The sequence below is a fragment of the Paraburkholderia elongata genome, from assembly GCF_013177735.1.
GTDB classification, from domain to species: Bacteria; Pseudomonadota; Gammaproteobacteria; order Burkholderiales; family Burkholderiaceae; genus Paraburkholderia; species Paraburkholderia elongata.
Window position 1 is genome coordinate 1 of the sequence record NZ_WOEZ01000125.1, and the last position, 45,363, is coordinate 45,363.

Annotated in this window: 32 protein-coding genes; 18 read left to right on the forward strand and 14 right to left on the reverse strand. The window is 61.1% G+C overall.

Annotation, left to right across the window (positions count from 1 at the left end):
- The 6 genes from GNZ13_RS23270 to gmtX form a co-directional block, all read left to right on the forward strand.
- Positions 1-646 (forward strand): cytosine permease (locus GNZ13_RS23270; protein ID WP_172168443.1); only part of this gene is annotated, 646 nt, incomplete at its 5' end.
- A 180-nt stretch (positions 647-826) separates the two neighbouring features.
- A complete protein-coding gene (locus tag GNZ13_RS23275; protein WP_172168446.1) occupies positions 827-1,264 on the forward strand; it encodes a VPA1267 family protein in 438 nt (145 codons plus the stop codon).
- On the forward strand, positions 1,261-3,534 hold the full coding sequence (locus tag GNZ13_RS23280) for an ATP-dependent DNA helicase (protein WP_172168448.1): 2,274 nt from the start codon (positions 1,261-1,263) through the stop codon (positions 3,532-3,534). Before GNZ13_RS23275 ends, GNZ13_RS23280 begins: the two co-directional genes overlap by 4 nt.
- Positions 3,531-5,024, forward strand: coding sequence for a gamma-mobile-trio recombinase GmtY (gene gmtY, locus GNZ13_RS23285; RefSeq protein WP_172168450.1), 1,494 nt, complete (start codon positions 3,531-3,533; stop codon positions 5,022-5,024). Before GNZ13_RS23280 ends, gmtY begins: the two co-directional genes overlap by 4 nt.
- A 2-nt stretch (positions 5,025-5,026) precedes the next feature.
- Positions 5,027-7,624, forward strand: a complete 2,598-nt coding sequence (gene gmtZ, locus GNZ13_RS23290; RefSeq protein WP_172168452.1) for a gamma-mobile-trio integrase GmtZ — start codon at positions 5,027-5,029, stop codon at positions 7,622-7,624.
- Positions 7,611-8,276 (forward strand): gamma-mobile-trio protein GmtX, encoded by a 666-nt coding sequence (gene gmtX / locus GNZ13_RS23295; protein WP_172168454.1) that lies wholly within the window; start codon positions 7,611-7,613, stop codon positions 8,274-8,276. Before gmtZ ends, gmtX begins: the two co-directional genes overlap by 14 nt.
- 445 nt (positions 8,277-8,721) lie before the next feature.
- On the opposite strand, the gene speB is transcribed toward gmtX, so the two are convergent.
- Positions 8,722-9,711, reverse strand: coding sequence for an agmatinase (gene speB, locus GNZ13_RS23300; protein ID WP_172168456.1), 990 nt, complete (start codon positions 9,709-9,711; stop codon positions 8,722-8,724).
- Positions 9,712-9,880: 169 nt separating this feature from the next.
- Between speB and GNZ13_RS23305 the strand changes: the two genes are divergently transcribed.
- On the forward strand, positions 9,881-10,801 hold the full coding sequence (locus GNZ13_RS23305) for a LysR family transcriptional regulator (RefSeq protein WP_120298380.1): 921 nt from the start codon (positions 9,881-9,883) through the stop codon (positions 10,799-10,801).
- 150 nt (positions 10,802-10,951) lie between these two features.
- Here GNZ13_RS23305 and lolA read toward each other — a convergent pair whose 3' ends face one another.
- Together lolA and GNZ13_RS23315 are read right to left on the reverse strand one after the other, a co-directional pair.
- Positions 10,952-11,689: an outer membrane lipoprotein chaperone LolA gene (gene lolA / locus GNZ13_RS23310; RefSeq protein ID WP_172168457.1), complete on the reverse strand. Its 738-nt coding sequence runs from the start codon at positions 11,687-11,689 to the stop codon at positions 10,952-10,954.
- 231 nt (positions 11,690-11,920) lie between these two features.
- Positions 11,921-14,236: a DNA translocase FtsK gene (locus GNZ13_RS23315; protein WP_172168458.1), complete on the reverse strand. Its 2,316-nt coding sequence runs from the start codon at positions 14,234-14,236 to the stop codon at positions 11,921-11,923.
- Positions 14,237-14,583: 347 nt separating this feature from the next.
- Here GNZ13_RS23315 and trxB point away from each other — a divergent pair, with 347 nt between their 5' ends.
- The 3 genes from trxB (at position 14,584) to GNZ13_RS23330 (ending at position 17,154) form a co-directional block, all read left to right on the forward strand.
- Complete coding sequence (trxB, locus tag GNZ13_RS23320) at positions 14,584-15,582, forward strand: thioredoxin-disulfide reductase (protein ID WP_172168459.1); 999 nt, start codon at positions 14,584-14,586, stop codon at positions 15,580-15,582.
- Positions 15,583-15,761: 179 nt separating this feature from the next.
- A complete protein-coding gene (locus GNZ13_RS23325) occupies positions 15,762-16,520 on the forward strand; it encodes a Smr/MutS family protein (protein ID WP_172168460.1) in 759 nt (252 codons plus the stop codon).
- A gap of 13 nt (positions 16,521-16,533) precedes the next feature.
- On the forward strand, positions 16,534-17,154 hold the full coding sequence (locus tag GNZ13_RS23330; RefSeq protein WP_172168501.1) for a trimeric intracellular cation channel family protein: 621 nt from the start codon (positions 16,534-16,536) through the stop codon (positions 17,152-17,154).
- Between the two features lie 118 nt (positions 17,155-17,272).
- Here GNZ13_RS23330 and fliD read toward each other — a convergent pair whose 3' ends face one another.
- Positions 17,273-18,784 (reverse strand): flagellar filament capping protein FliD, encoded by a 1,512-nt coding sequence (gene fliD / locus GNZ13_RS23335; protein WP_172168461.1) that lies wholly within the window; start codon positions 18,782-18,784, stop codon positions 17,273-17,275.
- A 367-nt stretch (positions 18,785-19,151) separates the two neighbouring features.
- Between fliD and GNZ13_RS23340 the strand changes: the two genes are divergently transcribed.
- Complete coding sequence (locus tag GNZ13_RS23340) at positions 19,152-19,811, forward strand: glutathione S-transferase family protein (protein ID WP_172168462.1); 660 nt, start codon at positions 19,152-19,154, stop codon at positions 19,809-19,811.
- Between the two features lie 112 nt (positions 19,812-19,923).
- Positions 19,924-20,841 (forward strand): LysR family transcriptional regulator, encoded by a 918-nt coding sequence (locus tag GNZ13_RS23345; protein ID WP_172168463.1) that lies wholly within the window; start codon positions 19,924-19,926, stop codon positions 20,839-20,841.
- A 128-nt stretch (positions 20,842-20,969) separates the two neighbouring features.
- On the opposite strand, the gene GNZ13_RS23350 is transcribed toward GNZ13_RS23345, so the two are convergent.
- The 4 genes from GNZ13_RS23350 to GNZ13_RS23365 all read right to left on the reverse strand — a co-directional run bounded on the left by GNZ13_RS23350 (position 20,970) and on the right by GNZ13_RS23365 (position 25,514).
- Positions 20,970-22,085, reverse strand: a complete 1,116-nt coding sequence (locus tag GNZ13_RS23350; protein ID WP_172168465.1) for an ABC transporter ATP-binding protein — start codon at positions 22,083-22,085, stop codon at positions 20,970-20,972.
- Between the two features lie 195 nt (positions 22,086-22,280).
- Positions 22,281-23,138 (reverse strand): carbohydrate ABC transporter permease, encoded by an 858-nt coding sequence (locus GNZ13_RS23355; protein WP_172168467.1) that lies wholly within the window; start codon positions 23,136-23,138, stop codon positions 22,281-22,283.
- A complete protein-coding gene (locus tag GNZ13_RS23360; RefSeq protein ID WP_063495077.1) occupies positions 23,128-24,069 on the reverse strand; it encodes a carbohydrate ABC transporter permease in 942 nt (313 codons plus the stop codon). Before GNZ13_RS23360 ends, GNZ13_RS23355 begins: the two co-directional genes overlap by 11 nt.
- Positions 24,070-24,266: 197 nt before the next feature.
- Positions 24,267-25,514 (reverse strand): ABC transporter substrate-binding protein, encoded by a 1,248-nt coding sequence (locus tag GNZ13_RS23365; protein ID WP_172168469.1) that lies wholly within the window; start codon positions 25,512-25,514, stop codon positions 24,267-24,269.
- A 531-nt stretch (positions 25,515-26,045) separates the two neighbouring features.
- Between GNZ13_RS23365 and zwf the strand changes: the two genes are divergently transcribed.
- The 4 genes from zwf to GNZ13_RS23385 all read left to right on the forward strand — a co-directional run bounded on the left by zwf (position 26,046) and on the right by GNZ13_RS23385 (position 32,114).
- A complete protein-coding gene (gene zwf / locus GNZ13_RS23370) occupies positions 26,046-27,509 on the forward strand; it encodes a glucose-6-phosphate dehydrogenase (protein ID WP_172168471.1) in 1,464 nt (487 codons plus the stop codon).
- A 203-nt stretch (positions 27,510-27,712) separates the two neighbouring features.
- On the forward strand, positions 27,713-28,435 hold the full coding sequence (pgl, locus tag GNZ13_RS23375) for a 6-phosphogluconolactonase (RefSeq protein WP_172168473.1): 723 nt from the start codon (positions 27,713-27,715) through the stop codon (positions 28,433-28,435).
- Entirely contained in the window at positions 28,413-30,329 is a 1,917-nt protein-coding gene (locus GNZ13_RS23380) for a bifunctional transcriptional regulator/glucokinase (RefSeq protein ID WP_172168475.1), read from the forward strand. Before pgl ends, GNZ13_RS23380 begins: the two co-directional genes overlap by 23 nt.
- Before the next feature lie 858 nt (positions 30,330-31,187).
- Positions 31,188-32,114: a bestrophin family protein gene (locus GNZ13_RS23385; protein WP_172168477.1), complete on the forward strand. Its 927-nt coding sequence runs from the start codon at positions 31,188-31,190 to the stop codon at positions 32,112-32,114.
- A gap of 118 nt (positions 32,115-32,232) precedes the next feature.
- Here the strand turns inward: GNZ13_RS23385 and GNZ13_RS23390 are convergent, their stop codons facing one another.
- The 5 genes from GNZ13_RS23390 to apbC all read right to left on the reverse strand — a co-directional run bounded on the left by GNZ13_RS23390 (position 32,233) and on the right by apbC (position 37,931).
- The gene (locus tag GNZ13_RS23390; RefSeq protein ID WP_236002156.1) at positions 32,233-32,922 is read right to left on the reverse strand and encodes a lysozyme inhibitor LprI family protein; all 690 of its coding nucleotides are present in this window, start codon (positions 32,920-32,922) and stop codon (positions 32,233-32,235) included.
- Positions 32,923-32,987: 65 nt separating this feature from the next.
- The gene (locus GNZ13_RS23395) at positions 32,988-35,273 is read right to left on the reverse strand and encodes an arginine/lysine/ornithine decarboxylase (protein WP_172168482.1); all 2,286 of its coding nucleotides are present in this window, start codon (positions 35,271-35,273) and stop codon (positions 32,988-32,990) included.
- An 84-nt stretch (positions 35,274-35,357) separates the two neighbouring features.
- Positions 35,358-35,927 (reverse strand): dCTP deaminase, encoded by a 570-nt coding sequence (dcd, locus tag GNZ13_RS23400; protein ID WP_028200499.1) that lies wholly within the window; start codon positions 35,925-35,927, stop codon positions 35,358-35,360.
- Positions 35,928-36,177: 250 nt separating this feature from the next.
- Positions 36,178-36,711 (reverse strand): superoxide dismutase family protein, encoded by a 534-nt coding sequence (locus GNZ13_RS23405; protein ID WP_172168484.1) that lies wholly within the window; start codon positions 36,709-36,711, stop codon positions 36,178-36,180.
- Positions 36,712-36,842: 131 nt separating this feature from the next.
- Positions 36,843-37,931 (reverse strand): iron-sulfur cluster carrier protein ApbC, encoded by a 1,089-nt coding sequence (gene apbC, locus GNZ13_RS23410; protein ID WP_172168486.1) that lies wholly within the window; start codon positions 37,929-37,931, stop codon positions 36,843-36,845.
- A gap of 331 nt (positions 37,932-38,262) precedes the next feature.
- Here apbC and GNZ13_RS23415 point away from each other — a divergent pair, with 331 nt between their 5' ends.
- Both GNZ13_RS23415 and metG read left to right on the forward strand, forming a co-directional pair.
- A complete protein-coding gene (locus tag GNZ13_RS23415) occupies positions 38,263-38,916 on the forward strand; it encodes an OmpA family protein (RefSeq protein WP_172168488.1) in 654 nt (217 codons plus the stop codon).
- 393 nt (positions 38,917-39,309) lie between these two features.
- Positions 39,310-41,445, forward strand: a complete 2,136-nt coding sequence (gene metG / locus GNZ13_RS23420) for a methionine--tRNA ligase (protein ID WP_172168497.1) — start codon at positions 39,310-39,312, stop codon at positions 41,443-41,445.
- A gap of 116 nt (positions 41,446-41,561) precedes the next feature.
- On the opposite strand, the gene GNZ13_RS23425 is transcribed toward metG, so the two are convergent.
- On the reverse strand, positions 41,562-45,363 hold a 3,802-nt coding region (locus GNZ13_RS23425), incomplete at its 5' end, for a translocation/assembly module TamB domain-containing protein (RefSeq protein WP_172168499.1).

The following is a 45,363-nucleotide window of genomic DNA, read 5'->3' on the forward strand; positions in this document are numbered from 1 at the left end:
GCTGATCGCCGACTACACGCGTTTCGGCCGACGCCCCGGCGAGACCTTCCGCGGCACGCTGCTCGGCTATGGCATCGCAAACATCTGGTTTTACGCGCTCGGCGCGATCTACGGTCTCGCGGCAGGCGGCGGCGATGCGCTGCTGACCGGCGCGCTGGCTCAAGCGGGCGGCGGCCTCGCCCTGCTGCTGATCCTGATCGACGAAGTGGACAACGCGTTCGCCGATATCCACTCGGCAGCAGTCTCAACCGGCACGTTCTGGACGCGCGGCAGCGTGCCGTTGTTGTCGGCGGCGTTTGGCGCGCTGTGCACGGCGATCGCCTTGCTCGTGCCGATGGCGAAGTATCAGAACTTCCTGCTGTTGATCGGCTCCGTGTTCGCGCCGCTGTTCGGCGTGGTGCTGGTGGATCACTTCATCGTGCGCAAGCGTCGCATTGAAGCCGCCGTGCTCGGCGATGTGCGCGGGCGTTATGGCTTCTCGGGCGGCTGGCATCTGAGCGCGTTCACGTCGTGGGCAATCGGGATCGCGTCGTATCAGGCGATCAATCAATGGCTGCCGGATCTTGGCGCGACGCTGCCCGCGTTGGCAATCGGCGCGGTGTGTTATCTGGCGCTGGTGTCGGCTCGGAAGACTGCATACGCTTGAGTCGCGTAAGTATCCCTGCAATATGGAAAAGGCCTGCAAATGTTATTTGGGGTAGTTTTGGCCTAATAATTAGTCGCATCTAAGCCCACTTGGACTTTCCAAGTGGGCTTTTTACCACATCTTGATTGACGTTCCTCGGGGTAATATAAATACTATTAACAAAACATTGGGGGCGACAGCATGGCGAGCGGCAAGCAAATCGCAGAGCAGAACTTCCAAATCTTCCAGACTTGGCTGGCAAGCAAGACAGACATGGACTTCCGGCAGATGGTCAGTCGCGGGGTTCTGTCACGAAAAGAAATGGCCAAAGAATGTGGATTCGCCAAGTCCGCCCTCGACCAAAACCCTCGCATCAAGGCAGCACTCAAGGCTGTTGAAGACGGTCTGCGACAGCGTGGCATTCTGCCAGCACTCGAAAAGAAACTGCCGATTGACGGAGCTGCCCCACCGATGCGCGAGGCCGGTCCGCAACGCGCCACGCGTGATGGCGAACGCCTGAAGCGGCTAGAGCAGGAAAACGCAAGCCTGCGCGCCGAGAACGACGAGCTCAAGCGCCAACTGGAAAGGTATGTCGTGCTCCAAGAGGCCCTGTCCCTGACCGGGAGGCTACCGCGATGAGTGAGCAGACGCTGCGGGTATCCACCATTCGTAGCCAAAATCCGCAAGGAAAGGGCGGCTGCATCTTTACCGGCGCGCCCATCGACGGACAAGGCAATGTCCTGGATGCGCGAGCCTACTACGTTGTTCGAGCATCGAATCGGGTTCTGGGCGGCACGTCTGTGCAGGTGGGGCAGTGGTGGCGAGTCGGCGGCGACCCCACGCATAATGCCATCATCGTCAACGGTTACCACCTGACCGAGTGGCAAATCACCGCTAGTGAGGCAGAACTGCTGCTCCCGTCAGGCGAGCACATCATTACGCTGATGGCGGAGAGCGCCGAATTCCAAGGCATCGGTTTGGTAAAGGCCCGTAAGCTCTGGGAGACGTTCGGCAGCGACTTGTACGACATTCTTGACCGGGGTGACGTCGTGTCCTTGGCTAAGATACTGACCGAAGATAGTGCACGGCAAGTCGTGTCGGCGTGGACGTTGTACGGCAACACGCGCGCCCTCCAGTGGCTACATGCCAAAGGGCTCGATCAAACGACCGGTCGTAAAGTTCTCGCATTCTTCGGGGCCGAGACACCAGAAAAGATTGAAGCGGACCCTTACCGTCTCTTGAGCTTCTGTGCAACGTGGCGACAGGTGGATAGCCTAGCCCGCCATCATTTCGGCATCGAAGAACACGATGCTCGCCGCGTCCAAGGGGCCATCGAAGAAAGCTGTTATCGCCTGTTCGGCGATGGCCATACGGTGGCTACGCGCTCCATGCTCGTAGAACGTCTAGCCACTGTGCTTGGGGAGCAGAATTCCACTTCTACCTGGCGCGACCGGATGTCGGACGCCCTGTCCAGAGGGTTGACGAACGGCAGCTATGTGATTGAGGCCGACGGCTGCCTCCGGCCCCTCGGGCCCTTTGTAATGGAAACCGAGGTGGCGCGCGCCATCGCAGACCGCCTACACCAAACGAACGCATCTCAATTGTTGTCCGACGGAGAGGTCCACACACTACTGTCGGCGTACGAGGTAAGTGAAGGCATCAGTCTCAATGACGAACAGCGCTCCGGCATATTGACGGCTGCGGCGAATGCGTTCGCGCTAATCACCGGTGGCGCGGGGGTCGGCAAAACGACGGTTCTGAAGGCCCTCTACGAAATCTACGACCGGGCTGGGGTTCACATCTATCAAATGGCGCTGGCCGGCCGTGCCGCAAAACGCATGCAGGAAGCGACCGCTCGCCCAGCTAGCACAATCGCCAGCTTCCTTCGAACTACACAGGCAGACTCGTTTGCTACGCCTTCTGTGGTTGTGGTGGACGAGGCCTCGATGGTCGACATCATTTCCATGAGCCGACTGTGTGGACTGCTCCCGAACCATGTTCGAATGTTGTTGGTTGGTGACCCAAATCAGTTGATGCCCGTCGGTCCCGGACTCGTCCTGCATGCTTTGACTGAAATGCCTAGGATTCCCAACGCTAAGCTCAAGGTCGTAAAGCGTTATGGTGGCGCGATTGCCGCAGCCGCGCACGCTATCCACGGCGGAGCCTGGCCCGATTTACCAGACATCGAATCAGCGCCTATCGCATTCATTCCGTGGACGGCTTCCAGTGGGCGACATGCATCTGAACCCGACGGCACACTCGCAGATGAAGTTCTAAGGCTGTACCTGCAAAGCCCAACCAATACTCAGATTCTTTCGTCCCGCCGCAATGGCATCGACGGAACCAATGGACTCAATGCCCTGTGCCAACTACGCCTTACGGCAAATTCTAGGCCTCTCCGCCTTTGGAGCAGCGAGTACGCTATGTATGTTCACACGGGCTTCCATCTGGGAGACCCCTTGCTCTGCACTCGCAACCTTTGGGAATGGGGTCTGCAGAATGGTTCGCTCGGGAAGCTAGCGCAGATTGAAGACGAACCACGCCTTATCCGGGACGATGACGGTACGGAGAAAGGATATGCCTTGGCATGGGTCGAATGGGATGACGGGGAACGCAGACCGATATTCGAAGGGATGCTCGATGACCTGGAACTCGGCTATGCAATCACCGTGCACAAGGCTCAGGGTTCGCAATGGGAACGCATCCTCATACCCATTACTGGCAATCGACTGCTCGACCGCACTTTAATCTACACAGCCGTCACGAGAGCCCAGTGGCAAGTAATTCTCGTTGGTGATGAGGCCGCCGCTAGGCGGGCCGTTGAAGCCGTGCCGAGGGCGCGCCATCGACGAGTGGCATTGGGCGCTACCGTGGCTGACCAGTTGGCTATCGCAGAGGGCACGACATGACTCACGTCCGTGTCCCCGCCCGGGTTGTGACCGACGACACCGGTATAAGAGCCGAGATTCCGGCGATTCTGGTCGAGGAAGGTGGCCAATGTATCGCGCTCGAACCAGTGGTGGACTACTTGCTTGCCAACTATCAGGCAAGGAGCCTCGCTTGGATGAACAAGCTGTGCCAAGTTGTGGAAATGCTTCTCGACTACGTGGCAGCGAATCATGCGTACTTTGACAAGCCCGAAGACTTGTTCGAAACGTTCACCCAACGAGTTTATACCGGCACCATTGGCGACGACGGTCGGGACCCAAGCAATCTCTACTGGTTCCCCAAACGCACGAAGACTGCCAAGCAACTATTAACCATGCTGAGCGAGTTCTCGGACTGGATGCACAAGAAATATGGTGCCATCCCCCTCAATCCGTGGCGCGAGGCTACTATCTTCGAGCAACGTCTGAACTGGGCTGCGTTTATCAACAAGTCACAACGCTCTTTTCTCGGGCACCTTGATAGCTACGCGGATGCAGCTGCGGCCGCCAAGCAGGCGCGCAATACACGCCAGCGTAGGGCACCAACGGGTGACCACGGGGAGACCAAGGCATTTCCCGACGACCGCTTTATGGAACTCTTGTTTGTGGGGTTTACTGTGCCCGGCAAGCAAGACAGCCCCGATATTGTCGAGCGTTACGATTGGCGTGGCATCTGTATCACAATACTTCTGCATTGGGGCGGTTTGCGTGTTTCGGAGCCATTTCACCTTTGGGTCGGTGATATTACGAGCGACCCGCTGAAGCCGGACGAAGCTTACGTCCGCGTCTACCATCCAATTGACGGCGCTGCTCCAAAAGATTTCCGAGGACCTGATGGACGGTACTTGCCTAATCGGGAGGCTTATCTTCAGGCTCGCTACCCGGGCTATCGCCCGCGCCACAGAGAGACAGGAAACCGCAAGTCCGGCTGGAAGAATCCGAAGCTAGATGATACGACGCAGAACTTTATGCACGTCCATTGGCTGCCAGCCGGTATTGGCGGCCGCCTTTTCATGCAAGCGTGGAAGCTATATATGTATCAGCGCATGCGTGCAAGGATTGGGGCAGACCGGCATCCATTTCTATTCGTGTCGTTCCGGAGCCTTCAGCACGGAGAACCTTACACGATAGACGCCTACCGGGATGCCCATGCTCGCGCGGTGCGCCGCATCGGCCTTACACCCGCGAAAATGAACGGTACGACCGAGCATGGCCATCGCCATGCATACGGTCAGCGCGCCAGGCGTGGCGCAGTTGACAACATCGTTACCCAGAAGGGCATGCATCACAAGTCCATCGAATCCCAAGCCGTTTACACCGAGCCGTCCATTTCGGAAGTTACTGCTGCGCTGGAAAAGGCGAATGAAACCCTGTCCTCCGGACAGTCGCTCCCAATGGTGCCAGACCTCGAGACCTTAGTGTCGGCAGTGAAGAAAAAGCAATCCGGAAATCTCACGAAGAAGGGCAGATAGCGATGACAAGCAATAACGACAAGGTCAAAATGAAAAGAATTCGCGGGGCCTCAAAAGATGCTGAGTGTCGCTACGCCACAGCGCTTGACCCGAAGCTAGAGCAATGGAGAGTCTTGGCAGCGGAGTGGCTCGCTACCATAAAGGAAGGAAAATCCCACGCGATGGCGGCTCTGAGAATATTCTTAGTCGACTATGTACATGAAGGGGGCCTGGACGTGGAGCCGGCAAACTTTCTCCGTCGGAATAACTCGGCTCCTTGCATCTACGAACGCTGCCTTTCCCGCTTTAAAACGAAACGTCAAATCGCCCTACATTTCACGAAAATATCCGACTTCATTGACTACGTTCTGAATAGTTATTTTTCGGTAGACGATGACGATGGCAATCGTGTAACTTCCCCTGCCTTCGGGAATCCAATTCCATCGCTTCCCGATGCGATGCATTCCAACCATGCAAGTGGAAAAAACGACGAGTCCAACAAGCTCGTTTTGCCTCATTATTTCATCACACGACTACGTCGACTGCTGTGCCCTGTCCAAGCGAAGAACTTCGCTGATTGGAGTTGGGCACAATCAGCGGAAGAGAGGACTGGTTGGTTTGTCGTGCCAGTCGACAACATAGATAAGACCGACCCAGACTGTGTCTGGCGGCAACGCGTGACGTCCGAGCACGAGCGAAGCACCCATGGCTATGGCGAATTGGTGTTTGAGATGTGGAGCCCCGCACGAGCGGTGGCGCTCTATCTGAAGCTGCAATTGCCCCTGCGAACGTTCCAAGTGCGCATGCTCGATAGCGGGGAGGCGGACACTCATCGCTACGTGAAGGGGGAATGGGTAAAAAACACAAGTCAGTTGGCGAAAGGGCATGTTAAAAATCCTTGGCGGCACGGTGTCTTCCGCCAGATGACAGATGACATCAAACATCGCCAAATGACGGGGTTGTTTATCAATACCAACAAGACCGCCGACAAGGGGAAGGACGAGTGGAGCAAAGGCTATTCGATTCCATGGGAGCACCCTGATGTGCTGTTTTGGCTAGAAAAACTCAGAGATTGGCAAGAAAAATACAATCCGATTTCGGCCCCGGTGGCGTGGACGGACCTCGAACGCAAGCACATCGGCAAGACAAAATCCGACGTGCAACTGAAAGCCATGGGCTCCACTTGCTTCTTGTTTCGTGATGCCGCTGCCCATGGCTCGGACAAAGCGAAGCCCGTTGCGGCACAATCCGTCCTTGACTCCCTTTGGTACAAGTTACTGGCCACTTTAGAGGAGCACTGCAAGGCGGAGCAGCTTCATGACCTAGCTGACAAACCCCTGATATTTGTAAGGAGAGACACTCTCTTAACGACCTATTACCCACTGCACGCGCTGCGGGTCTCGCTCATTACCGCATATGCGCTGGAAGGTGGTGTGCCCATGTCCATTCTGTCGAAATGCATCGCTGGGCACGCAAGACTGGTGATGACGCTCTACTACACGAAAGCTGGAATTACCTATTGCACTGAGACCATGGACGCGGCCACCAAGCGCCTGATGGTGGCTGAGCAGGAAAACTATGCGCGCTGGTTGAAGGACAAAACCTACCAGCAATTGGAAGCACACGGTGCGTACCACGACCCGGCCGCGATTTCCGCGATGATGCTGGCGATGCAGTGCGGGGCGAGCCTAACAAAGGACGACAAGGGTTTTTGCCCGAAGGGAGGATGGGGGTGCGACTCGGGTGGCGTGTACGTCAACGAGGATACCGGCACCGTGACGTACGGCGAGGTGCCGGGCTATCCCCAGAAGAACTGTCCGCGATGCCGCTGGTTTTTTACCGGTCCGGCCTTTCTCGATGGGCTGAACAACCACTGGAACAACATCCAGTTGCAAATGGGCGATGTCGGTGAGCGCATCGTGAAGTTGGAAGGCCAGATTACCGCGTTGGAGGACGAAGTATTCGAATGCCAAGAAAATGACCGACCGTTTCTGGAACAAGACAAGCTTAATACACTGCGTAAAATCCATCAGAGCGAGTATGAGAAGAACAACAAATATGCTGAAGACTCGAGCGCTACCTTTCGGCTCATAGCCAAGTGCACGGTATTGGCCACGAGTGGGTCACAAAGTGATGGCGTCCAGTTGGTTGCTGTTGGCGGCTCGCAGGATGTGCGCGTGGCTATCGACGAATGCGATAGATTGCGTCAAGTGCTCACCTCCGTCGCGGGCTCTACTGTGTACCCGGAGCACGACGTGAGTAAGGCCATCCTGCAAGCTGGCAAGGCCTTTGACATGATGTTGGCGCGTAATGGCAAGGAACCCATTCTGTTCCGCCTCCCGGACGACGAGCTTACTTCGGTGGTTCAACACATCACAAGGCTGCTCGCCGCTGAAGCCGGCAGCATCAAGGATGCTCTCCCCTTTGTTGAGGGCGCACGTCAGCTTGCGGAGCTTGGCTTGGACCTGAACATGGAACAATTGGCACACGAGATGGCAATGGGCCAGGTCGTGGAATTGGCAGAGACTCAACTGCTCGCAACTTCGATAAAGGTTCCTCGCTCTTTGCAGCATGCCGCGCCTGAGGGAACCATGGAGGCAGATGCCAATGTCACCGAATAAGCTAACCCCCGAGGATGTGCTGGCAGCGTTGAAGCGGGATGCCACCAATCGCACCCAACAATCACTGGAGCTTATTCATACCCTCTGCAAGGAGCAGTATGAAGCTGGCAACCTTGATTTCTCTGTCGCAACTATTGGTCGGCTATCGGCGGCACGCGGGGGGCCTTCCACCCAGGCAATCCGTAATGCGACGGGGGAGCATTATCGGGCTTTGCTGAAGGCCTGGGCCAACCATGTAGATGGCGCTTCCCGGAAGCCGGCCGTTAGACCAGAGCCCGGCGTGGCTGACGATGTGCTGGCCATGATACCGGACCCTTCGGTGCGTGCTGTCGTTGGGAGCTTCCTCGCCGAGAATCGCAAACTCAGGGCTGAGAACACGTTACTGAAAAGCCAAGCCCAAGTCGTGATTGACCGACGCCCAAGTTCCTCGATGTCGGCACCGACATCTCCGTCTGGTGTTCAAGTGCTACCAGCAATGAGTACGCTCTTGCCTTTGGAGGTGGAGGCGCTGCGGCATGCTATCTCTAAGGAGTTGCTCGACAAGATGGGCTGGAGCGTTGACGCGAAAACTGGCCGAGTGTCGAAGAACGAGCATGCCATCTTCAGAGCTGGGTTCGCCACCGCTATTAAGAAGGTCTTGAATGCGGTGTAGCTCCGTCTACGCGTCGGGCAGGTGGGAAGAAAGGTTCTAGAGCGGCGGGCAGTCAAGAGCACCGTGGAATAAATGGAAGGGGCCCACGCTTGCGTGGGAAGGATTCCGTTTATGCCGCGAAAGGCTCTTGACGGACCGGAGCGGCTCACGCTCATGGCTGCTGGGGGTGGGTTGGTTGTTGAACCCACCCCCGGCTGCCCAACGGCGAGTGCGGGGTTGCAGGAGCGAAGCCCACGAATCCGTTCACAAAGAAAAACCCCCACTCACATTCGCAAGCGGGGTTTGGAAATATTACGTGTAAATGTTACATATAACATTGCGAGACTGGCTAATTTACTCACTCACAGCGTAATAGTACGAGTTTTTCCCTGAATAACGTTTGCAGGCCTTTTCTCTTCATGCGTCATCAACCTTAATCAATTCAATCCACAGTTCAACTCGCCGTTCAACGCTTCGACGCCCGACACTCAACACCCGGCAACACGCACAGCAATTCAAACGCGAGATTCGCGCCGAGCAACGCGGTCGTGCCGAACGGATCGTACGGCGGCGCAACCTCAACCAGATCGCAGCCGACGATGTTCAACCCATGCGAGCCGCGAATGATTTCCAGCGCCTGCGGCACCGTCAAACCGGCGATTTCCGGTGTGCCGGTACCCGGTGCGAAGGCCGGATCGATACCGTCGATATCGAACGTGATGTACACCGGACCGTCGCCCATGCGTTCACGCACGCGCGCCATCAACGGCACGAGCGACTGGTTCCAGCACGCCTCGGCCTGCACGACTTCAAAGCCCTGATCGCGGCACCAGTCGAAATCTTCGGCCGCGTAACCCGTGCCGCGCAGACCGATCTGCACGACGCGGTCGCAGTCGAGCAAGCCCTCTTCCACCGCGCGGCGGAACGGCGTGCCGTGCGCGATCTTCTCGCCCATCATCGTGTCGTTCACGTCAGCGTGCGCATCCACGTGAATCAGACCGACCTTGCCGTGCTTGCGATGAATCGCGCGCAGGATCGGCAGCGCGATCGTGTGGTCACCGCCCAACGTGATCGGCTTGCAGTTGTGCTGGAGGATTTCGTCGTAGGCGGTTTCGATGCGCTTGATCGAATCGTGCAGGTTGTACGGATTGATTGCGACGTCGCCGAGATCGGCCACGCGCAGCGAATCGAACGGCGCAGCGCGCGTCGCCATGTTGTACGGGCGTAGCAGCACCGATTCGCTGCGGATCTGGCGCGGCCCGAAGCGCGCGCCGGTGCGGTTCGAGGTGCCGAGATCGAATGGCACGCCGACGAAGCAGGCGTCGAACCCTTCGGCCGAGCCGACGTTCGGCAGCCGCATCATCGTCGCAATGCCGCCGCAGCGGGGCATTGCGTTGCCGGACAGCGGTTGCGGCCGTTCACCGGCTTCGGGGGAAATGAAGGAGGAAGTATTCATCGTGTCTCGGCAATGAAAAGGGGGCAGTAAGCAAATTAGTGCAACCGGCCGAGGGATCAATAGAAAAGCGCACCTTGCCGGGCGAATCTCAATTCTTGAGCAGTTTCCCGCAAGTTAAAATACGAACAGAATAAACTTCACATTGATTCGTATCGATGTATCCTGACGTATGTTCTCTCAACTCACCGATCTAGACCTGCGGCTGATCCGCGTCTTCCTCGCCATCGTCGACGCCGGCGGTGTCTCGCCGGCCCAGGCCACGCTGAACGTCGGCCAGTCGACCATTAGCACGCAACTCGCCACGCTGGAAACACGCCTCGGCTACCGGCTGTGCGAGCGCGGCCGCGGCGGCTTCAGCCTGACCGCGCGCGGCGAGCAATTCATCGACGCGGCGCGTGCCCTGCTGTCCGCCGTCGATACCTTTGGCATGCAGGCGCGCAATGTCGGCCGCAAGCTGGTCGGCACGCTCGATATCGGCATGATCGGGCACACGCCGGTGTCGGCGAGCGCGCGTATCAGCGACGCGATCGGCAGGTTTCGGGCGCGCGATCAGTCGGTGCGGTTTTCGATTCTGGTGCGCTCGCCGGGCGAACTCGAAGAACTGCTGCTGAACGGTCGGATTCAGATCGGCATCGGCTATTTCTGGCATCGGGTGCCGTCGCTCGAATACACCGAGGTGTTCGCCGAAGATCAATTCGCGTATTGCGCGAAGGGGCATCCGCTGTTCGCTTCAGCCGGAGAGGTGTCACCCGCCGAAGCCGCAGCTCACGAATGGGCGTGGCGCAGCTATCCGCTCCCCGAAGCCGAAAGTTCGACCACGCCGCAGAACGTCACCGCCGTCGCCGACAACATGGAAGCGGTCGCGATGCTTGTGCTGTCAGGGCATCATCTCGGCTATCTGCCGGGGCATTTCGCGGCGCCGTTCGTCAAGCAGGGCTTGTTGGCCGCGCTGAATCCGGCACAGATGCGCTACCGCGTGGCGTTTCATATGGTCACGCGCGCGCGGCAGCATCGAACGGATATCGTTGAAGCGTTTATCGACGACATGAAGGCCGCGCATCCGGTGCAGGTGCTGGAAGTGGATGAATGAACGGCGCTTCTGCGCAACCGGTGCCATTTCTGGAAGCGGACGAATAGTGCGTCCCGCGCGCGCAAGCAGGCGGTCTGCAATCGATCCGCAATAAAAAAGACCGCGCCAGATGCGCGGCCTTCTGCCAATCGGCAAACTCCAACCGCCAGTTTAACCGTTGATCACATCCGCGCCCTTCGGCACCGTGAACTTGAACGCATCGGCCGGCAGCGGCGGGTTCTTCTGAATGTTCGAGAACGTCAGCAGCGTCACGTTGCCGAACACATCGTGCAGTTCCATTGCTTCAAGATTGCCGTCCTTGAAGCCGATACCGACACGCTGAAACTGCGTATCTTTCGCCTTGGGCGTCAGTTCGAGCCAGTCGATGCCGGCCTTCACACCTGCATCACGCAGCGTGAAGTTCTTGTCCAGATCGTTGCTGCCGAACAGGATCGCCGCGGGGCTCGCACCGAGTGCGCCGCCGAGGCTGCGCACCGTCACCTGGTTCAGATCCTTGTCATACACGTAGAGCTTGTCGCCGTCGGCTTGCAGCAGTTGCGCATAGGGCTTCTCGTATTGCCAGATGAACTTGCCCGGACGCGCAAAGGTGAACGTGCCGCTCGACGTACCGGTCTTGCCAGCCGTGGACAGCACGCCGCTCGCGCCGCTCGCACCCTGCGCCTTGCTCGGCGCGCGCACTTCCTGCTGCACAAAGGTACCGCGCGCGGAATGCACTTGCGCGACGAACGCCTTCAGTTGCTCGGTGCCGCTCGCGAATGCCTGCGACGCGACGAGCATCGACGCACCGATCGCCACACTGCCGACGCCACGAGCGATCGTGCGAGCGAGTTGGCCAAAACGGCTGGGTTGAGCACTCTGTCGAGCGTACTGCTGCGCGAATAGCTGCATGGTGTTTTCTCCCTTGATTGAATTTGTTGAGCGGTCATGGCGGCGAGCGTTGAGAGCAGCGGCCGGGTGACCGTGGCGGCTAGCTTGAACCGCGCAGCCAAGGAACGAGCCCTCAGCCGTGGGTCACAGCTTAAGCAAGAAGCCTTAAGCAGGACTTATACGCAGGACTTATGCTCAGGACTTATACACGGCGCTTTGCGGCAGGCTCGGTGGAATAGCCGTATGGATCGCCTATTCCGCTTCCCGCGCCGGCGCAAGAATCTCGCGATTGCCGTTCGACGACATCGCCGATACCACGCCCGAGTTCTCCATCTGCTCGAGCAGGCGCGCCGCACGGTTATAGCCGATGCGCAAATGCCGCTGCACCAGCGAGATCGACGCTCGGCGGTTCTTCAGCACCACGTCGACCGCCTGGTCGTATAGCGGGTCCGACTCACCGTCGCCCGAGCCGGCTCCCCCGGCGCCCGCAGAGCCTTCGTCGCCCTCACCCGTCACGCCGCCTTCGAGAATGCCCTCGATATAGTTCGGCTCGCCCTGCTCCTTGAGCTTGTCGACGACGCGATGCACTTCTTCGTCCGACACGAACGCGCCATGCACGCGCACCGGCAGGCCGCTGCCCGGCGGCAGGTACAGCATGTCGCCCATGCCCAGCAGCGATTCCGCACCTTGCTGATCGAGAATCGTGCGCGAGTCGATCTTCGACGACACCTGGAAGGCCATGCGCGTCGGCACGTTGGCCTTGATCAGGCCGGTGATCACGTCGACCGACGGACGCTGCGTCGCCAGAATCAGATGGATGCCGGCCGCGCGCGCCTTCTGCGCGATCCGCGCAATCAACTCTTCGACCTTCTTGCCGACCACCATCATCAGGTCGGCCAATTCGTCGATCACGACGACGATGTTCGGCAGGCGCGTGAGCGGTTCCGGATCGTCCGGCGTCAGGCTGAACGGATTCGGCAGCTTCTCTTCGCGCTTCGCGGCTTCGTCGATCTTGTTGTTGTAGCCGGCGAGGTTACGCACGCCAAGCTTGCTCATCAGCTTGTAGCGGCGCTCCATTTCGGCCACCGCCCAGTTCAGCGCGTGACCGGCCTGGCGCATGTCCGTCACGACCGGACACAGCAAATGCGGAATGCCCTCGTAGACGCTCATTTCGAGCATCTTCGGATCGATCAGGATCATGCGGACCTGGTCGGCGCTCGCCTTGTAGAGCAGCGACAGGATCATCGCGTTGATACCCACCGACTTGCCCGAACCGGTCGTACCGGCCACCAGCAAGTGCGGCATCTTCGCGAGGTCGGCGCACACGGGCTTGCCGCCGATGTCCTTGCCGAGGCCCATGGTGAGCGGCGACGCCGCATCCGCATAAACCGCCGAGCCGAGAATCTCGGAGAGACTCACGGTCTGACGGCGCTGGTTCGGTAACTCCAGCGCCATGAAATTCTTGCCCGGAATTGTCTCGACCACGCGAATCGACACCAGCGAAAGCGAACGCGCCAGGTCCTTCGCCAGACCGACGATCTGGCTGCCCTTCACGCCAGTAGCCGGCTCGATTTCGTAACGCGTGACGACCGGGCCCGGATACGCGGCCACCACGCTCACGTCGACACCGAAGTCCTTGAGCTTTTTCTCGATCAGGCGCGAGGTGAATTCGAGCGTGTCGGCGGAAATGGTTTCCTGCGCGACCGGCGCCGCGTCGAGCAGCGAGATCGGCGGCAAAGTGGAGTCGCCCGGCAGGTCCGTGAAGAGCGGCACTTGCCGCTCTTTCTCGACGCGCTCCGATTTGGCAGGCGTGACGACCGGCGGCACGATCATGACCGGCTCGTGTTCCTCGATCCGCACGCGGCCCTTTTCGACCTTGCCTTCGCGCTTGACGGCGGCGGCTTCGCCCAATTTACGGTCGCGGCCGGCCTCACGGCGCAACTTGGCGAACGTGACCGCCGAAATGATCGATTCGCCGACCTTTTCCGACACCGACAGCCACGAAAAACGGAAATACAGCGACAAACCGATGCCAAGCACGATCAGGAGCGCCAGGGTGCCGCCCGTGAAGCCCAGCGCATGCGAAATACCGCGCGCGACTGCTTCGCCGACCACGCCACCCGGCGCACGCGGCAATTGCACTTTCAGCGACCACATGCGCAGCGCTTCAATACCGTCGCAAGCGAGCAACACCAGCATGAACGCGAACGCGTCCGCGAGCCAGCCGGCATCGCGCGGCGCGTCTTCCTGCAGTTCCTCGTGACGGGTGATACGGCGGTAATTGGCGGAGATATGGCGGCCGAGCAGCACGATCCACCAGTAGGCTGATAGCCCGAACAGCAGCAGCAGGATGTCGGACGTCCACGCGCCGACCCTGCCCGCCCAGTTGGCGATGCGGTCGACCTGGGCGGCATGCGTCCAGCTCGGATCGTGCCGGCTGTAGCTGACGAGCGCCATGAGCATGAACACGCCGAGCGCGACCTGCAAGATCCAGCGGATTTCGGTGAAAAGGCGCGACATGCGGTGCGGCAATGCCTGCGCGCTCGCGGAATAGGGAGCTTTTGCCATTGATCCTGTTGCTTATGTGGCCGATTTGCTGCCAGAGTCGCGGCCCGAAGCGGCGCTTAAGGCGGCTCCAGACCCGGTCCCGGCTGCCGGGTCCATCGATGCGGCCTATTGTAAACGCAGTGCCTCACGCGAGGCTGTAAATGACGGTAACTTAGCCGATTGTTAGCCGATCGGCCTCACGAAAGGCTGCCGGGACCCGTGGCAACGCTATCGCCGCGATCAGAAAGCTTCATGGAGCAGGCCGGCGTGCCGCCCTTTATAATGCCGCTCTGATACCCATCTATAGTTTCAGCTCAAGTCGCGCGGCCTCGCATGGGCGAGCCGGGCGCCGTAAAAGGATTTCGATCATGCCCGCAACTTCCACGAAACACGCCAAGGTTCTGATTCTCGGTTCCGGTCCCGCCGGCTACACGGCAGCGGTCTACGCGGCACGCGCCAACCTGTCGCCGGTGCTCGTCACGGGTCTGGCCCAAGGCGGCCAGCTGATGACCACGACCGACGTCGAAAACTGGCCGGCTGACGGCAACGGCGTGCAAGGCCCGGAGTTGATGCAGCGCTTCCTGGAGCACGCCGAGCGCTTCAACACCGAAATCATTTTCGATCACATCCATACGGCCAAGCTGGATGAGAAGCCGATTCGCCTGATCGGCGATTCGGGCGAATACACCTGCGACTCGCTGATCATCTCGACCGGCGCATCGGCGCAGTATCTCGGCCTGCCATCCGAAGAATTGTTCATGGGCAAAGGCGTGTCTGCTTGCGCCACCTGCGACGGTTTCTTCTACAAGCAACAACATGTGGCCGTGATCGGCGGCGGCAATACCGCGGTCGAGGAAGCCCTCTATCTTGCCGGCATCGCCAAGAAAGTGACGGTGATCCATCGCCGCGACAAGTTCCGTGCCGAACCGATCCTGATCGACCGTCTGCTGGCGAAGGAAAAGGAAGGCGTGGTCGAGATCAAGTGGAACAGCACGCTCGACGAAGTAACGGGCGACCAATCCGGCGTGACCGGCCTGCGTATCAAGAACACGAAAAACGGCGAAACCACGGACATCGCGCTGCAAGGCATCTTCGTCGCGATCGGCCACAAGCCGAACACGGACATTTTCGAAGGCCAAGTGGAGATGAAGAACGGCTACATCATCACCAAGGGCGGCCTGAACGGTTTCGCAACAGCAACCAGCGTGCCGGGCGTGTTCGCGGCGGGCGACGTGCAGGATCACATCTATCGTCAGGCAATCACCAGCGCGGGCACGGGCTGTATGGCCGCGCTCGACGCGCAGCGTTATCTGGAAACCATCGACGGGATCGGCGAGCACGTGATGAGCGCCGAAGCCGAGCGCTGATCTGCAACCTCATCTGCAACCTCATCGCAACATTAAGCGCAACGGTAAAATGGCGGTAGGGCGTGGCCCGGCCGCCTGCTTTTGAAAAGGCCGCGGCTGAGAAGCTGGCGGCCTTTTTTGCGTCTTGGCGCGTGTTGTTTGCGTCGCGCGATCGATCTACTTTTCTGTGTATTACCGATATGCCGAAGAATCAGCCCCACCCTAGCGAACCGAAGCGCGCCCGCGCCGTTGCGAGGCCCGAGCCCGAGGCGGCCGCACCCGTCGCCACACCGAAGATCGAACCGGCCGCGGGTCTAGCCGGCCTCGGCGCGTTGCGCGATGCGTTAAAGGGCGACACGCAACGGCGTGAACGCGAACGCGCGGCAGCAGCGGCAGCGCAGCGCGAAGCCTCGGCGGACGCCGATCTGTTTCGCCGCGAAATCGGCGCGGTTGCACCGCTGGCGGTCCCGCCGCGCGCCAGCTTGGCGCGCAATCCCCCGTCGCCGCTGCCGGTGCAAACCAAACTGGACGAAGAGGCCGTGCTGCACGAAGCGATCTCTGACGAGTTCGATCCCGAGATCCTGCTCGAAACCGACGAAACGCTCTCCTATTGCCGGCCCGGCATAAGCCAGGAGGTCGTGCGAAAACTGCGGCGTGGCGATTGGATCGTGCAGGCGCAAATCGATCTGCACGGCATGCGTCGCGAGGAAGCGCGCGAGGCGTTGGCCGAGTTCATTCGTGAGTCGGTGAAACGTGGCCTGCGATGTTTGCGCGTGATTCACGGCAAGGGCCTCGGGTCGATCGGTAAAGAACCTGTATTGAAGGGCAAAGTGCGCGCGTGGCTCGTACAGAAGTCCGAGGTGATCGCGTTCTGCCAGGCACGTCCGCATGACGGCGGCGCGGGTGCGGTGGTCGTACTGTTGCAGCCGGGCGCATCGCCGGCTTCCCCCAAGTCCTGACGGAGTCCCGGTGATCCATCCGAGGCTGACGCTGGCGCTGACCATCATGGAAGCGCTGGCTCTTTTCGCGTACGCGATTTCCGGGTTTATCGAAGCCAGAACCCGACGGCTCGATGCGGTGGGGACCTTCCTCGTGGCAATTGCGACGGCCTTCGGCGGCGGTACGTTGCGCGACGTGCTGCTTGAGCGGCGGCCCTTCTACTGGGTCGAACATCAGGCTTATCTGATCGTGATCTTCGTGATGTCCTTGTTTGCGCCGACGCTATTGAAGATGACCTCGCGCCTGCTCTCCGAGCGGGTCTTGCTGGTGGCCGATGCCGTGGGACTCGGCTTGTTCAGCATTTCCGGCACGTCGATCGCGCACGACGCGCAAATGCCGTGGTTCACGTCGGTGATGATGGGCGTGTTGACAGGCGTATTCGGCGGCGTGATTCGCGACGTGCTGTGCAACGAGGTGCCGCTGATTTTGCGCGATTCGCGGCCGTATGCGACATGCGCTTTTGTGGGGTGTTGGCTGTACGTGCTGCTGGACTACGTGAACGTCGATACGGTGTACAGCGTGTTGATCGCCACCGCCTTCATCCTGCTCGCGAGGCTGGTGACATTCAGGTTCAACGTCCGCCTGCCTCATTAAGCTTGCTTCACTGAGTTTGCTTCACTGAGTTTGCCTCACTGAGCCCGCTTCACCAAACTTGCCTCATTAAAGAAAAGCGCGCCGCCCGGAACGAGGCTGCGCGCGCTTTGAAGCAGCCTTACTTGTTGGTAGCCAACGCGCCCGCGCTCTTCGAGCCGCCAAACAGCGCTGTCAGGTACTGGGAATTGTTGTTCATCGTCGCCATCAGTGTGTTGAGCGCCGTGAACTGGTTCTGGTACTGCTTCGTCAACTGCGCGCTGTAATTGGCGAGCGTGGTCTGCTGCGTTGTGATGCTCTTCAGGTCGGTATTCAGTGCCGTGCTGCGGGTGTCGATGATGCCGCCCGTCTTCACGAAATCCGTAATGCTCTTATTCAACTTGGCGCCGGTGCCGTTGGTCGAGTTGAACAACGTGGCGACCTGCGCCGGGCTGCTGGTGAGCGACGTACCCAGCTTCTTGCTGTCGATGACCAGCGTGCCGTCCGCCGGATCGCCCTTCAGCGCAATGCCGATCGAAGCGAGGCCGACAGTTGAAGTTCCCGAGCCGACGCCACCGCCGACGATCGACGCCAACGTATTCTTGATCGTCGTCAGCGTCGAATCGCCGAGCAGCGCGCCACCGGTCTTCGACGACTTGTCGTACGAGGACAGCGAGTTGATGGTCGTGACGACGGTGTTGTAGAGATTGGCGAAGTTGGTGATGGCCGTGTTCTGCGCGCTCGTGTCCGGCGCAATCGTCAGCGTCTGCGTGGTACCGACCGCGGCGCTCGACAGATTCAGCGTGACGCCGGAAATCGCCGACGTGACGGCGTTCGTGGAACTGCTCGCCGCGATCCCGCCGATGGTGAACTGCGCGTCGTGAGCGGCTTCGCTTTGCCGCCAGGCTTTGTTGGTATCCGAGGACACGATCGTGGACGCCGCGCCGTTCGCGCCGGGCGTGGACGTCACGCCGAGACTCGACAGGCCTGTGTCGTTCTGGACGTTGCTGGTGGACACGTCGATCGTGTTGGCCGCGCCGGTGGTGGTCGAGCGCAGCACCAGGTGTGCGCCGCCCGTGCCGGTCACGATCGTGGCCGTGACGCCCGGATTGTTGCCCGCTTTGTTGATAGCGCTGGCAATACCGCTCAACGTGTTGTTGGTGCTGTCGATCGTGACATCCATCGACTTGCCGCCGACCGCAATGGTCAACTTGCCAGTGCCCAGCTGGGCGGTGGCGCCGAACGCTGCCGACGACAAACTCTGCGACGCAGCGATTTGTGTGACGTCGATCGAGTAGCTGCCGGCGACCGCGCCGGGACCGGCCTTCGGGTCCATGCCTTTGCCGCTCGCGGTGGCCCCGAAGGTCGACAGGGTGGTGCCGTCCGAGAGACTCTTGATCGCCGCCTGCAAGGCATTCAACGCGGAACTCAGGGCGCCGTAGGCGGACAGGACGGTGGTATCGCTCGTCAGCTTGGCCTTTAGCGCCGCCGTTTGGCCGGCCGTCTTCGCATTCACGAGGGCCGACACCAGCGACGCCACGTCCATCGCCGAGTTGCCCGTGGAGCCGCTGATAATCGATTGCGCCGCTTGCTGCACCTGACTCTGCGCATTAGCGGTCGCGCTATTCACAGACGTAGTGGTGATCGTTGACATGCAAAGGCTCCGTGCGTCGAGTTATTCGTTATTTATTGCGCGACGCCCTGGTGGTCATTCTTATTACGGCGGCAAACCGGCTACGTCACGTTCACATCGGTTTTCTTACAAATTTTTCAAATGTTACACGATATTTCTTGAAAGTTTGTGACGTTTTGTCGTACCAAATCGCGGCGTATAAGCTTTTGTCGCGTCAGGTCTTCACCGAAAGTGGGTGAACATCCGTCTTCCGCTAAAATTTTCGCGGCTGTCGTGAGGCTGTCGCGCGGTTGTCGATTTCCTCCGCTGTCGTTCGTCGTCAGGTAAACGGCCCCTCCCGGCCGTCATCGCGCCACAGCGCTCCTCGCAACCGCCACAGGTGACCCCGATGACCCTGAAGCTCTATGCCCACCCCTTCTCCTCTTACTGCCAGAAGGTGCTGACCGCGCTTTACGAAAACGGCACGCCGTTCGAACTGCGCCTCCTGTCGCACGACGACTCGCAGGTCATGACGGAGTTCGCCGCGCTCTGGCCGATCAAGCGCTTTCCTGTGCTGGTCGACGGTAGCCGGACCGTGACGGAGGCGAGCATCATCATCGAATATCTCGGCTTGTATCACCCGGGACCGGCACCGCTCCTGCCGGCCGACGCCCGCGCCGCACTGGAAGTGCGCAGCATGGATCGCTTCTTCGACAACTACATCTCCACGCCGCAGCAAAAAATCGTGTACGACAGCCTGCGCGCCGAGCCGGAGCGTGATCCGCGCGCCGTGGCCGAAGCCCGCGACATGCTCGACACCGCCTACATCTGGCTCGACACGGTGATGGCCGGGCGCGAATGGGCGGCCGGCGATACGTTCAGCCTCGCCGATTGCGGCGCGGGGCCGTTCCTGTTCTATGCCGACTGGACGCATCGCATCGGCCCGGCTTTTGAGCACGTGCTCGCCTACCGCAAGCGGCTGCTGGCCCGGCCATCGTTCGCACGCGCGGTCGACGAAGCACGCCCGTATCGCCCGCTGTTCCCGCTCGGCGCGCCCGACCGGGATTGATCGTACGAACCCGGCACAGACTCGACATAGCCTCACAACAACGCCAACACTATTTCCAAGCGATACACTTCACTTCGAAACCCACTTCAGCCCATCACTCAAAAGGCAAAACATGGACCGTTTCGAAGCGATGGAGATATTTACGCGTGTGGTCGAAGCGAACAGCTTCACCAAAGTATCCGAATCGCTCGACCTGCCACGCGCCAAAGTGAGCCGCACCATTCAGGCTCTGGAAGAGCACGTCGGCGTGCGGCTCCTGAACCGTTCGACGCGGCAGGTCAGCGTCACCGACGACGGCGCGCTCTTCTACGAGCGTTGCGTGCGAATCCTCGCGGAAGTCACCGATGCCGAATCGTCGCTGTCGAACAAGCGCGAACATCCGAGCGGCACGATTCGCGTCGATACGTCCGGCACGCTCGCCCGTGCGCTGCTGCTTCCCGCGCTCGACGATTTCTACCGGCAATACCCCGAGATCGACGTGCGGCTCGGGCTGGCGGATCGCAATATCGATCTGATTCAGGACGCGGTGGATTGCGTGATCCGCATGGGCACGCCGGAGGAGTCGAGTCTTGTCGCTCGGCGCATCGGCGAGGCGCGGATTGTGACCTGCGCGTCGCCCGCCTATCTGGAGAAATACGGCACGCCCACCACGCTCGACGAGCTCAGCGAGCATCGCGCGGTCAACTACATTTCGGCGCGCAGCGGCAAGACCTTTCCGTTCGAGTACGAAGTGGACGGCGAGATCGTCAAGGTCACGCTAAAGAGCGTGCTCGCGGTGAACGACGGCTCCGTCTACATCGGCGCGAGCGCGCTCGGTCACGGCATCATCCAGCCGTCGCGCTTCATGGTCGCCGATCTGATCGCGCAAGGCGCGCTCAAGGAAATCCTCACGTCCTACACGAGCCCTAGCACGCCGCTGTCGATCTTGTACGCGCATCGCCGTAATCTGAGTTCACGGCTTCGCGCATTCACCGAGTGGGTCACCGAACTGGCGCGAAACAATCCGGATCTGCGCATCGCAGACGCTTGACGTCACGGCGCAGGGGCACCAGGTTCGGCGCCCGGTGCAAACAGCACCTGTCAAACGAAGAAAGGCCCCATGCGTCTCACAACGCATGGGGCCTTCTTCAACTCGAATCGCTCAGCGAATAACCCGCCTCAGGCAATCCGCTCTTCATTGGACGGATCGAACAACACCGCCTTCGAAGCGTCGAACAACAATGTCGTAGTCGACAGGGGCTTCGGATTCGAAGCCGGGTGCACACGGCTCACAATGCGCTTGCCGTTCACCTGCGCGAACACCAGCGTGTCCGGACCGGTCGGCTCGATCACGTCGACATTCACGTCGATCGACTGCAGCTTCGCGTGGTCACCATGCGCACCGCGTGCGTCCGTGATCCGCTCAGGGCGCAGGCCGAGAATCACTTCGCGCCCGATGTGCGACTTCACCTTCGCCGAGTCGAACGGCAGGGTCAACACATTGCGCGCCGTGCCCGTATCCAGTTCGATGCCGACGCCCGAACCCTGCTCCACCAGCTTGCCCTGAATGAAGTTCATCGGCGGCGCGCCGATGAAACCGGCCACGAACAGATTCGCCGGCGAGTCGTAGATCTCTTGCGGCGCACCGAACTGCTGGACGATGCCGTCTTTCATCACCGCGATGCGGTCGCCGAGCGTCATCGCTTCGATCTGATCGTGCGTCACATAAACGATCGTCGTGCCGAGGCGCTGATGCAGCAGCTTGATTTCCGAACGCATCTCGATACGCAGTTTCGCGTCGAGGTTCGAAAGCGGTTCGTCGAACAGGAACATCACCGGATCGCGCGCGAGCGCACGGCCCATGGCCACGCGCTGACGCTGACCGCCGGAAAGCTGACCCGGCTTGCGGTCCAGCAAGTGCGTGATCTGCAGCGTGTTCGACACGCGGTCGACGATCTGCGCCTGCTCCTGCTTCGGCACCTTGCGGATACCCAGGCCGAACGAGATGTTCTCGCGCACCGTCATCGACGGATACAGCGCGTACGACTGGAACACCATCGCGATGTCGCGATCTTTCGGCGAGAGGTTGTTGACCGTCTTGCCGTCGATCTGAATCTCGCCCTTGGTCACGGTTTCGAGGCCGGCGATCATGTTGAGCAGCGTCGACTTACCGCAGCCCGAGCCGCCCACGAGAATCAGGAACTGGCCGTCTTCGATGTCGATGTTGACACCCTTCAGAACCGGCACCCCGTTCGGGTAAGTCTTGTACACGTCACGGATGGAAAGGCTTGCCATGCTGTGAATCCTCTTGTCTCTGGTACTGCTTGAAAGCGCCCCCAAACCTGGCACTTCGCGCCAGGCCCCCCCGAGGGGGGCTGAGAAAACTTGGGGCGGCCCGGCGTTTTCTCAGGAACGTCTTGTCGGATGACGGCGGCGTTTCTTGCACTTAGTGCGTGTTGTGCAGGAAGCGCCGCCGCGATGCGTAGGTGTTTAGCCCTTGACTGCGCCCGCCGTCAGACCGCGCACGAAATAGCGGCCGGCGACGATGTAGACCAGCAGCGTCGGCAAGGCGGCGATGATCGCACCGGCCATGTCCACGTTGTATTCCTTCACGCCGGTCGAGGTGTTCACGAGGTTGTTCAGCGCCACCGTGATCGGCATCGAATCGACGCCGGAGAACACAATCCCGAACAGGAAGTCATTCCAGATCTGCGTGAATTGCCAGATCAGGCACACCATGAAAATCGGCAGCGAAACAGGCATCAGAATCTTCGTGAAGATCGTGAAGAAACCGGCACCGTCGATCCGCGCGGCCTTCACGAGTTCAGCCGGAATGCTCACGTAGAAGTTGCGGAAGAACATCGTGGTGAAGGCGATACCGTAGATCACGTGCACCACCACCAGACCGGTTATCGAATTCGACAGGCCGAGGAAGCCTTCGAAACGCGCCATCGGCAGCAGGATCGCCTGGAACGGAATGAAGCAGCCGACCAGGATCATCGTGAAGATCGGATCCGCACCGCGGAAACGCCAGTGCGTGAGCACATAACCGTTGAACGCGCCGATGATCGACGAGATCAGCACGGCCGGAATCACCATTCGCACCGAGTTCATGAAGAACGGCTGCATACCGTCGCAGCGCACCCCGGTACATGCACCGCTCCATGCCTTGATCCATGGGTCGATGGTCCAGTGAGTCGGCGGCGTGAGCAGGTTGCCGGAGCGCAGCTGGTCGATGTCCTTGAACGACGTGGACAGCATCACGTAGAGCGGAAACAGGAAATACAGGGCGAACAAAATCAAGGCCGCATAAATGACGGCACGGCTGATCGTCATCTTAGGCTGCATTGCGGGTGCTCCTCGATTCCAGGTACATCAGCGGCACGAGCACGGCCACAACGGTAGCGAGCATCATCATCGACGATGCCGCGCCGACGCCCAGCTGCCCGCGATTGAACGAAAACGTGTACATGAAAATAGCCGGCAGCGATGAAGACGTACCCGGACCGCCCGCGGTCAACGCGACGACCAGGTCGAAGGTCTTGATCGTGATGTGGCAGAGAATCAGCAGCACGGAGAAGAACACTGGGCGCATGCTCGGAATCACGATCTTGCGATAGATGGTGGGCAAGCCGGCGCCGTCCATCTGCGCGGCCTTGAAGATTTCACCGTCGACACCGCGCAAGCCCGCGAGGAACAGCGCCATCACGAAGCCAGTGGATTGCCACACCGCTGCGATTACGACGCAGAAAATCGCCTTGTCGGGGTCGCCGAGCCAACTGAACGAGAAGCTCGTCCAGCCCCAGTCGTGGAACACCTTCTCGAGGCCGACGCTCGGCGTCATGATCCATTGCCATGCCGTACCCGTCACGATGAACGAAAGCGCCATCGGGTACAGGAACACGGCGCGCAGCGCGCCTTCATTGCGGATCTGCTGATCGAGCAGGATCGCGAGGAACAGGCCGAGGCCGATACAGATACCGATAAACGGAATGCCGAACCAGCCGAGGTTGGCAGCCGAGGTCCAGAACACATCGTTATCGAACAGTTCGCGATAACGATCGAGACCGACAAATTCATAACGTGGCATCAGTCGCGAATTCGACAGCGACAGAAAGCCGGTAATAGCGATGAAGCCATACACGAAGATCAAGCTGATCACGACGCTGGGCGCGAGCACCAGCTTCGGAATCCAGCGATCGGCAAGGGCCGCCATCGGCGACGTGCGGCGGGTCACGGAAGCCGTGGTTTTCCCGTTTCCGCTGATAGAAGCAGTCACTACTCGACTCCTGCTGAAACTGTACCGCCGGGGCGCTCACGCATGGAAAACGCGACGCCGGAGCGGCATAGGTGTGACTCGATGAAACCAGGGGCGAAGCCTCTCGCCCTAAGCAACGCAACGGCTGCAAGCTATCTGAAGCGCGCGCCCGGCGCCCACGAAGGGAACCGCCAGGCGCACCACTTCGCTTACGTCACTTACTTGGTCTTCGCTGCCTTCGCGAGCGCGGCAACCGCGGTCTTCGAATCTTGTTGCGAGTTCATGAACTTCGTGACCACGTCCGAGATCGCGCCGGCTGCTGCATCCGGTTGCGCCATGCCGTGTGCCAGCGAAGGCACATAGCCGCCCGACTTGATCGCCACTTGTTCATCCGCGTACGACTTCTTCGCGCAGTCGTCGAACTTGGCCATCGACACGCCCAGACGAACCGGGATCGAACCCTTGTTCAGGCTGAACTGTTCCTGGAAGTCCGGCGACATGATCGTCTTGGCCAGCGCGACTTGACCCGGCGTTGCTGACTTCTCGCCCTTCTGCTGGAAGAACACGAACGAGTCGACGTTGAACGTATAAGCCTTTTCCGTGCCCGGAACAGCAGCGCAGATGTAGTCCGAGCCCGCCTTCTTGCTGGCGTTGGCGAACTCGCCCTTGGCCCAGTCACCCATGAACTGCATGCCGGCTTTGCCGTTGATGACCATGGCCGTTGCCAGGTTCCAGTCACGGCCCGTGCGGCCCGCGTCGAAGTAACCCTGGATCTTGCGGACCGTGTCGAACACGCCGATCATCTTGTCCGACGTCAGCGTCTTTTCGTCGAGGTCGACCAGCGCCTTCCTGTAAAAGTCAGAACCCTGGGACAGCACGACGTCTTCCCACAGCGTCAGGTCTTGCCACGGCTGACCGCCCATCGCGATCGGCTGGATACCGGCGGCCTTCATCTTGTCGGCCACAGCGAAGAACTCAGGCCACGTGGTCGGCGCCTTGCCGCCTGCCTTGTCCAGTGCTGCCTTGTTGATGTACAGCCAGTTCACGCGGTGCACCGAGAACGGTGCACCCACGTAGTGACCGTCTGCGTGCATGATCTTGTCGATTTCCGGCGGAAGGTTCTTCTTCCAGTCGCCGGCAGCCGCGTCGATCGGCACCAGCACGCCTTGCTGTGCCCAGTCCTGGATCAGCGGACCCTTGATCTGCGCGGCGCTCGGCGCGTTGCCCGAGATCACCTGCGTCTTGAGTGCCGTCATGGCAGCCGCACCTGCGCCGCCAGCAACCGCGAAGTCCTTCCACGTGTAACCCTGCTTCGTCATGTCGTCCTTGAGGACGCCGACGGCTTTCGATTCGCCGCCCGAAGTCCACCAGTGCAACACTTCGATCGACTCGGCAGCTTGCACAGCCGAGACGCCACACATCAGACCTGCGGCGCACAAAGCGCCCATGATCGCGCGAAATTTCATTGCTTATCTCCTCCAGACACCTGAACAAAAAACAAATGGCCCCTGATGTCGCCAGGGTGCTGTGGTTGGTTCAAACAGGCAAAACACTGGGCGATCGAGCACGGTCGGGCGCATGCTTAAGGCATGAGCCGGCGGACCGATATCCGGCCGCTGGAAGCTCAAGAGATGAGTGGTTCGGGATGCAACTGACTGTCTCCTCTTTTGATTTTTGCCTGCCCGCGTCGCGCGCGGCAGACTCGAGGTGTCTCACACGTTAACCCTGACGCCAACTCCGCCTTCCGGCATTCCGTAAGGGCCGCCGGGGACATGCTGGCACGTGCTCGCACGCAATGTCCGTTAACATGCAGGGGGCGCCTGCCGATTCGGGAAAACGCGCATCTTGCCTCACAGCGCACGCTTTTTTCATCGAATTAGCGCTACCTCTTGATTTGGATTGTAGTTAAACTACAATTCAGTGTCAAAAAATATTTTATCGGACTACGGTCGCCCTTTTCGGTCACCACGGCGGCCCCAGGATATCGACGGAGACTCATGCAAACCGATTCAAGCTTCACCTTCGTTCTCTTCGGCGGAACCGGCGATCTGGCGATGCGCAAGATCCTGCCGGCACTGTTTGAAGCGCACCGTGCAGGTGGCATGCTGGCCGACAGCGGCAAGATCGTCGCGGTGGCGCGGCATGTGGCCGATCGTGCGGGCTACCTCGAATGGGTCAATGAGCACGTCAAGCCGCACGTGTCGAAGAACGGTCTGGATGAAACAGCATGGGCGAGCTTCCTCGACCGTATCGACTTCGTGAAGATCGATCTGGGCAAGGCCGAAGACTTCGTGCTGCTGCGCGACGCCGTGAGCGGCCTGCCGGGCATTCGCGTGTTCTATCTGGCAACGGGTCCGTCGCTGTTCGTGCCGATCTGCCGCGCGCTGGCGTCGGTCGGGCTCAACGAAAATTCGCGCATCGTGCTCGAAAAGCCGCTCGGCTACGACCTCAAGTCGTCCAACGCAATTAATGATGCAGTCGGCGAAATCTTCGCTGAAGAACAGATCTACCGGATCGACCACTACCTCGGTAAGGAGCCGGTGCAGAACCTGCTCGCGCTGCGTTTCGGCAATGTGCTGTTCGAACCGTTGTGGCGCCGTGAATGGGTGGAAAGCATTCAGATCACCATTGCGGAAGAACTCGGCGTGGAAGCGCGCGGCGACTTCTACGACAACACCGGCGCATTGCGCGACATGGTGCAGAACCATTTGCTGCAACTGCTTTCCATCGTGGCGATGGAACCACCGCATTCGATGGATTCCGACTCCGTACGTGACGAAAAGCTGCGCGTGCTGCGCGCGTTGAAGCCGATCGATCCGCGCGATATCGGCAAGGTCGCGGTACGCGGCCAGTATCATGCGGGTGTAATCCGCGGCAACGCGGTGCCGGCGTATGCAACCGAACCTGGCGTGAAGCCGGACAGCACGACTGAAACCTTCGTTGCGCTGAAGGTCGAAATCGAAAACTGGCGCTGGGCCGGCGTGCCGTTCTTCCTGCGCACGGGCAAGCGTCTCGCGGATCGTGTCGCTGAGATCGTGGTGAATTTTCGTGCGGTGCCGCATTCGGCATTGGGCGCGTCCGCGTTGCGCGGCGGTGCGAACCGTCTCGTGATCCGTTTACAGCCGAACGAAACCATTCGCCTCTACTGTCTCGCGAAGCAGCCGGGCGAAGGCATGAACCTCGCCAGCGTCCACCTCGACCTCGCGTTCGACCGGTTCTTCCGCGAAGGGCAGATGGAGGCGTATCAGCGTCTGTTACTCGATGTCATCAATGGCCGCCTCGCGCTGTTTGTGCGGCGCGATGAGCAGGAAGCGGCATGGCGCTGGGTCGAACCGATCCTCAACGAATGGGCAGCATCGAACAAGCCGCCCAAGCCGTATGCATCAGGCACGTGGGGACCGGCCGCGGCGAGCGCGATGTTGGCGCAGCACGACACCTGCTGGCTCGAAGAAGAGAATTGAATCAACTGAATCACGGCGCCGCGCCGTGCCCAGATCGAGATCCCGATCGAAGCACAGCGCAGCGCCTGCAGGACCCACCGACGAACTGAACGGAATGGCGCCGGTATCACGAAGGCGCCTGCAAGTCATCCCGTTTGCAGGCATCGCGTGAGAGCAGTACGGCACATTCCGCAGATCTAACAAGAAAGCAGCACGGAGGAGAAGTGATCGAGCTTCACGCTTTCGACGATCAACGCGCCCAATCCGACGCGTTGGCGAAAGCGGTTGGCGACGCGTTACATGCGTCGCTCGCCGCACAGGCGGCCACGGCCGCAGCGGGCACGCCACATACTGGCGCGCGCCCGGCTATGCTTGCAGTGTCCGGCGGCACCAGTCCACGTCCGTTCCTGCAGACGTTGTCCACGCAATCCTTCGACTGGGCGCGCATTGCCGTGACGCTGGTCGACGACCGCTGGGTGCCGGAAACGGATAGCGCGAGCAATTCGCAACTCGTGCACGACACGCTGTTGCAGAACGCCGCGAAGCACGCCGCTTTCTGGCCGCTGGTCGACACGGCGCAAGACCTGAACGCGCACGTTGCTGCGCTGAACGCCGACCCGCGCTTTAGCGCCGTGCCGGACGTCGCGATTCTCGGCATGGGCGAAGACGGCCACACCGCGTCGATTTTCGCGGATGCGCCCGAGTGGGACCACGCGATCACCACCCCCGAGCGCTTTGTTGCCGTGCATCCCGGCAACGCGCCGCATGCGCGCGTGAGTTGGTCGCTCTCCGCTCTGAAAGAAGTGAAGCACCTGTTTTTGCTGATCGCAGGACCGCGAAAGATGGACGTGCTGAATGCCGCCGCCGCTTCGCTACAAAAAAATGCCATCTCGCAGTTGGCAAACGACAAGGGAGTGAGACTCGATGTCTACTGGTGTGCAAACTAAGGCTGTTCCGGGCGCGGGCCAGCACGCCGATGGACCGAGGCTGCTCGCCGACATCGGCGGCACCAATGCGCGCTTCGCGCTCGAATACAGCCCGGGCGAGATCGGCTCTGTGCAGGTCTATCCGTGCGCGGACTATCCGGGCGTTGCCGAAGTCATCAAGAAGTACTTGAAGGACACCAAGATCGGCCGCGTGAATCACGCGGCGATTGCGATTGCGAACCCGGTCGACGGCGATCAGGTCAGCATGACCAACCACGACTGGAGCTTTTCGATCGAAGCCACGCGCCGCGCGCTCGGCTTCGACACGCTGCTCGTTGTGAACGACTTTACCGCGCTGGCGATGGCCCTGCCGGGCCTGACCGACGCACAGCGCGTGCAGGTAGGCGGCGGCACGCGCCGTCCGAACAGCGTGATCGGCCTGCTCGGCCCGGGTACCGGCATGGGCGTGTCTGGCCTGATTCCGGCCGACGACCGCTGGATCGCGCTCGGCAGCGAAGGCGGCCACGCCACCTTCGCACCGGCCGACGAACGCGAAGACATCGTGCTGCAGTACGCGCGCAAGAAGTGGTCGCATGTGTCGTTCGAACGCGTGGCCGCGGGCCCTGGCATCGAGGTGATTTACCGCGCGCTCGCGGGCCGCGACAAGAAGCGCGTGGCGGCGAATGTCGACACGGTCGAGGTCGTCAAGCGCGCGCTGGAAGGCGAACCGTTGGCGGCCGAATCCGTCGATGTGTTCTGCGGGATTCTCGGCACCTTCGCGGGCAATATTGCGGTGACGCTCGGCGCATTGGGCGGCATTTACATTGGCGGCGGCGTCGTGCCGCGGCTCGGGGAGTTTTTCGCGCGTTCGTCGTTCCGTAAGCGGTTCGAAGCGAAAGGCCGCTTCGAAGCGTATTTGCAGAACGTGCCGACCTACGTAATTACCGCTGAATACCCGGCGTTTCTGGGTGTTTCGGCGATTCTCGCGGAGCAGTTGTCGAACCGCGCGGGCGGCAGTTCATCGGCCGTGTTCGAGCGGATTCGCCAGATGCGCGATGCGTTGACGCCGGCCGAGCGCCGCGTGGCCGATCTCGCGTTGAATCATCCGCGTTCGATCATCAACGATCCGATTGTGGATATTGCGCGCAAGGCCGACGTGAGCCAGCCGACGGTGATCCGTTTTTGCCGCTCGCTTGGCTGCCAGGGCTTGTCGGATTTCAAGCTGAAGCTGGCGACGGGTTTGACCGGCACGATTCCGGTGAGTCATAGCCAGGTGCATCTGGGCGATACCGCGACGGACTTCGGCGCGAAGGTGCTCGACAATACGATTTCCGCGATTCTTCAGTTGCGTGAGCATTTGAATTTCGACCAGGTCGAGCGGGCCATCGATCTGTTGAACGGTGCGCGGCGGATCGAGTTTTATGGGCTCGGCAATTCGAATATTGTCGCGCAGGATGCGCATTACAAGTTCTTCCGGTTTGGTATTCCGACGATTGCCTATGGCGATCTGTATATGCAGGCGGCGTCTGCTGCGTTGCTCGGTAAGGGCGATGTGATCGTTGCCGTGTCCAAGTCGGGGCGTGCGCCTGAGCTACTGCGTGTGCTGGATGTCGCCATGCAGGCGGGGGCCAAGGTGATTGCCATTACGTCCAGCAATACGCCGCTGGCCAAGCGGGCTACTGTCGCTTTGGAGACCGATCACATTGAGATTCGCGAGTCGCAGTTGTCGATGATTTCGCGGATTTTGCATCTCGTGATGATTGATATTCTTGCCGTTGGTGTGGCGATTCGGCGTGCTGTGCCTAGCGCGGATGTGGCTGAGACGGTCGCTAAGGCGCGACAAGGCGCGGATGATGATGCTTCTGCTGTGCTTGATTGGTTGAGTCATGGGGCAGCTTCTTCGGCTCGCGATTAGAGGGTTTTTTGGCCTTCGCGGCGGGTTGGGTGTTGGGTTGTGGTGTTGGCCTTTCCTTGCTTTGTTAGTGGTCTATTGGCGTTGCCCCTGTGTCTGTTTGCCTGCGGCGTTGGCCTTTCCTTGTTTTCTTATTGGTTTATTAGCGTCGCCCCTGTGCGGGGCGGGCACCTACTTTTCTTTGCCGCCGCAAAGAAAAGTAGGCAAAAGAAAGCGGCTCCAACCGCTAATTCTTAAGTGGGTCTCCTGGCTTGGAGGGGGTAGTGGTGCATCTGGAATCCGTGCCCTCGCGCACTCCGCGTCAGTGACAAAGGGCTCGTCAGCGCCCACTCCGCACTGCGTGCGTCGCGGATGGGTATGCTTGGGAAACCTAAGGTTTCGTTTTGAGCGTGGCGGGGACCATCGGCTTCGCCTCGGCGAGACGCCCAAGTGCTCAGAAGATGGTTCCGCGCGCGGCGGCGGTGCAAATCAAAATGCGAGAGCGAAAACGCAGCGATCGGTTGGTGAATTACGTGTCGGCGCGCGCAGCGCCGCCGGAAGTATGACTGCCTTGTCACTCACGCTGAATGTGCGAGGACACAGATTCCAGATGCTCCACTACCGCTACTGCGCGGGAGACCCGCTTAGCAGGGGGTTCGAGCCGCTTTCTTTTGCCTACTTTTCTTTGCGGCGGCAAAGAAAAGTAGGTGCCTGCCCCGCACAGGGGCGACGCTAATAAACCAATAAGAAATCAAGGAAAGGCCAACGCCGTAGGCATACAGACGAACAAGCGCCGCGCAGGCAAACAAAGCAAGAAAAGTCCAACACCAAAAGCAAACAGCGATAATAGACCCCATCGCCGAAGGCCCAAACCAAACCCTGATGATCATCCGCCCACATCTCCATTGGTTCCGCATGCTGCTGGCCTGGCGGGGCTCGGTCCTCCCGCGGCTCCTGCCGCGCCTCTTCCTGATCTTCTGCATTTCGATCGTCGCGGTGGCCGCCCACGACCATCTGCTGCCGGTCTCGCTCAACCTCAACAGCACCGCCCCCTTCTCTTTGATCGGCATCGCCCTAGCCGTCTTCCTAGGCTTCCGGAACAACGCCAGCTACGACCGCTGGTGGGAAGCCCGCAAACTGTGGGGCCAACTGCTCAACGACGCACGCTCGCTGATCCGTCAGGCACTCACGCTGCCAAACAGGCCACTGCCCAAAACAGAAATCGATGCATTCACAGCCGTCCTCAGCGCCCTCTCCCATGCGCTGCGTCACCAGCTCCGCAAAAGCGACCCGAGCGAAGACCTCGCCGCACGCCTGCCGAAACCGTTATTCGGCCGCGTCATGGCGTCACGCTATAAACCGGCGACGCTGATGCTCTGGCTAGGTGAATGGGTGCAGCGTCACGCGCAAACAGGCGCGATCGATCCCATGGCGGTGCTCGCCTTCGATCGAAACCTGAATGGACTGTCGGACATCATCGGCGGTTGCGAGCGCATCGCGGCGACGCCGCTGCCCTTCGCCTACTCGGTCATGATTCACCGCACGGTGTATTTCTTCTGCGCGGCGCTGCCGTTCGGACTGGTCGACAGTATCGGGATCTTTACGCCGATCTTCGCAGTGTTCGTGGCGTACACGTTCATGGCGCACGAAGCGATCGCATCGCAAATCGAAGAGCCGTTCGGCACCGACGACAACGACCTGCCGCTCAACATGCTGTCGCTCTCTATCGAGGACGCCACGCGTGATCTGCTCGGCGAGCCGGCGCTGGAGTTGCCCAAGCCGGAAGATGAAGGTTACATACTCAATTGATAGCGTCGCGGTGCCAAGCGCGGCCGCATAGTCGGAAAAAGATGGATGCAGGCCGGCCGTGCGCCAAGCGTGCCGCTTGACGCCGACGCTCATTCGTTGCCGGTGGTCCCGGCAACCCTCAGTCGTTACCGGCCGTCTCCGACAAGCGCTTGAGCGTCGCCACCCGCGCACCGATGATATCGATGCGGCCGCGTTCATCGATCACTGGCGTGGTGGCGTCGAGATACGCGGTCCAAGCCTTTTGTGCGCGCGCGAGCGTCGGACGCGAGCGCGTCGGCATCTTCGCTTGCAAGCGGCGGTAATAGCGGTTCAGATCGAACATCGCGTGTTCACATTGCGCGTCCGCGGTACAGGCGCGCGGGCGGCGCGGCGGGTCCCCGCCAGCGCTGATCCTGGCCACGGCGCTGCGCAGCGCAAGCGCGCGGTCACGCACCGGTTGCAATTGCATATCGGCTTCGGCCAGCACATACATCGAGCCGTGCGTCGTCGCGAACACGGCGGCCAGCAACTGCTTCTCGACATCGCGCGAGGCCAGCCAGCTCGCCTGGCTCTTTTCCCACGGTTTACGTTGCGCCTGCGGCAACTTCGTCTGAAGCTGCTGCCACGCGCCGTCCAACGCGGCCTTCCAGCCGATCCGCGCGTTGTCCATGCACTGCACCTGCCCCGCCGTCGACGACATGTCGCTGCGCGCCAGACACGTGCGCATCGACGCGTCGATCGGATCGGCGGCGGCGACTTCGGCATGCGCCACCGAGGGCGTCACGCCGAGCGTCACAGTAAGCACCGCGCCGAGCACCGCCGCCGACATCGCCAGCGCGCCAAACGCGCGCCGCGAGCCGTCAGTGCCCAACACGGAATTCACTCCCCACATCGTCAGGCGCGCACGCAATCGACGAAGTATTCGATGCGCCCGTTGATGGTTTCGCCGACAAGCCCGTGGATATCCGTGTGGAAACCCGGGAAGCGTTCGTTGAACTCGCGCGCGAAACGCAAATAGTTGACGATGGTCTTGTTGAAGCGTTCGCCCGGAATCAGCAGCGGAATGCCCGGCGGATACGGCGTCAACAGGATCGACGTGACGCGGCCTTCGAGTTCGTCGATCGGTACCCGGTCGATCTCGCGGTGCGCGAGCTTGGCGAACGCATCCGACGGCTTCATCGCCGGTTCCATGCTCGACAGGTACATCTCCGTCGTGAGGCGCGCAATGTCGTTCGCACGGTAGACGCTGTGGATCTGCTGGCACAGCTCACGCAAACCGACACGCTCGTACATCGGATGATGCGCAACGAATTTGGGCAGCACGCGCCACAGCGGCTGGTTGTTGTCGTAGTCGTCCTTGAACTGCTGGAGTTCGGTGACCATCGAGTTCCAACGGCCCTTGGTGATGCCGATCGTGAACATGATGAAGAACGAATACAGGCCGGTCTTTTCGACGATGATGCCGTGCTCGGCCAGATACTTCGTGACGATCGCAGCCGGAATGCCGGTCTCGCCGAAGCCGCCGTCCATGTCCAGACCCGGCGTGACGATGGTCGCCTTGATCGGGTCAAGCATGTTGAAGCCATCGGCAAGCGAGCCGAAACCGTGCCACGCGTCGTTCGGGCGCAGCATCCAGTCTTCGCGTGAGCCGATGCCTTCTTCCGCGAACGTCTCCGGGCCCCACACCTTGAAGAACCAGTCGTCGCCGTACTCGGCGTCGACCTTGCTCATCGCGCGGCGGAAGTCGAGCGCTTCGGCAATCGACTCTTCAACCAGAGCCGTGCCGCCCGGTGCTTCCATCATCGCCGCGGCCACGTCGCACGAGGCGATGATCGCGTACTGCGGGCTGGTCGATGTGTGCATCAGATACGCTTCGTTGAAGCGATGCTTGTCGAAGCGGCTGTTCTTCGAATCCTGCACGACGATCTGCGAAGCCTGCGAAATACCCGCCAGCAGCTTGTGCGTGGAGTGCGTCGCGAACACCAGTGCGCCGATGCGCGGACGGCCGGCGCCGATCGCGTGCATGTCCTGATAGAACTCGTGGAACTCGGCGTGCGGCAGCCACGCTTCGTCGAAATGCAAAGTATCGAGCCAATCGCCGAGCATCTCCTTAATCATCTCGACGTTGTAGATCACGCCGTCGTAAGTGCTCTGCGTAATGGTCAGAATACGTGGCTTGAGATTCGGGTTTTTCGCGAGCGCTTCGCGCGCGAACGGATTCGCCAAGATCTTCTTCTTGATGTTTTCCGGCTCGAATTCGCTGCGCGGAATCGGACCGATGATGCCGAAGTTATTGCGCGTGGGCGTGAGGAAGACCGGAATCGCGCCGGTCATGGTGATCGCGTGCAGGATCGACTTGTGGCAGTTGCGGTCCACCAGCACGATGTCGCCCGGCGCAACCGTGCCATGCCAGACGATCTTGTTCGAGGTCGACGTGCCGTTGGTCACGAAGAACACGTGGTCGGCGCTGAAGATGCGCGCCGCATTGCGTTCGGAGGCCGCAATCGGGCCAGTGTGGTCGAGTAGCTGACCGAGTTCGTCGACGGCGTTACACACGTCGGCGCGCAACATGTTCTCGCCGAAGAACTGGTGGAACATCTGGCCAAGCGGGCTCTTCAGGAACGCGACGCCGCCCGAGTGCCCCGGGCAATGCCAGGAATAGGAGCCTTCGTCCGCGTACTGCACCAGTTCCTTAAAGAACGGCGGCGCGAGCGAATCCAGATACACCTTGGTTTCGCGGATGATGTGGCGCGCGACGAACTCCGGCGTGTCCTCGAACATGTGGATGAAGCCATGCAGTTCGCGCAGGATGTCGTTCGGCAGGTGGCGCGAGGTGCGCGTTTCGCCGTACAGGAAGATCGGAATATCGGCGTTGCGGCGGCGCACTTCAGTCACGAACGCGCGCAATGCGACGATCGCGGCAGCCAGTTCCGGCGTCTCGCCTTCCACCACGACGTTATCGACGTACGGCAGCAGTTCGTCGTCGTCGATCGAGAGGATGAAGCACGACGCGCGGCTCGATTGCTGCGCGAACGAAGTCAGGTCGCCGTAGCTCGTCAACCCGAGCACTTCCGCGCCTTCTTTCTCGATAGCTTCGGCCAGAGCCCGGATGCCGGAACCCGAGATGTTCTCGGAGCGGAAATCTTCGTCGATGATGACGACGGGGAAACGAAACTTCATGGGGCGATTCTCCAAAAAGAACGACCGCTGCATTTGACTAAGCAGCGGTCACCCGAATAGCTGGTGGGTCAGTGCTGCCGGGCGTCACGTCTTGGGCAACGTGACGCCGTGCTGACCTTGATATTTGCCGCCGCGATCCGCGTACGACGTTTCACAAATCTCGTCGCTTTCGAAAAACAGCACTTGAGCGACGCCTTCGTTCGCGTAGATTTTCGCAGGCAAAGGTGTCGTATTCGAGAATTCGAGCGTGACATGCCCTTCCCATTCCGGCTCGAACGGCGTCACGTTGACGATGATCCCGCAACGCGCATACGTGGATTTGCCCAGACACACGGTCAGGACGCTGCGCGGAATGCGGAAATACTCGACGGTGCGGGCCAGCGCGAACGAATTCGGCGGGATGATGCAGACATCGCCCTTGAAGTCGACAAACGACTTCTCGTCAAAGTTCTTCGGATCGACGATGGTCGAGTTGATGTTGGTGAAGATCTTGAATTCGTCGGCGCAGCGGATGTCGTAGCCGTAGCTCGACGTGCCGTAGCTGACAATCTTCCGGCCGTCTTCGGAGACGCGGACCTGATCTGGCGCAAACGGCTCGATCATATTGTGCGACTCGGCCATGCGCCGGATCCACTTGTCGGATTTGATAGTCATAGGTGAACGCTGTTCGACTTGAGTGACAGGTGTGTGACGAGGGTGTGACGGATAACAACCCGGTGTAAGTTCCGGGCCGGGCGCCGTCGGCTAGGCGCCCCCAACGAAAGGCGCTTATTTTACGCGATCAGGAGAATGCTGCTGCGGGCATGGCCTGAGAGCCGTCCGTGGCCCCCCCAAAAGGCTTGCTGCAAGGCCATTCAAACGGCTAAACACTTGCGGCGGATGGGACCCGCCACCTGCGCCGCCCTCACTGGCGAATCAACCCGCATGCAAGCGCGGGGCCTGCGCCATGCTGCGGATACGCATAAGGGTCGGTCGCGTCGTGATGCAGCAGCACAGCGCGTTGCAACACCGAGCGGATACCGTCGAGCGACACGTCCGGTGCAACGATGAAGCCGGTGGCCACACCATTCGCGTCCGCGTGGATGTTGCCGAGATCGCCTTCGACCCGGGCACCTGCTTTCAGACGCTCGGCTGCCGGCGAGAACACCTGGCCGGCGCTGGAGCCGTCGGCGGCATTGCAGTCGCCGCGCTCATGCACTTGCAATGCGTGGTCGCTATCGGGCGGCAAGCCCGCGAGATTGTAGGTGACCTGCACGCCGTCCGAACGCTCGATGAACGTTACAAGGCCGCGCGCCTGATTGCCCACGGTGGGCAGCAACTGCGCATCGGCTCGCTTTTCCTGTGGTCTCAGGAACGTGCTACAGCCGCATAACAGCATGCTACTGGCAGCCAGGACGATGAACGCATGCACCGCCTGCCCGTCGATTCGTTTTCCCATGCGATCCTCTTGCCGACCTGGCGGCCGCCCCTGCGGCCGCCGAGCCGAACTTGTGAAGTCGACATGATACCGCGAGACCAGGCGCAAATTGACGCCTTGGCCCCGCTTTGGCCCCTCATCCGAACGGCTACTCAGGTGTTCTGGACAACGATGCTGGGAAACTTCGAGGTCATGTCGCGAGCCCGTTCGGCGATATGGATCGCAACCTTGCGCGCGATCGACCGGTAGATCCCGGCGATACGTCCATCTGGGTCCGCCACGACGGTGGGTTTGCCCGAGTCGGCCTGCTCACGGATGGCGATATCGAGCGGCAGGCTGCCGAGCACGTCGACGCCGTATTCCTTGCTCATCCGCTCGCCGCCACCCGCGCCGAAGATATGCTCTTCGTGGCCGCAATTCGAGCAGATATGCATACCCATATTCTCGACGATGCCGAGGATCGGAATGCCGACCTTCTCGAACATCTTGAGGCCCTTCTTCGCGTCGAGCAGCGCGATGTCCTGCGGCGTCGTGACGATCACGGCGCCCGTCACCGGCACGCGCTGCGACAAGGTCAGCTGAATGTCGCCGGTACCCGGCGGCATGTCGACGATCAGGTAGTCGAGATCTTGCCAGTTGGTCTGCCGCAGCAGCTGTTCGAGCGCTGAGGTGGCCATCGGGCCGCGCCACACCATCGGGTTGTCCTGCTCGATCAGAAAGCCGATCGAGTTGGCCTGCAAGCCGTGGCCGGTCATCGGGTTCATCGACTTTTCGTCGGGTGATTCGGGACGGCCGACAATCCCAAGCATCATCGGCAGCGAGGGGCCGTAGATATCCGCATCGAGGATGCCGACCGACGCGCCTTCGCTCGCCAGTGCCAGCGCGAGGTTCACGGCGGTCGTGCTCTTGCCGACCCCGCCTTTGCCCGACGCCACCGCGACGATGTTTTTAACGTTCGGCAATAGTTTGACGCCGCGTTGCACGGTGTGCGCAGCGATGTTCTGGGACACCTCGACGCGTGCGTTCGCCACGCCGGGAACGGCCTTCAGCGCGTCGGCGAATTGCGTGCGGACCGCTTCAAATTGCCGTTTGGCCGGATAGCCGAGTACCACCTCGAGGCTGACCGTGTGACCCTCCACGGCCACGTTCTTAACGTTTTTGGCAGCCACGTAGGGCTTGCCCGTGTTGGGGTCAGTGACGGCCGCGAGGGCAGCGTCGACCAAAGCCCGATCGATACTCATTGACACTCCGTGGGGAACACTTGCGGCGCGGCGGAATCCAAGTTTCGGGCACGCGCCGGAATTTGAAAAAAATTGTTAGGCACCATTGCTAAAACCAGGCGCGCCATGCACCCTTCGGGCAGGCGGAACGCCATGGGGTCGCATCGCTGCGTACTTCAGTCATCATTGTAGTGGCTGGCGCCAAGCCTTGCCGGAAGACCCTTCTCCACTGTCGGACCGGGACCAGGGAAGACGCAGGATTCTCGTATTGTCGACTTGCGCGCTTTACGGCCGTCACGTCCGGCGTATAGATTTATCGCTTCCACCTGCTTCACTCAAGAGGAATCAAAAAATGAATGCAAAAATCATGACTCGCCTTGCCGTTTTCGCCGTTGCTGGCTCGTTGCTGGCAGGCTGCGCATCCCAACAAGGCACTGACACGGCCGTCGGCACGGGCGTGGGCGCCGCCACCGGCGCGGCGATCGGCGCGATCTTCGGCGGCGGCAAGGGCGCGGCGATCGGCGCGGGCGCCGGCGCAGCGGTCGGCGGCATCACCGGCTACAACTGGCAAGCCATTCACAACAAGCTGTCGGGCGCCACCAAGGGCACCGGCACGCAGATCACCGAACAGCCGGACGGCTCACTCAAGCTGAACATCCCGAGCTCGGTCACGTTCGACACCAACAGCTACGCGGTCAAGCCGTCTTTCACGCCGGTGCTGGATCAGCTGACGCAGACCATGCAGCAGAATCCGGAACTGATCGCCCAGGTAATCGGCTACACGGATAGCACGGGTCAGCCGGCTTACAACCAGACACTGTCTGTCAACCGCGCGGAAAGCGTGACGGGCTATCTGGGGCAACGCGGCGTCGCGCCGCAACGCCTGTCGGCAAGCGGCATGGGCCAGAACCAGCCGGTCGCTGACAACAACACCGAAGCCGGCCGTGCAGCAAACCGTCGCGTGGAAATCTATCTGCGCGCCACGGCTCAACACGCCACGCAATAAGGGCGCAAGCCTGAAAGAGGAAGAAGCAACCGGGCGCCAGGCTCTTGCCAATGTTTCCACCGGCGTCCGGCAAGCCGTAAAAAGCGGAGGAAAGAAAATCTCGCTCGAGAACGAAAAAAATTTCGAACTCTGCCGGAAATCCGCGGTCTGTCTCTACGGTACGTGGCTGGCGAAGCCGCCGCGTCACCATTCTCCTCTTGTCGTTGTTGCTCCGGGGTTAATAGCCCCGGTTTTTTTTTGGGCGCTCGGTTTTCGCCCCGCAGGAAATCCCCTTGGGGACACACCGTCCTGCCCCGGCACCGACCCAGCCGCGGCCTAGGTGGCCCAGCCCGCGCCGGGCGCCTGCCCTGCTAGAATCAACGTTTCGTCCCATCGCAGGCTCCCACCATCCTTATGTCAGCACCCGCAACCGATCTCTCCGCAGGCGCGCCGTCAGGCCGTCGCCAGGTCCTCGTCACGTCGGCCCTTCCGTATGCGAATGGGCAAATCCATATCGGCCATCTGGTCGAATATATCCAGACGGACATCTGGGTCCGGACGTTGCGAATGCACGGGCACGAGGTCTACTACGTGGGCGCCGACGACACTCACGGCACGCCGGTCATGCTGCGCGCGGAAAAGGAAGGTCTGACGCCGAAGCAGCTGATCGACCGCGTCTGGCTGGAACACAAACGCGATTTCGACAGCTTCGGGATTTCGTTCGACAATTACTACTCGACCGATTCCGAAGAGAATCGCGTGTTGAGCGAGTCGGTCTACCTTGCGCTCAAGGAAGCGGGCCTGATCGAAGCGCGCGACATCGAACAGGCATATGACCCCGTCAAGGAAATGTTCCTGCCGGACCGTTTCATCAAGGGCGAATGCCCGAAGTGCGGCGCGAAGGATCAATACGGCGACAGCTGCGAGGTATGCGGTTCGACTTACCTGCCTACCGAGCTGATCAACCCGTATTCGGTCGTCTCGGGCGCCACGCCGATTCGTAAGACCTCGACGCACTATTTCTTCCGCCTGTCCGATCCGCGCTGCGAGAATTTCCTGCGCGCTTGGGTCAGCGGCCTCGCGCAGCCGGAAGCCACCAACAAGATGCGCGAATGGCTCGGCGACGCCGGCGAAGCCAAGCTCGCCGACTGGGATATTTCGCGCGACGCGCCGTATTTCGGCTTCGAAATTCCGGGCGCGCCGGGCAAATATTTCTACGTGTGGCTGGACGCACCGGTCGGCTATTACGCGAGCTTCAAGAACCTGGCCGTTAAGCGCGGCCTCGACTTCGACGCGTGGATTCGCAAGGGTTCGACCGCCGAGCAGTACCACTTCATCGGCAAAGACATTCTGTATTTCCACACGCTGTTCTGGCCGGCCATGCTCGAATTCTCGGGTCATCGCACGCCGACCAACGTGTTCGCGCACGGCTTCCTGACGGTGGACGGCGCGAAGATGTCGAAGTCGCGCGGCACGTTCATCACCGCGCAAAGCGTGATCGACACGGGCCTGAATCCGGAATGGCTGCGCTACTACTTCGCCGCCAAGCTGAACAGCACGATGGAAGACCTCGACCTGAACCTCGACGACTTCCAGGCGCGTGTGAACAGCGACCTGGTCGGCAAGTACGTGAACATCGCGAGCCGCGCGGCCGGCTTCCTGATCAAGCGTTTCGAGGGTCGCGTGCAAGACAGCGCCATGCAGCACCCGCTGCTCGCCACGCTGCGCGCCGCCGTGCCGCAAATCGCCGCGAATTATGAGGCGCGCGAGTACAACCGGGCGCTGCGCCAGACCATGGAACTGGCCGACGCGGTCAATGCGTACGTCGACACTTCCAAGCCGTGGGATCAGGCGAAGGACCCGGCTAGTGCGGTCGCGTTGCACGAAACCTGCAGCGTGAGCATCGAGGCGTTCCGTCTGCTGTCGCTGGCGCTCAAGCCGGTGTTGCCGAAGCTGGCGGAAGCGGTCGAAGCCTTCCTCGGCATCGAGCCGCTGGTGTGGGCCGACGCGAACGTGCCGCTCTCGTCCACGCGCCCGATCAACGCATACAAGCACCTGATGACGCGCGTCGATCCGAAGCAGATCGAAGCGCTCATCGCAGCGAATCGCGACTCGCTGCAAGCCACGCCGGAAGCTGCGGCGCCGGTGGATGCGAAGGCCAAGTCGAAGGCTGCGAAAGCAGCCGCCGCCGATAAGGATGAAACGCCCGGCATCATCTCGATCGACGACTTCGCCAAGATCGATCTGCGCATCGCGAAGATCGTCGACTGCAAGGCGGTGGACGGCTCGGACAAGCTCCTGCAACTGACGCTCGACGTCGGCGAAGAGAAGACGCGTAACGTGTTCTCGGGCATCAAGTCGGCCTATCAGCCGGAGCAACTGATCGGCAAGCTGACGGTGATGGTCGCGAACCTCGCACCGCGCAAGATGAAGTTCGGCCTGTCCGAAGGGATGGTGCTGGCGGCCTCGGCAACTGACGAGAAAGCCGAACCGGGCCTCTACGTCCTCGAACCGGATAGCGGCGCGAAGCCGGGCATGCGCGTGAAATAAAGCGCGCGGCGTCGAACGCTGCGGGTATCAAAAAAAACGGCACGCTTTAAAAGGCGTGCCGTTTTTTTTGTGCCGTGGCGTTGCTCAGACCACGGCCACCGCCGTCACCTCCATCATCACCACCGGATCCGGTCGAAGCGCCGTGTATAAAGCAGTTCCATGCCGTCGAACGTACCGCCATATGCCGCCACCGACCAATAGCGCGTGAGGTTCACCGTCGCCTTGATCGCATTGCTCGCCGACTGCAGACCCTGCTCGTAGCCGACCACGAGCCACTCGTTGATTGCCTTCGACACCATCACCACCTGAGGATCGGTCAACCCGACTTCGCTTCGCCCGATCGAAAATTCGTCGAGCCCGAAGGTCTGCGCAATTCGTTTACCGCTCGCGCTGCCGAGCAAGGCGAGCGCGGTCGTCATGGTGCTTTGCTGACCGAGGTTATTGCCCTGGTCCGTGCCGTGTCCAAACAACAGCCATGAGAGCTTTTCGTTATCCGGCACGTTCGGCTCGGAGATCAGCTTCGCAACCGGGAACTGGACCGTGCCCGTGACCTGCACGCCCGCCTCGACCTGCTGGTTGCGGCGCATGGCCAGAATGTTGATGCCCGGATTGGCCACCGGGCCGTTGAACGTGAAGAAGCCGTTCTCGATGTTGAGCTTGCGCCCGAACGCGGTGTAGGTCGAACCCTGCGTCACGCGAACATTGCCGACCGCGCGCAACGGCAGGTTCGGCGCGCTCATCGCGGTGATCGTGCCGCTCAGGCCAAGGTCCGCGCCTTGTCCGCGGAAACGGAAGCTGTTGCCCAGACTGATGTCGATATTGGCGCGCGGCGCGAACGGACCGATCGGCTTGTTGGTGCCCGCCACCGGCGCCGGCCGCTCGCCCGCCACCGTGCCGTCCGGACGCACCACCACCACGTCGTCGCCGAGCTTCGGCGCGGACTGCTCCGGCATATCGAACAGCGCGTGATCGACCACGAATTTGCCGTTGATCGCCATGCCGCCTTCGGCCCCGGCATTCGCCACGCTCGCGCTGCCCGACAGCGACAGATTGCGGTCCGGCGCCGCGAACAACTCCAGCTTATCCGCGACGATGCTCGCGGACAGATCCGGTTCCGCGCCATCCAGACGCACACGGCCGGTGGCGCGCAACGTGCCGCTCGCACCGTGAAACTCGACCTGCTGGAAGTCCACCAGATTTTGTGAGAGCGCGATGCGCACCACACCGTCCTTCAACTGCACGCCCTGGTCGACCATCGTCGCCGACAAACCGTCGCCGAGCAGCGACCCCGTCAGATTCGGCTTGGCGACCGTGCCGCCGAGCGCGAGTTTCAGCGCGAGGTGGCCGTCGAGCAGATAGCTCGGGCCGAACAGGCCGCCGGTCGTTTTCAGCGACGGCACGTTCGCATTCACATTGCCGGTGAGCGCGCCCTCTTCGTTGACGGCCAGAAAGCCGTCGCGCATCACGAGGGTGGTGTGCGCGTCGGCGTCGACCACGCCGATCCGGCTGGCCTGCGCGTGGACGGTTGCATTCAGCCGGTTGCCGCCGCTGAATTCGGCGCGCGCGCTCATATCCGTGATGCCCAGCGAGGTCAAACCACGACCGATTTCGACCGTCACGTCGCCGCCGCGACGCTTCAACTGGATGTGGCCGCTCGCGGTGCTGCCGAGTGCGAAATCCCAGTCGCCGTCGAATACCAGATCGGTTTTGACGGCCGGTGGCGTACCGGTGATTTCGCGCCGCAGATCTTGCAGGCGCGCGAGTGAAATGTCGGTCAAGGTACCCGCGGACTGAATCTTGCCGTGGTCGAAGGCGAACGATTTGAGGCTCAACACCGCGCCTTCGAGTGTGAGACGTGTCGCGCCAAGCGTCAGGCGGTCCGGTCCGGCGCTCACGGAAAGCGGCGACTCGAGATTCAGCGCCGGCGTGCCGCGGTTCTGCAGGCGGGTCACGGTGCCGTCCCAGCGCGTGCCGTCACGTGCTTCGGTCAGCTTGCCGTTGGCGGCGAGCGTCAGATCGAGTGGACGGTCCTGCAGTTTGCCGGTAGCCGCCGCCTCCAGCGTGTGGTTGGCGCGCGTACCGGACAGGCGCGCCGTGAGCGTGGTCAGATCGACGCCGCCGGCACTGAGATTTCGCGCGTCGGTCGTGAAGACGAGCGCTCCGTTCGCGCCGTCGCGCAGTTCGGCGTGACCTTCCGCATGACCGATGCGGTTACTGCTGAACACCACACTGTCTGCCTTGTAGTTCAGCACGACATTCGGATGCGCGAATGAGCCGGTGACGTCGCCATCCGCAGCGACGAGACCGGCGAGCCCGAAACCGAGGCGCTCGAGTTCGGGCGCATCGACGCGGAAACGCAGCCGGTCGCCGCGCGCGCCGAAGCTGCCTTGCAAGTCCACCTGATTGCCCGCCACCGAGAGATTCGCGCGGCTCGGCAGAATCCGCGAGCCGGCCAACTGGACCACGCCGCCACCCGTCAACGGCAGGCCGTCGTAGACGCTCGGACCGAGTTTGAATTCAGCCTTGGTGGTGAAGACCGGGCCGAGCATGCCGGCCGCGGTGAGCGTACCGTTCACGCGTGCCTCGATCTTGCGGGCGGGCGGTGCGGCGCGTTTGGGCGGCGGCGCTTTGCGTTGAACCACTTCGGTTCGCACTGCGGCTTTGGCGGTGTTCTTTACCGCGGCGGCGGCTTTGTCGCCGGGGGCCGCGCTCTTCGCACCGGCCGTACTGCCCGCTTGCGCCGCGCCTTGCGTGAGCGCCTTGGGCGCCGGGCCCGTTACAGGCGCCCGCGACGGCATCTGCGAAGTCAGCGTCAACGGATCGAAATCGGTCAGTTGCGCTTTCAGGTTGTAGGTGGAATTCGCGTCGTGCTTAAGCGCGCCGGACAGATCGATGCGGCCTTTGCCCGACGTGACACGCACGTCGTTGAAGCTCATGCGCGCGGGGTCGAAGGTCACCTTGCCTTGCGCGCGCAACCCGGCTTTCGGGTCGGCGAGATCGAGGGTCAGGCTTTGCACGTCGTCGTTAAGACGGATGCCGATCGGACCGGAAAGCTGGGTCGGCCGTACGGTCGCTTCGAGCGCGTTCAGGTCGAGCCCGGCGACTTGCAGATCGAACTGGCCGTGCTTGCCGGTCAGCGCGCCGCCGCCGGTGAGCGTGGCGCTCTTCACGAGCCGCACCTTCAGGTTCGAGATGCGCTGCGCCTGGGCGTCGAGGTGCACATCGGTTTGCGCGTCGATCAAAGGCAGCAGATTCTGGTCGATCGCACCCGGTTTGGCGTTGACGATCGAGACATGGCCGGCAACGGCGAAACCTGCCGCGCCTTTTTCTGCCGCATCGGCGTGGACGCCGCCTTTGCCGTTTTTGACAACATGTGGCTCGGTAATGCCGGCGGCGTTGTTCTGGCCCACGCTATTGCTGCCGGCTGCGCTGCTGGCACTGGCGGTGCTCGCCGCGCCGGCATCACTCCCCCCACTGGCCCCACTGGCCGCGCCCTGCCCCACCGGCTGCAATTCAGCGCGCACCGCCAGATCCGCCAACGGCGCGCCGGGCGCAAACGCCTGCGGGTTGACGTGGTCGAAGGTCAGCGTGGCGCGTTGCAACGGTACGTCGCCGAACAGCGTCGCCTCGACTCGCGCATGGCCGGCGAGCTTCATGCCGCTGGCATCGAGTTCGCCGATGAGATTCTCCAGCGAGCCGCTCAGATGGCCGCCCACCTGCACCGCCTCGTTGTTGACCTTGCCGGAATAGCCGAGATCGCCGGTCAGCGGAAACGGCCGCACCCCGTCGAGCTTCGCCGCCGCCGTCACCGCACCGAACGGCGTGTCCAGCCGCTCGATCGCCGCCTCGTGGTGCCGGCCGTCGCTGCGGCCATGGAACATGAAACGGGAAAGCTCGGTCGTCGACCCGCCCTCGCGC

Coding starts and splice junctions, on each gene's coding strand:
- GNZ13_RS23275 (WP_172168446.1), top strand. CDS start 827: ATGGCGAGCGGCAAGCAAATCGCAGAGCAGAACTTCCAAATCTTCCAG.
- GNZ13_RS23280 (WP_172168448.1), top strand. CDS start 1,261: ATGAGTGAGCAGACGCTGCGGGTATCCACCATTCGTAGCCAAAATCCG.
- gmtY (WP_172168450.1), top strand. CDS start 3,531: ATGACTCACGTCCGTGTCCCCGCCCGGGTTGTGACCGACGACACCGGT.
- gmtZ (WP_172168452.1), top strand. CDS start 5,027: ATGACAAGCAATAACGACAAGGTCAAAATGAAAAGAATTCGCGGGGCC.
- gmtX (WP_172168454.1), top strand. CDS start 7,611: ATGTCACCGAATAAGCTAACCCCCGAGGATGTGCTGGCAGCGTTGAAG.
- speB (WP_172168456.1), bottom strand. CDS start 9,711: ATGAATACTTCCTCCTTCATTTCCCCCGAAGCCGGTGAACGGCCGCAA.
- GNZ13_RS23305 (WP_120298380.1), top strand. CDS start 9,881: ATGTTCTCTCAACTCACCGATCTAGACCTGCGGCTGATCCGCGTCTTC.
- lolA (WP_172168457.1), bottom strand. CDS start 11,689: ATGCAGCTATTCGCGCAGCAGTACGCTCGACAGAGTGCTCAACCCAGC.
- GNZ13_RS23315 (WP_172168458.1), bottom strand. CDS start 14,236: ATGGCAAAAGCTCCCTATTCCGCGAGCGCGCAGGCATTGCCGCACCGC.
- trxB (WP_172168459.1), top strand. CDS start 14,584: ATGCCCGCAACTTCCACGAAACACGCCAAGGTTCTGATTCTCGGTTCC.
- GNZ13_RS23325 (WP_172168460.1), top strand. CDS start 15,762: ATGCCGAAGAATCAGCCCCACCCTAGCGAACCGAAGCGCGCCCGCGCC.
- fliD (WP_172168461.1), bottom strand. CDS start 18,784: ATGTCAACGATCACCACTACGTCTGTGAATAGCGCGACCGCTAATGCG.
- GNZ13_RS23340 (WP_172168462.1), top strand. CDS start 19,152: ATGACCCTGAAGCTCTATGCCCACCCCTTCTCCTCTTACTGCCAGAAG.
- GNZ13_RS23345 (WP_172168463.1), top strand. CDS start 19,924: ATGGACCGTTTCGAAGCGATGGAGATATTTACGCGTGTGGTCGAAGCG.
- GNZ13_RS23350 (WP_172168465.1), bottom strand. CDS start 22,085: ATGGCAAGCCTTTCCATCCGTGACGTGTACAAGACTTACCCGAACGGG.
- GNZ13_RS23355 (WP_172168467.1), bottom strand. CDS start 23,138: ATGCAGCCTAAGATGACGATCAGCCGTGCCGTCATTTATGCGGCCTTG.
- GNZ13_RS23365 (WP_172168469.1), bottom strand. CDS start 25,514: ATGAAATTTCGCGCGATCATGGGCGCTTTGTGCGCCGCAGGTCTGATG.
- zwf (WP_172168471.1), top strand. CDS start 26,046: ATGCAAACCGATTCAAGCTTCACCTTCGTTCTCTTCGGCGGAACCGGC.
- GNZ13_RS23380 (WP_172168475.1), top strand. CDS start 28,413: ATGTCTACTGGTGTGCAAACTAAGGCTGTTCCGGGCGCGGGCCAGCAC.
- GNZ13_RS23385 (WP_172168477.1), top strand. CDS start 31,188: ATGATCATCCGCCCACATCTCCATTGGTTCCGCATGCTGCTGGCCTGG.
- GNZ13_RS23390 (WP_236002156.1), bottom strand. CDS start 32,922: ATGTCGGCGGCGGTGCTCGGCGCGGTGCTTACTGTGACGCTCGGCGTG.
- GNZ13_RS23395 (WP_172168482.1), bottom strand. CDS start 35,273: ATGAAGTTTCGTTTCCCCGTCGTCATCATCGACGAAGATTTCCGCTCC.
- dcd (WP_028200499.1), bottom strand. CDS start 35,927: ATGACTATCAAATCCGACAAGTGGATCCGGCGCATGGCCGAGTCGCAC.
- GNZ13_RS23405 (WP_172168484.1), bottom strand. CDS start 36,711: ATGGGAAAACGAATCGACGGGCAGGCGGTGCATGCGTTCATCGTCCTG.
- apbC (WP_172168486.1), bottom strand. CDS start 37,931: ATGAGTATCGATCGGGCTTTGGTCGACGCTGCCCTCGCGGCCGTCACT.
- GNZ13_RS23415 (WP_172168488.1), top strand. CDS start 38,263: ATGAATGCAAAAATCATGACTCGCCTTGCCGTTTTCGCCGTTGCTGGC.
- metG (WP_172168497.1), top strand. CDS start 39,310: ATGTCAGCACCCGCAACCGATCTCTCCGCAGGCGCGCCGTCAGGCCGT.